The sequence below is a fragment of the Salinisphaera japonica YTM-1 genome (assembly GCF_003788585.1).
Classification (GTDB): domain Bacteria; phylum Pseudomonadota; class Gammaproteobacteria; order Nevskiales; family Salinisphaeraceae; genus Salinisphaera; species Salinisphaera japonica.
In genome coordinates this window covers 1-57,671 of record NZ_AYKG01000002.1, presented here as the reverse complement: position 1 = coordinate 57,671, position 57,671 = coordinate 1, and the positions used below count along the sequence as shown (strand labels likewise).

Below are 57,671 nucleotides of genomic sequence, written 5' to 3'. Positions count from 1 at the left end.
CGGCTTTCCGCCGGTCGTTTTCCTGATACTAATCGCACTAAGAATGTGTACGACACATCAGTGTGTCACTGAGGTTGGGCGTGTTTTTCCACACGCTGAGGTTGACGCTAGCACATGAAAACGAAAATAAATCAACGACTCTGCAATTAAATAACCCGGAAGCCGGTTGTCCAGCCGTTGATGGCTCAACATTTTTTTGAAAGAGAAAACGTAAGCATATGATTTGAAATACAAATAGCGAACTTTTCGAGTAGGCAAAAGCTATCGAGAGAATATTTTTATTGAGATTATAAATATGAGACCTAAGTTGTAATTAATGATGGCTCATGCATCGATCGTGACGCGCTCGTGTTGCTCGCTGCTACGCTTTGCCAGACAATGACAGCGATAAAAAACTCGTACTGGAGTGGAGATGCCCGAACGTCGCGATTTAGCGAATGCGATTCGTATTCTGTCGATGGATGCCGTCCAACAGGCCAATTCCGGTCACCCCGGTATGCCGATGGGCATGGCGGATATTGCCGAGGTGTTGTTCAACGATCACCTCAAGTACAACCCGGCCAACCCGGAGTGGCTGGATCGCGATCGTTTCCTGCTCTCGAATGGCCACGGTTCGATGCTGCAGTACGCTGCGCTGCACTTGACCGGCTACGATGTGTCGCTGGACGACATCAAGGCGTTTCGCCAGCTGCATTCGAAGACGCCGGGGCATCCGGAAAACTTCATGACGCCGGGCGTGGAGACAACGACCGGGCCGCTGGGTCAGGGCCTTGGCAACGCGGTTGGCATGGCGCTGGCCGAGGCAAGTCTCGCCGCGGATTTCAACGTAAGTGATGAGTCTGTCGTTGATCACCACACGTACTGTTTTGCCGGCGATGGCTGCCTCATGGAAGGCATAAGTCATGAAGCATGCTCGCTGGCCGGTACGCTGGGCCTCGGCAAGCTCGTCGTGTTCTATGATGACAACGGTATCTCCATTGACGGCGAGACCGAGGGCTGGTTCACCGAGGATGTGCCGGCGCGTTTCAAGGCCTACGGCTGGCAGGTGATCGCTGATGTCGACGGCCACGACGCCGGCGAGATCGACGCGGCCATTCGTGAAGCCAAAGCAGATGCCGACCGTCCGACAATCATCTGCTGCAAGACGGTGATCGGCTGGGGCGCGCCCAACATGAAGGGCACGGCCAAGGTCCATGGTGCGGCACTGGGCGACGACGAAATCAGCGCGGCTCGCAAGGAGTTGGGCTGGTCAGACGAAACACGATTCGCCGTGCCCGAGGCGCTTTACGAGGCCTGGGATCACCGACAGGCCGGCAAACAGGCCGAAGCGGCGTGGCAGCAGCGCTACGATCGTTTTGCCAGCAGCCATCCGGATCTGGCGGCGGAATTCGATCGGCGCCTGGACAACCGGTTCCCTGGAAACTGGGCCGATCAGGCCAGAACCTTTATCGAAAAGACACAGGCCGATGGCAAACGTACGGCCACGCGTAAGTCATCCAAAGCGGCACTGGGCGCGTTTTCCAACGTGCTGCCCGAATTGTTTGGCGGCTCGGCCGATCTGACCGGATCCAACGGCACAGATTTCGACGGCTATCAACCGATTTCGGCGGCCGATAAATCCGGCAACTATGTGTGCTACGGCGTGCGCGAATTCGGCATGTCAGCCATAACCAACGGTTTGAGCCTGCACGGCGGTCTCGTGCCTTTTGGTGCCACGTTCTTGACGTTTTCGGACTATGCACGCAACGCGGTGCGCATGGCGGCCCTCATGCAGGCACGCAACGTGTTCGTCTACACGCATGACTCCATCGGGTTGGGGGAAGACGGGCCAACGCACCAGGCGGTCGAGCACGTCGCGGCCCTGCGTTTGATTCCCAACCTGCACGTATGGCGCCCGGGCGACGATGTCGAAACGGCCGTGGCCTGGCGTGCGGCTATCGAGCGGGTGAACGGGCCCTGTGCCATCGCCCTGTCGCGCCAGGATACGGATCATCACGAGCGTGATGCCGATACCGTGGCTGCGATCGACAAGGGCGGCTACGTGCTTGTCGATACCAAGGACACGCCCGACGCGATCGTGATCGGGACCGGTACCGAGCTTGAGCTGGCCGTGAACGCTGCCAGAAAGCTTGCCGATGACGGCGTGGCGGTTCGTGTGGTGTCCATGCCGTGTATCGAAGTGTTTGCCAGCCAGGACGCCGGCTATCGTGATAGCGTTCTACCCCCCAACGTGACCGCACGCGTGGCCGTGGAGGCCGGTGTATCCGATAGCTGGTACCGATTCGTCGGTGCGACGGGCGAGGTTGTCGGCGTGGATGATTTCGGCCTGTCGGCGCCGGCCGAAGAAGTCTATGCCGAGTTCGGCGTCACCGTGGACGGCGTAGTGCAGGCCATCAAACGACAGCTGTAAGCGCGCGTCGGCCCGTTTTGTTTTTAAAAAAAGTTTAGGAGCCAACATGGCAGTGAAAATCGGCATTAACGGCTATGGCCGCATCGGCCGCAACGTGCTGCGTGCCTTGTTCGAAGGCAAGCGTACGGATGAGCTCGAAATCGTTGCGATCAACGACTTGGGTGACGCCCAGATGAACGCGCACTTGACGCAGTACGACACCGCGCACGGCAAGTTCCCGGGCGAAGTTTCCGCTGAAGGCGATCATCTGGTCGTGGACGGGCACAAGATCAAGGTGTTGTCCGAGCGTGACCCGGCCAACCTGCCCTGGGGCGATCTGGGCGTGGACGTCGTGCTGGAATGCACGGGTCTGTTTGCCAGCGAGGAAAAAGCCAGCGCGCACCTGAAAGGCGGCGCCAAGAAAGTGTTGATCTCGGCCCCGGCCGGCAGCGACATGAAGACCATTGTCTTCGGCGTGAACCACGAGACACTGACCCCGGAGGACAAGATCGTCTCCAACGCCTCGTGCACGACGAACTGCCTGGCGCCGTTGGTCAAGCCGCTGCACGAAGCATTCGGCATCGAGTACGGGTTGATGAACACCATCCACTCGTACACCAACGACCAGGTGCTCTCGGACGTTTATCACAAGGATATTCGCCGCGCGCGCAGTGCCACGCAGAGCATGATTCCGACCAAGACGGGTGCGGCCGCGGCGGTAAGCCTCGTGCTGCCGGAACTGGAAGGCAAACTCGACGGTTTTGCCGTACGCGTGCCGACGATCAACGTCTCGTTCGTCGATCTATCGGCGACCGTGTCGCAGGACGTCACCGTCGAGCAGGTCAACGAAGTCCTGAAGAATGCCGCCGGTGGCGAGCTCAAGGGCGTTCTGGCCTATACCGACGAAGAGCTGGTCTCCGTTGACTACAACCACAACCCGGCGTCGTCCACGGTTGATTCCAAGCTGACCAAGGTGGCCGGCGGCCGTCTGATCAAGGTCTGTTCCTGGTACGACAACGAGTGGGGCTTCTCGAACCGGATGCTCGACTCGGCCCTGGCATTGGCCAACGCTGGCTGATTGCCTCGCGTTATCTGTCAGACCACAAAGACCGGACATGTTCCGGTCTTTGTGTTTGTATGGTTTGAAATACCCGGCCGTCGCGCTCGCGGGCGGCCGCTGCAATCGACAAGAATATTGGGATTCCCATGAAGCTGCTTTCGATGGACGACGTCGAGCTCGCCGGCAAGCGCGTGCTGATTCGAGAAGACTTGAACGTGCCGATCAAGGACGGCGAGGTGGCCTCGGCCGCACGGCTGCGAGCGGCCTTGCCCACGATCAAGAAAGCGATCGAAGCCGGGGCGCGCGTGATGGTCATGGCCCATCTGGGGCGGCCGACCGAAGGTGAGCCGACCGAGGCCGATAGTCTGGCGCCGGTGGCGCGCTGGTTATCCGGTGAGCTCGGCTTTGACGTGCCCCTGATCAAGGACTGGCTGGACGGCGTGGAAGTCGCCGAAGGCGAGCTCGTCATCTGTGAGAACGTGCGTTTCAACGTCGGCGAAAAAGCCAATGACGAAGACCTGAGTCAGACCATGGGCGGGCTGTGCGATGTGTTCGTCATGGACGCCTTCGGTACGGCTCATCGCGCCCAGGCCTCGACGGAAGGTGTGGCACGCCACGCGCCGGTCGCCTGCGCCGGGCCGTTGCTGATGGCCGAGGTCGAAGCGTTGACGGCCGCGATGGACGATCCCAAACGGCCCCTCGTGGTCGTGGTCGGCGGCTCGAAGGTGTCCTCGAAACTGTCGCTGTTGAAGTCGCTTTCCACGCTGGCCGATCAGCTCATCGTGGGCGGCGGGATCGCCAACACGTTTCTGGCCGCGGCGGGCCACGACATCGGGGCCTCGCTCCACGAGGCGGATCTGGTCGATGAGGCCAAGGCGATCCATGCCGACATCCGTGAGCGCGGCGGCGATATTCCCTTGCCGCAAGACGTCGTTGTCGCCACTGAGCTATCAGAAAACGCCACGGCACACGAACGCGCCATCGATAGCGTCGGCGCCGACGAAATGATTCTGGATATCGGCACCCAGGCCCGCGAAACCGTGGCCGATATCCTGAAATCGGCCGGCACCATCGTCTGGAATGGCCCCGTTGGCGTGTTCGAGATCGAGGCGTTCGGGGGCGGCACCCAAGCCTTGTCGGATGCTATCGCCGCCAGTGATGCGTTCTCGATCGCCGGCGGTGGCGACACGCTGGCCGCGATCGAGAAATACGACGTCGGTGACGACGTCAGCTATATCTCGACCGGTGGCGGCGCGTTCCTGGAATTTCTGGAAGGCAAGACACTGCCGGCGATCGCCGTGCTGGCCGATCGGGCTCGAGGGCGTTGATATGAGCGTGGAGTTCGCAGGCACCGATCGATATGTCGCCACCGATGATTTGAAGCTGGCCGTCAACGCCGCGGCCACGTTGTCGCGGCCGCTGCTCATCAAGGGTGAGCCGGGCACCGGCAAGACCATGCTGGCCGAAGAAGTGGCCGCGGGGCTCGGCAAGACTTTGCATGCCTGGCATATCAAGTCCACCACCAAGGCCGCGCAGGGGCTCTACGAGTACGACGCCGTATCGCGCCTGCGTGACTCTCAGCTCGGCGATGCCCGGGTACACGATATCGGCAATTACATCGTGCCCGGCCCGCTGTGGGAGTGTTTCACCGCCGACGCGCAGCCGGTGCTGCTGATCGATGAAATCGACAAGGCCGACGTCGAATTCCCCAACGATCTGCTACGCGAGCTTGATCGCATGGCTTTCGATGTCTATGAGACCCGTCAGACCATCGAGGCTCGGCATCGGCCGATCATCATCATCACCTCGAACAACGAAAAAGAGCTGCCGGATGCGTTTCTACGGCGGTGTTTCTTTCACTACATCAACTTCCCGGACAAGGACACGATGGCCGATATCGTGGCCGTGCATTTTCCGGACCTTAAGAAACGCCTGCTTTCCGACGCCCTGGATCTGTTCTTCGATATCCGGGCGGTGCCGGGGATCAAGAAAAAGCCCTCCACATCGGAGCTGATCGACTGGCTGAAGTTGTTGTTGGCCGAAGATATTCCGGCCGATTCGCTGCATTCGACCGACAACGACTTGCCGCCGCTGCACGGCGCGCTGCTGAAAAACGAGCAGGATATCCACTTGTTCGAGCGCCTGGCTTTCATGAGCCGGCGCGGTCGTCGTTAGCCAGGGCCCCGTCTCGTGTTGATCGATTTCTTCTATGCCCTGCGCGATGGCGGTTTGAAAACCTCCATCACCGAGTATCTGGCGCTGCTGGAAGGCTTGGAAGCCCATGTGGCGGGGTTATCGATCGACTCGTTCTATGTCCTGGCACGGACGTGTCTGGTCAAGGACGAGACACATTTTGATCGTTTCGATCGCGTGTTTGCGGCTTATTTCAAGGGAATCGAACAGGTCGGCGCCGAGGGCGTCGCGATCCCTGACGAGTGGCTGGAAAAACTCGCCGAGCTGGATTTGAGCGAGGATCAGAAAGCCCAGATCGAGGCGCTAGGCGGTTGGGACAAGCTCATGGAGACGCTGGAAAAGCGTCTGGCCGAGCAGGACGAGCGCCACGAGGGCAGCAACAAATGGATCGGCACGGCCGGGCGCTCGCCGTTCGGCGCCTATGGCTACAACCCCGAAGGCATTCGCATCGGTCAGGACACGGGCCGACATCGACGGGCGGTCAAGGTCTGGGAACAGCGCGAATATGCCGACCTGGCGGATGATCGAGAGCTTGGCACCCGCAATATCCAGATCGCGCTGCGCCGGCTGCGGCGTTTTGCACGCGAAGGCGCGGCCGAGGAGCTGGATCTGGACGACACGATCGCCTCCACGGCCCGGCGCGGCGGCCAGCTCGATCTGGTCTACCACGCCAGCCGTCGAAACGCGCTGAAACTATTGATCCTGTTCGACGTCGGCGGCTCGATGGATGACCACGTGGCGGCTTGCGAGCAGTTGTTTACCGCCGCACGTTCGGAATTCCAGCATCTGCGGTATTACTATTTCCACAACTTCATCTATGAAGCGGTGTGGGATGACAACAAGCGTCGACGCCAGGAAAGTCTGCCCACGACCGAGCTGTGCCGAACCTTCGGCAGCGATTATCGCGTCCTGTTCGTGGGGGATGCGACGATGAGCCCTTATGAAATCGCGTATCCCGGTGGCTCGGTGGAACACTGGAACAACGAGGCCGGGGCCACGTGGCTCACGCGCATGCGCGAGGCGTTTCCGCGCTCGGTCTGGCTCAATCCGGTGCCCGACGAGCGCTGGGATTTCACCCCGTCGATCGAGATGACCCGTCGTCTCATGGATGACCGGATGTACCCACTCACGCCGGCGGGACTCACCGAAGCCATCAGTGCGCTGTCGCGCCCGGCCTTGCCCAGCGGGGTCGGGCAATGAGCGGGCCACAATCCGGGTGTGGGTCTCGCGCGGCGAGTGGCTCGTGATGATCGGCTTCGTCAAAACGCTGATTTCATTGGTCGGCACGGCTGCACTGGCAGCGCTCGCCATCAATGCCTGGATGGTTGGTGCCACGCGTGGGGCAGTCTACGACACGACCCAGCGCGTGCCGGTGGCCGACGTGGCGCTGGTGTTGGGCACCAGCCCGTATACGCACACGGGCCGGCCGAACCTGTTGTTCGAGAACCGGATCAACGCCGCGGCACAGCTGTTTCACGCCGGTAAGGTGCGTTATCTGCTGGTCTCAGGCGCCAATCCGTCGCGGGCGTACAACGAGCCACAGAAGATGTACCAGGCCCTGCGTAAGCTGGGTGTGCCGGATGCCGCCATCACGCTCGATTTCGCCGGTTTCCGTACGCTGGATTCGGTCGTGCGGGCCAGGGCTGTCTTCGGCTTATCGCACACCACGTTGATTACCCAGCGTTATCACGAGTATCGCGCGCTGTTTCTGGCCGAGCGAACCGGCCTGTCGGCCGCGGGCTATACCTGGCCCGACGAAGACCGGCGCCAGCCACTGCGTACCGAGACGCGCGAATATCTTGCGCGGGTAAAAGCCGTGCTGGATGTTTTCGTGCTGGATACGCCGCCGCGCTTTCTGGGCCCGGCGCGGCCCATCGACACGCGTGCCCCGGCGGTGCTGGATTATTACGGGTCGGCGTGGCGTGGCCAGGTTAAGCGCTTACCTGCGGCCGCCAGCATCCCTTTCAGCTAGCTGAAAGGGACGTGCCGGCCGGCGCCGGGAACAGCCCGTTCAGCAATGCATCGATCTTGGCCGTGGCATTGTTTTCCACGGCGTAGGTGGCCGGGTGGCGCAGGCTGCACTCATACAGGCCCGCCAGGAACGCCACGATCATATCGCTGGCATCGGCCGGCGACAGGCCTTGGGCTAGCGGAAAGTCATCCGCGATTTCTTCGCAAAGAGCCAACAGCGCGGTTCGTGTCTCATCAAACATCGCCTCCAGCACGCGGTTGCTGGTGACCTCTTGGTCATTGATTTCACAGCGATGCAGCACGATATGACAGACCCGGCGATGCTGGGCATCACCGGCCAGGCGTTGTACGGCATGTAGCATCATCTCCCGCAGCAACTCGCGTGGTGCCGCACCGGGGATATGTTGGCCGATACAGCGTCGCAGATCCCGCATCGGCATTTTCGTGCGCGCGATCATGGCCTGTAACAAACTGGTCTTATCCTCGAAATGCCAGTAAATCGCGCCACGAGTCACCGCGGCACGCCGGGCGATCTGCTCGAGTGATGCCTTGCCGACGCCCCGCGCCAACATCTCGATCTCGGCGGCATCGAGTATGCGCTCGCGGGTCTGCACGGATTCGCTCTTCGTCTTGCGTGCCATACTGCGGAAGAATCGGGTCGTCGTCGCGTAACGGGATGGCGCTATATTACATACATACACGAATGTATGTATCATACGATGCGGTACAGCCACAGAGCTCAGGGATATCGGTATGCGTTTTCGTAACGACGTCGCCCGGCGACGTATGACAGCGTTTCGTGCGCTTGTCGTTTTCAGTCTCACGGCGACGTTGGCCGCCTGCGGCGGCGGTGAAGAATCGTCTGGCGGTGGCGGCGCCAGCAAGGGCGGTCAATCACAGAAACAGCCGGCCACGAAGGTGTCGGCGGTCACCGTGCAGCCGGAGGCCGTTCAGGTGTATGGCGAATATCCCGGCCGCGTACAGGGCAAGCAGACCGCGCGCATCATCGGACGGGTCAACGGCGTGCTGTTGGCCAAGAATTATCAGGAAGGCTCGATCGTTCACCAGGGCGATCTGCTGTTCACGATTGACCCGAAGCCGTATCGCGCGACCGTCAATCAGCGCAAGGCCACATTGGCCAGCGCCAAGGCCAGCCTGGAAAACTCGCGTCGTATTTATAACCGAACTAAGCGGCTGTATGACGCGAACGCCGTAAGTGAGGCCGAGCGGGACCAGGCGTTGTCGAATTTCAACTCCGATCAGGCGGCCGTGCAACAGGCCGAAGCCAATCTGGAGTCGGCACAGATTGATCTGGGCTATACCCATGTCGAAGCGCCGATCACGGGCGTGACCAGTCTGCGCGATATCGATCTCGGCTCGCTGGTCACCGCCAACCAGACGCAGCTGACCACGATCACGCAGCTTGACCCGGTCTATGTGTTGTTCGCGCTGCCCGAAGACGATGCGTTCGCTCGGCGCAAGGCGCTGGCCGAAATGGGCAAGCAAACCAGTGATGCGTCCACCCGCGAGGCCACGATCATCACGGGCACCGGCGACGTGTTCCCGTACAAAGGCGAGGTCGACTTCACACAGAGCACGATCGACCCGGACACCGGCACCGTGCAGCTGCGTGCCGTGGTCAAGAACCCGGAAAACGCGTTGATGCCCGGGCGCTACGTGCGGGCCCGTATTCGTATTCAGACGATCGAGGATGCATTGGTCATTCCCAATGAGGCGGTCTCGGATAGCGGGCAGCGTGTCAACGTGTTCGTGATCAACCAGGACGGCAAGGCCACGACACAGGCGGTCACGCTCGGCCCGGATACCGACTCCGGCCGTGTGATCACCGATGGCCTCGAGGCCGGTGATCAGGTCATCACCTCAGGTTTGGGTACGTTGCAGCCGGGGATGCCCGTCGAGGTCAAATCGGCTGATACGTCATCGAACAAGGATTCGGCAGCCGGCGGCAGTGCCGCGGGCGACAATCAAAAGTCGTCGAGCAACAGCTCGTCGGCTGAAGACAATCAGTAGAGGGCGCTCGCGTGCTGTCGAAGTTTTTTATTGAACGGCCGGTATTCGCAACGGTTCTGGCCATCGTCATCACCCTGTCCGGGGTGTTGGCGATGCGCTCGTTGCCGATCGCGCAGTATCCGGATGTCGTGCCGCCGGAAGTGGTGGTGCGTGCCAACTATCCGGGCGCCAGCGCCGAGGATATCGCCAAGACGGTCGCCGCGCCGCTCGAGACATCGATCAACGGTGTCGAGAACATGATCTACATGACGTCCACGGCATCCGACTCCGGTCAGATGCAGTTGAACGTCACGTTCAAGATCGGCACGGACCCGGATCTGGCGACCATCGACGTCAACAACCGAGTCCAGTCCGCGCTGGCGTTGTTGCCGAACGTGGTGCAGCAGACCGGTGTGACGGTGCGCAAGCAGTCCACGAGCATTCTGCAGGTGCTGACGGTCTTCTCGCCTGAACAGAAGTTCGATACGACATTCATCAGTAACTACATGCTGGTGTATCTCATCGATCCCATTAAACGCCTACAGGGCGTGGGGGACGCACGACTGTTCTCGAGCGAGGACTACTCGATGCGCATCTGGCTGGATCCGTCCAAGATGGCGCGTTTCGGGGTGACCACGAGCGACGTACAGGCCGCGATCAACGAACAGAACTCGCAGTTTGCAGCCGGTAAGTTCGGCCAGCGGCCGTATGGCGACGCCGATATCGCCTTTACGTTCACCGCCAGTACCGAAGGACGGTTCTCGAACGAGAAACAGTTCGAGCAGATCATCCTGAAGTCCATGGACAACGGGCGTGTGCTAAGGCTGCGCGATGTCGCACGGATCGAACTGGGCGCGCAGGCCTACTCGACCCTGCACAGTTTCAACGGGCAGCCGGCGGTGCCGGCGGCGATCTATCTCCAGCCCGGGGCCAACGCACTGGCCACGGCCGAGCGCGTGAACGCGCTTATGGAGGAGCTCAGCCAGAACATGCCGGCCGGACTCGAGTATAAGATCCCCTACAACACGACGAAGTTCGTCGATGCCTCGATTCACGAGGTGGTGCTGACGTTCTTCATCTCTCTCGTGCTCGTGTTGCTGGTGATATTCATCTTCCTCCAGAACTTCTGGGCGACGTTGATCCCCATGCTGGCCGTGCCGGTTGCGGTGGTCGGTACATTCGCCGGCATCTTTATGCTGGGCTTTTCGATCAACCTGTTGACCCTGTTCGGCCTGATTCTGGCGATCGGGCTGGTGGTGGACGATGCGATCATCGTGATCGAGAACATCGAACGCATCATGACCGAGGAGAAAGCCTCGCCGCGTCAAGCCTCGATCAAGGCCATGGAGGAGGTCACCGGGCCCATCATCGCGGTCACCCTTGCCTTGAACGCGGTATTCGTGCCGGTGGGCTTTCTGGGCGGCCTGTCCGGCCAGATGTACAGCCAGTTCGCGATCACGATTGCGGTATCGGTGCTGATTTCGGCGCTGGTCGCGCTCACGCTTACACCGGCGTTGTGCGCCCTGTTCCTCAGGCCCAGCAAAGAAAACAAGAACTGGGTCTTTCGCAAGTTCAACCAGGGTTTCAGCAAACTTACAGACGCTTATCTGTGGGGCGTGAACTTCCTGCTCAAGCGTTTCATTCTGGGCGTTTTGATGTTCATCGGCGTCGTCGTGGCGACGTGGGCCATATCCACTCAGGTGCCATCGGGCCTGATCCCGCAGGAAGACCAGGGCTATATCTTTGCCTACTATCAGCTGCCGCCGGGTGCCTCGCTTCAGCGAACCGAAGAGGTAAGCCAGGATTTCTATCATCTGGCCAGTGACAACATGAAAGGCCTGGCCGGCGTGATCAGCGTGCCCGGCTATGACTTTCTGGCCGGCGCGCCGCGCACCTGGGCCGGCGTGATGTTCCTCACACTCGAGGACTGGGGCAAGCGCGCGCCCTCGTCGTTCGATCTGGTCAACCAGGCGTTCGGCCTGGGGGCGCAGGTGCCTGACGCACGAATCATCGCCTTCAACCCGCCGCCAATCATCGGGCTGTCGACCACGGGCGGCTTTGAAGGCTATGTTCAGAGCAAGGAAGGCTCGGACTACAACGCGCTTTATAAGAAGACCCAGGAACTGGTGGCCGCGGCCAACAAGCGCCCCGAGCTGCAACGTGTGCGTACTACGCTGACCACCGACGTGCCGCGTTACAAGGTCAAGGCCGATCGAGAGAAAGCCAAGAGTCTCGGCGTGCCGATCAATGACCTGTTCAACACGCTGCAGGCCACGTTTGGCCAGCTCTATGTCAACCAGTTCACGTTCCTGGGCCGCAACTGGCAGGTGAACCTGCAGTCGGATGCGCCGTATCGTATGCATCCCGACGATCTGCGCCAGGTCTATGTCAAATCCGACAAGACGGGCGACATGATTCCGGTATCTTCACTGGTATCGATTCAGCGCAGCACTTCGGCCGACGTGGTACAGCGTTTCAACGTCTTCCCGGCGGCCATGGTGCAAGGCTCGCCCGCGGCCGGCTTTAGTTCAGGCCAGGCCAATGCCGTCATTCAGGAGGTGGCCGACAAGGTGCTGGGCAGTGGCTACAGCTGGTCATTCACCGGCACGGCCTATCAGGCACAGAACGTGGGTAGTTCGGCGGCCATCGCGCTGAGCTTCGGCGTGGTGATGGTGTTCCTGATTCTGGCGGCCCAGTACGAGAAGTGGACATTGCCGCTGGCTGTGTTGACGGCGGTGCCGTTCGCCGCTCTGGGCGCGTATATCGCGGTCTGGCTACGCGGGGTCGACAACAACATCTACTTCACGGTGGGCTTGCTTGTATTGATCGGGCTTGCAGCCAAGAACGCGATTCTGATCGTCGAGTTCGCGGTCATCGAGCGCCGGGCCGGCAAGAGTCCGGCGGATGCGGCCTACTCGGCGGCCAAGCTGCGTTTCCGTCCGATCATCATGACCTCGTTAACCTTCGTGCTGGCGACGGTGCCCTTGGCGGTCGCCAGCGGCGCCTCGGCCAACAGCCGTATCGCGATCGGTACGTCGGTGATCGGCGGCATGCTGTTCGCCACGTTCTTCGCCATCCTGTTCGTGCCGATGTTCTACGATCTGATCGAGACCGGCTCGAACAAGATCTCGCGCCTGCGGGGCCAGGATCCGGACGCGGATAACGTGGAAGATGAAAACCGCTCGCAAGAGCTTTCCGACGACTCGCGTCGTGACGAAACGAATGACAGGAACAACAACGATGCGTAGTGCGCTGATCCTCGGTGCGGTCGTCCTGCTGGCCGGTTGTGCAGTCGGGCCGGACTATGAACGTCCGGATCTTGATCTGCCGGAATCCCGGTTCGACTCGACGCTGCTCTCACAACAGCAGCAACAAGAGCTGGCCTACTGGTGGACGCGCTATCAGGACCCCACGCTCAACAAGCTGATCGACCAGGCCCTGGATTCGAACCTGCAGATTGCGCTGCAGTTCGAGCGTATTCGCCAGGCCCGGGCCGAGCTGGGCTTTCAGAACGCCCAGCTCTATCCCTCGGTCGAAGGCCAGGCCCAGGCCCAGCGGCAGCGTAGCGGTACGGCCGCATTTGCCGGTGGCGGCGGCGGTGTCGGCGGCGGCTCCAGCGGTGGATCATCCGGCGGCTCGGCCGGTGGTGGTGGCGCCGGAGGCGGTGGCGGCGGTGGTGCGAACAGCAGCACCCAGGTCCAGCGCTTCAATTTCTTTTCCGTCACCGGGACGTTGAACTACGAGTTCGATCTGTGGGGCGCGCTGCGTCGCTCGGCCGAGCAGGCACGCGGGCAGCTGCTCAGTTCAGCCTACACCCAGGATTCGTTGCGTCTGATGGTGGTCTCGGACGTGGTGACAAACTACATGTCGCTGCGGTCCTATCAGCGTCAGATCGCGGTCACCAAGGAGACGATCAAGACACGGCTCCAGGGCTACCAGCTCGACAAGAAGCGCTATGAATACGGCGCGATCAACAAGCTGGTTCTGCTGCAAACGAAATCCTTGTTGCAATCGGCGCGGGCACAGCTGCCGCCGTTGGAACAACAGGCCGATCGGCTACAAACATCGTTGGCGATTCTGACCGGCAAGACACCGCGCCAGATCATGAACACCACAACGGTGCCCGACGGCGATTTCGAAGACCTGACATTGCCGACCGATCTGCCGGTCGTACTGCCGTCGTCGCTGATCGAACGTCGCCCGGATATCCGTGCCGCGGAAGCTTCGCTCATCGCAGCCAACGCCAACGTCGGTGTGGCGAAAGCCCGTTTCTTCCCGACGCTCAATCTGAGCGCGGGGCTGGGCACACAGGCTCTGGATGTGTCGGATCTGTTCGAGCCGTACTCGGAGTTGCAGCGCATCAGCGGCTCGATCACCGCGCCGATTCTCGATTTCGGCCGGATAAACGCGCAATACCGAAGCTCCAAGGCCCAGAAGGCACAGGCCGAGATTCAGTATCGCCAGGCCGTGCGGCAAGCTTTCCAGGAAGTCGAGAACGCCCTGCAGGCGGTCAAGTACAGCCGCCAGCGCTATCTGGCCATTCAGGAGCAGGTCGAAAGCTATCGCGAGACGCTGCGCCTGGCCAACCTGCGTTATCAGGTCGGTCGCACGGATTTCTTCGACGTGCTCGATGCACAGCGCAATCTGTTCTCCAGCCAGCTGGACCTGGCCGATGCGATCGCCTCGCGTTTCACCGCCACGGCTGATCTGTACAAGGCGCTGGGCGGCGGCTGGACACAGCAGTCCGATTCGCTGGATCCGGCCTTGCAAGAGGTTGCCGACGACTATGAGCCGGTGCCGGGCGCAAAAGACGGTGCCGGTGCGGCGACCACCAACACCCCGATTCCGGGCAACGATCCGTAATCGGGGGCGGGTGTTGTGCGTGCGGCCCGGCCGTGCACGTCCTGGCCGGCTGGGTTAGGGCCTGTTGCCGTTTCATGCGAGCCCGCGCCAAGCGCTGTTTTGCGGCAAGACGAGGCGTAGTCCGCGCCGCGCAGTCACTCTGCGCAAGTGGGCTAGAACGCTGTATTGCCGACGTGTCGTTAATTTTGGCGCGCTTGGCCCGAAGGGTTGGGCCGCCCATAAAAATTAACGATGGGCGCCCTGCGGCGTTACGAGTCTTGGTCGTGGCACGCCGCGACGCGGCGACTCGCGCCTTGCAGGACACACTGCGGACTCTCGACGAAAACGGCGCTCGCATGAAACGGCAACAGGCCCTAAGCTGCGCGGCATGATCGAAAATCTCGCGTTTCGTGTGAGCTGCCGCCCTGCTCAGGATGGGCCGGCCGTGGTGCGCTGCCATGTCAATGCTCCGCGCTGGGGCGTTTGACGTGAGCGAGCGGGCGACGACCTCGGAGCTGATTGCATTCGAGACCGAATCGGGCACGCCGGTGGTCCAGCTGTCGGGTGACTGGGGGCGTGCCATACGTCCGCCATCGGCTGCGCACGTCGCCGATACGCTCGATGTGGGCGGCCAATCGCGTGTGGTGGTCGATGGTGCGGCGTTGGATAATGCACATCCGCGGGTGGCGGCGTTTGTCCATGCGCTGGGCGACGCACTGACCCAGGATAATGTGTCGCTGGACACACGCGATCTGCCGGACGACATTTCGGCACTCATCGCCCTGGCAAGCCCGACGCCGGCCGCACCCGAACGCCCGCGGCGGCCGGGTTTGCTGGCACGCGTGGGCCGCCGAGCGGGCGCGCAGGCCAGTGTCGCGCGCAACACGGCGAATCTGGTGGGCCAGGCGATGGCGCTTACCCCGGCCCTGGTGTCCGGCCGCGCCCAGACCCGATGGCGCGATTTCGTCGAGCTGGTTCGCGAGACCGGAGCCGCGTCACTGCCGGTGGTTACGGTCGTCAATATCCTGATCGGTGCCGTGCTTGGCTTTATCGGCGCGGTGCAGCTTCAGACGTTCGGTGCCGGCATGTATCTGGCCGATCTCGTGGGTATCGCTTCGGCACGAGAAATGGCCGCGATCATGACCGCGTTCATCATGGCCGGGCGTATCGGGGCCACGTTCGCCGCGCATCTGGCGACCATGGAATCCAACGAAGAGATTGATGCCCTGCGCATGATCGGCGTTTCGCCGTTCGAGTTCCTGGCCCTGCCTCGGTTGGCGGCCTTGTCACTGATGATGCCGCTGCTGTTTCTCTACGGCGCGACGTTGGCTATTGCCGGCGGCATGATCGTGGCGCATATCGTGCTCGGCACGCCGCCGGTGGCCTTCGTCGAGCGGCTACAGGATGCGATGAGCCTGTCCGAATTCGTGATCGGCTTCGTCAAATCCATCGCCTTCGGCGTACTCATTGCCCTGACCAGTTGTTATATCGGGCTGAACGCCGGGCGTAACGCCGCAGAAGTCGGGCGCGCGGCAACACGCACGGTGGTTGTCTGTATCATCGGGATCATCTCCATCGATGCCGTGGCCGCGCTCTGCACGAACGCGCTGGGCATTTAAGCCGCTCTTCTATGGCCGAGCTATCCGATAATCAGAACCTCGAGCGCGGTATCGTCGTGCGCGACCTGCGCCTGGCCTTTGGCGATACGCTGGTGCAAGAGGCGCTGTCGTTCGCGATTCACCCGGCCTCGATCTTCGTGATCATGGGCGTGTCGGGCTGCGGCAAGAGTACGCTGCTGCGACACATGATCGATCTGGCCCGGGCCGATCAGGGCGAGATCGTTTTCGACGGCAAGCGTCTGGTCACCGGCGATCGCGCCGAGCGTGCCGCACTGCAACGACGCATCGGCGTGTTGTTCCAGTCAACAGCACTCTGGTCGTCGATGACGGTGGGTGAGAATGTTGCACTGCCGATGCAGCTGCACACTAAGATGGGCGCCGGTGAAATCGCCGATCAGGTGGCCTTCAAGCTGGCACTCGTGGGGCTGGCCGGGCAACAGTCACGCATGCCCAGCGAACTCTCGGGCGGCATGCAGAAACGGGCGGGGCTGGCCCGTGCGATCGCGCTGGACCCGGACTATCTGTTCCTGGACGAGCCCAGCGCCGGGCTGGACCCGATCACCTCGCAGCGCCTGGATGCCTTGATCATGCGCCTGCGCGACGCGCTCAAACTGTCGGTCATCGCGGTCACGCACGAGCTGCCAAGTATTTTTACCATCGCCGACGATAGTATCTATCTCGACAATCAGTCGAAGACAGCGATCGCCCACGGCGACCCGCACCGGCTCGTCGAGCACGGCCCGGATCGCGTGCGGGCTTTTCTAAAACGCGAGCCGATCGAGGCCGAGGAGACAGAATCGATATGACGCAGCGTGTGACGCATGGCGAGTAATCGTAACTATACGATCATCGGCGCGTTTCTTCTGGGGGCGCTCGCACTCATTGCGGTCGGCATTCTGGCGTTCGGCAATACCGGGCTGCTGCGCCAGGATCGTCAGGCGATCATCTTTTTCGATCAGTCCGTGCTCGGGTTGACCAACGGCTCGCGTGTGCTGTTCCGCGGCGTGCAAGTGGGCACGGTCAAGAAAGTGCAGCTGCGTCTGGCGGATCAGGGTGAAGGCGCACGCATCGCGGTCACCGTGGACATGAGCGGCGATAATCTGACCATGCTCAACGGCGAGACCGCCGATAACGACATGTCGATCGATTCGATGGTCGAGCACGGGCTGCGCGCGCAACTGGTCATCTACAGCTATGTCACCTCACAGCTTGCGGTGAATCTGGATTTCCAGCCCGATGAGCCGGCGAATTTCGTGTTGGCGCCCTCGAAGCTTGACGTGCCGGAAATTCCGGCTGTGCCGTCCCAGCTCGATCAACTCAAGGACACGGTGGCCGAGCTGCCGTGGAAACAGACGCTTGAACGCGTCGATCATGCCCTGAAGACCATGGTCACACTCGCCGAAGACGTGGATACGGCCGTCACCACGCTCACGCCGGCACTCAAGCAGACCACTGAAAACACTGACGATACGCTGACCGCGGTCACGAACGCGGTGAATCAGAACAACAAGCAGCTGCAACAGACGCTGGCCAGCGTCGAGCGGCTCAGCGATACCGCGACCGATCAGATCGATTCGCGCGACGAACAGATCACCCAGGTGCTGAACAACGTTCAGGCGACCAGCGACAGCCTGGCGCAGTTGTCGCGACAGATCCAGCAGGTCACGGATCCCGATTCCGGAACCCGCCAGGATGTCGAGAGCACCCTGCGCGATCTGTCGGCGGCAGCGTCCTCGATTCGTCGATTTGCCGAAACACTCGAGCGCAATCCGCATGCGCTGCTCTACGGAGGCGATGGCCGCTGATGAAACACGCAACGCTACGATGGGCCGGCGTATTACTGGTCTCCGGCGGTCTGCTGGCCGGCTGTGGCAGCGTGCCGCCGCTCAAGCGTATAACACTGTCGCCGCCACAGACCGATCGCGTGCCGGCCCGGCCCAGTGACTGGCACGTCATGCGGGTGCAGGTGCCCGAATATCTGGATAACTATCATCTCCAGGTCCGAAGCGATGCCCATGTCCTGTCGGAAGTGGCCAACGCGAAATGGGCGATCCGCCTGCCGGTGGCCATGACACAGCTGTTGCAACAGACCATCGACGAAAAACTCGTGCAGGGGCGCAACAAACCCTACGATGTGCATGTCGATGTCTCTACGTTTGAGCCACAGCCGGGCGGCACCGTGGTGCTGGCCGCCCAGTGGCGAGTCACCGATAACGCCGACACCGCCGTGTCGCGCGATACGGCGCTGATCACGCAGCCGCTGCCGGCGCGCTCAGGCGACAACGCCGAAATCATCGGCCAGGCCATGTCGAACGCCGTGCGCGAGCTGGCCATGCAGATACTGGCCCAGACCGGCTAGGGCGTGTCGTCATAAGATAAGTCGGCCCATTCGGGTTGCTCGCGCCGGACGCGCCATGCCGCTGACGGGCCTTGACCTGGTACGCCACGCTCGGCGGCCCGCGCCTTGCCTGACACGCCCGGCGCGGGCAATGCGACGTCATATTTCATGACGACACGCCCTCCCTAGAACCGTGTTCTGTCTTGTTTTCGCCGTCTGACATGGGATACGTCTCGACGCGGCGTTACCGTCCCGTCCCCGGCGCCAGACATATATCTTGGCGCTGCCAGGCGTGAGACCGCGCCGTAGCGAAGAAGCCGGCTAGAATTCATCAGTCGGGGGCTGGATGCGGGCCGAGCGGTGAGGTCTGCCCAAGGCGCTGTCTTGAAGACTCAGCCTGTTCGCGTGATGCACTAAAAAGCCCCGATCATCCTGAGGATAACCGGGGCCGGTTCATCGTTGCCGATGCGTCATGCCATCACGCGTTAGCGCTCGGGGAACGCGCGGCCCCCGTGGATTTCGTTACCCGTAAGCTGGAAGTTCAGCCGGCCGGGTCGAATCTCTGCGGTCGCCGGCAGAAGACCGAGTGCGCTGGCGGCCAGACTGAACGTGTTGGCGTTGTTCAGTGCGATCACCAAGCGGCCGTTCTGCTGGAACGTTACCGGGCCGACCAGATTCAGCCGAATGACCTGCGGCTCGAGTTCCAGGCCCTGTGCATCCGGGGCCGAGGCAACCAGATTCAGACCGGCGACGAAGCAGGGTTCGTATTGATACGCCTGACCGTTCAACGTGCCTTCGCATTCGGGAACGATATAGCCGGATTGGGCCGTCTGGCCGCCGCCGTCGTTGGTCTGGTTGGGGAAGCGCAGCAGGATCTGGCCGGTATTGATCGGATCGCCGTTGACCGGAATCGAGCCGCCGACCGCGCCGAACACGGCGGTCGTCAGGCCCTGCAGAGCGTCTTGCACCGTATTGAACGTGCCACCCAGCACCGGGCCTACAACAGGCAACGAGGAAACCAGCGTGTTGACCGGATCGGTCACTTCCTCCAGCGGGTCCGTGACGGCTTCGGCGATCGCGGGGAACGCCTCGGCCAGGCTGATGCCGATACCGGTGAGCGCGCTGAACCCGCCCGGCAACAACGAGACCTGGATACAGTTATCCGGAGATTCACCGACGACGCCGTTGCCCTGGTCATCGACGATATCAGCCAGACGTGCGTCGCAGTCGTTGAGTGTCTTGCGAATCGCGACCGGTCGTGTAAGTGACAGATAAGCCGGATAGGCGCCATTGACGTCGGGCCGGCTGCCCAGGTTGTCGGTATTGGTGATCGGTGCACCAAGCAGCGACAGATTCACCAGCGCGCGATTGCTGGCCTGCGGTCGCTCATCGCCTTCGCTATACACGCCGTTGCCGTCGGCATCATCGAACTGACCGTTACCGTTGGTATCGGTATACGGCAGCGTGAACTGATCGGCATAGAAGTCCGTCGTGTAGCCAATGGCGTCGAAGGGCATGATGATGTCCGGGCCGCCGGCCGCGTCCTGCGAGGCGGGCGTTGTGCCGGTACCGTTGAACGGATCGGTGTTCAGAGCCAGCCCGTCGGTGTCGAGGATGGTTGCACCACAGCTTGCGTCACCGTCGTTGCCACAGATCACGATCCAGTAACGCGCGCCTTCTGTCAGCTCCTGCGCGGGACGAATCGTAAACCCGCGCGTGGTGTCGTCGTTGGTGTTGAGAAAGGCCAACGATGCCTCGGGCACGCCCACGCACTGACCGTTGCCGTCGATACGCTCGAGCGCAACGGTTGCGTCGTTATTGCTGTTGTCATCACCGCTGCCGCTGGTCAAGCAGCCATCGGCCAGAACAACCGTGTCTCGTTGCACGAACTTGGAGAACGAAACATTGACCGACACGTTCTTCGGGTTCTGGAAGACAGGATAATCAGTCGTGGCGCTGGCCGTGACCATGCCGCCGGCCATGCTGTCGCTGTCATCGTCGTCATCTAGGCCTGACGCATCGGCCGGCTCGCTGCCGACACAGCGCCCGGCGTCGTTACCGCCGCTCATGAAGTCACCCCCCTCGAGCGCACACGGCACGCCGGGGGTCAGTTCACCCAGAATGACGGGCGCCTGCATGGCTTCATTGAACACCTGGGGCTCGGTGGTGAACCGAATGCTCTGGCCCGGGCCGCCGGCCGGATTGGCCACCAGCGCGTTGCCGGCCAGATCGCGCAGCGCGCTGCCGCTACCCAGGGCGATCGTGTACTGCGTGTTGGGCTGGAGCAGATCATCCGGACGCAGAACCACCGACGAACCGTCGACCTGGAAGGAAACCGGTACGTTACCGGTCGGCCCCGTCATCTGAATGCTCTGACCGTTGACCGACAACGGATCCAGCGGCTCGCTGAAGGTCAGCGCCGGACTACCCTCGATCTGAAAATCATTGATGCCCGAGGGTGTCGTCAGGGCGCCACCCTGTTGCAGAACCTGGAGACAGGCCTGTTCCGGCAGGGCCGTCGGGGCCGAGCCGCGCTGGCTGTAAACCGGACGATAAGCCGGGGTGCCAAACGTGTACAGACAGGCGCTTGGTGTCTGGGAAATCACGAACGGGGCGACGTTGTCTGCAACGACCGGGGTCTGTTCGCCTGCCGGCAGGCGCAACGTCAAGGAGAAATCGATCGTCAGATCATCGCTTCGGTTGACCGTCAGCGGGAAGGCGCCGAGCGTTGTGATTACCAGGTCGCCGTTGTCCTGCGGAATCGCCAGGCCCGAGGCCTGCACGTTGAGCGCGGACTGGTTGAAAACACCGTTGGCCAACGCCTGAACCACATATTCCGGCGTGCCGGGCGCGGCCTCAATCAGCGTGGTGTTGTTGAGATCGAAACGCAGGCGTACCGCGGTTGGCGTGGCGATGTCCTGATAATCGTTCGCCATCAGGTATACGTTGGCATCGGTGCCGAACTGAACCTGGATCGGCCCACTCTGCAGCGGGGTCGGCACGTCGCCATTCAGCGATACGCTCAACGGCTTGAGCTGCACGAGCTGACCGGCCGGCAGGCTGTTGGGGAACACATCCCCGAATCCCGGCATGCCCGGCTGGCTCAGATTGACCAGCACGCCCGCGCGCTCGGGCTGGTTACGGGCGGGTTGCTGGTTCACGCCAATCAGCTGCGTGCGGATCGTGACCAGATTGTCCATGAGGCCGTCGAGGGGGCTGTCGTCGGCGTCGCCGGCAAAGCCCTGGCCGTTATCCACCAGCAGGTTCTGTTGGACGATATCGCCGGAGTCGAGCACCGTCCGGGTGACGGACATCGGCTCGAGCGATTTGCCGAACGCCGAGCGCACGTCGCCGGACAGCGAGATCGTATAGTCGCCGGGCGCCAGGTTGTCAGCCGGATCGAACGCGATCTCGTGGCCGGACACCATGCGCGCGCCTTCGATGTCGTTGCCATCGGGGCCGGTGACTGTAAACGTCTCGCCATCGATTACGCTGGACGGGTCGATCGTCTCGGACAACGAGATATGCAGGGTGTTGAACTGCGCAAAGATCGAGGTCTGGCCGGTGACCGGATTGCTTTCGCCGGGGGCCACCTCCGTGACCCGGAACTCACCGGCCGACGGCGCGCCGGGCGTGGGGGCGGTGGTGAACTGAAAAAGCGTCTGCCCGGCGTCATAACGTACGTCGCCTGACTGCAGGGCCCGGGTGGTCACCAGGCGATACGTCACGTTGCCGCGCAGCGGTCGTGACGTCTCGATACGATAGACGTTGGGCTGGTTATCGTCCTGAACCACGTTGATCGACAGCTCCGGGGCGATGTCGCCGGAGGCCGTACGCAGCGCGATGGCGTCTGCGATATCGTTGTCGAAAGCGCTCTGGGTACGAAACGCGATCTGACTGGTCAGCGTGACGTTTTGCTGGCCGTTGTACGGATAGCTGAACACCAGCCCCATCGGCCCGTCTTCGATCGCTTGCTGTTCGGCCGGTGTGCGACCGTTGTCGCCGCCAGAGCCGCTGTCGCAGGCACTGAGCATCAAGCCGCTGGTCGCGGCCAGGCAGACCGCGAGCCCGGTATGACGGACCGTCTTCTTGAGTTCTGCTCTGAAACCGGACGCCAATTGATCCGGTTGCATCCCCGTAGAACGCTTGTTCTTCACGATGAATCTCCCTGGTGAAGGCCGAATGGCCGGTAGCGCGTTTTTAGTCTTCTAAGAACCATTGCCGTTTCATGCGAGTCCGCGCCAAGCGCAGTTTGCGGCACGACACGATTTGCGGGCGCCAACGCGGCGCTGGTACGAAACGGCAACAGGCCCTGTGCCGTAGACTAGCCGAAAAGATGCCATGTCTGAATATCGAACCGGTGGAGGAACGGGGATTGGCATCAAGGAAGCCCAGCGCCCTTCATGCCGGGGCGCGCAAAGCCCGCTATGACAAGCCTTGCAGACCCGCTGGCGCGGCGGGCGCCGCCGACATGGCGCGTTTCATACCTTAGTCTGAGGCGTGGGTCGCTCGAGACGAAATCGTTAGTTCTGCGCGATCTTTTATTAGGGTTGTGCGCAACCTACCGATCGTATTTTTATCGTTATATGACGGCGTTCATGGGCGGTTGTGCCATCGCTGGCATAAAAAAAGACGCTCACCGGAGCGTCTTTTTTCTTTTCACGGCTATCGTATCAATCGCCTGGTCATGCAGCCTGGCTGGCGGCCGCCGAGGCGGTTGTCTTGGCGCTGCCGCGCATCTCGCTGGGATCGAAGTCGTCCACGTCGATAACCTTCATCTGCAGCTCGAAGGCCAGGCGCATGGCCGCGGCTTCATCGGCCGAAATCACGCCGTTGTCATGTCCTTCGAGGATCTGCTCAAACGGGTGATCGGCCGTGATGGCGCCGCTCTTGCGAGCTTTCACCAGCTTCTTGGCTGTTTCGGCGGTATCCAGTGTGGCCTGCATGGCCCGCTCGAACAGCGCCAGATCGCGATCGGTCTTGGTTGACGAGATGAAGCAGCGCGGCGTGAGGCGGTCGCGCGCGGCGTCCGGCGTGGTCACACGCTTGGCCACGCGCTGGCCCAGCGGATCACTGGGACGGCGCGCCGTGCGGCCCAGTGGAAAGATCAATACCCGGCCGAGGGCGGCGACGAAGCGATTGGGCAGGTGACGTAATACGCCCGACAGCGCGATCTCGATCTCTGAAAACGCGGTTTCACAGACCCAGGCCACATAAGGCCGGTCGTCAGCGTGGGCGCCGTCCTCGATATAACGTTTGAGGGTGGCGCTGGCGATATAGAGCTGGGAGAGCACATCACCCAGGCGCGCCGAGATCGACTCACGGAACTTGAGCGTGCCGCCCATCGTGGCCATGGCCAGGTCAGACAGTAGCGCGAGGTTGGCCGAGTAGCGATTCATGGTTTGATAGAACGTCGCCACATCAGCCTGTTTGCCCGTCGCGGAGCCCAGGCCGCCGGTAAAGCCCATGACAAGTGAGCGGGCAGCGGCGGCAAAATCATGCCCGATATGGGCATAGAGCAGCTCGTCGAAGGCATCCAGCGCGTCATCCTGATCGCGGTTATTGGCGGCCTCGATCTCGGCCAGCACATACGGATGACAACGAATCGCCCCCTGGCCGTAGATCATCATCGAGCGCGTGAGGATATTCGCCCCCTCGACCGTGATATTGACCGGGGCGGCCTGAAAGCTACGGGCGATGGGGTTCGACGGGCCCAACATGACGGCCTTGCCGGCGTGAACGTCCATGGCGTCCTTGGCGACCTCCTGGGCCATGGTTGTGACGTGATACTTGGCAATGGCCGAGGCCACCGAGGGTTTTTCACCCAGATCCACCGCGTTGGCGGTAAAGCGCCGGATGGACTCACACGCATAGGTCTTGCCGCCGATGCGTGCCAGCGCTTCCTGGATACCCTCGAAGGCACTGATCGAGACATTGAACTGACGACGGATGATCGAGTAGGCGCCGGTATAGCGGGCGTTGGCGATGGCGTCGCCGGCCGAGCCGGAGGGCAGGGAGATCGAACGCCCCACCGACAGACATTCCATGAGCATGCGCCAGCCCTGGCCGATCATCGCCCGGCCGCCGATGATGGCATCCAGCGGGAGAAACACATCGTTGCCCCAGGTGGGGCCATTCTGGAAGGGCGCGCTCGCCGGGAAATGTCGGCGGTCGGTATGACAGCCGGGCATGGCCGTGGGAATCAGGGCACAGGTCACGCCCAGTTCGCGCTCGCCGCCCAGCAGGCCGTCGGGATCGTAGAGTTTGAATGCCAGGCCCAGCACGGTGGCGATGGGGGCCAGGGTGATATAGCGCTTGTCCCAGGTCAGGCGCATGCCCAGCACCTGCTCGCCCTGCCAGTCGTCGTAGCAGATGACGCCGCGATCCGGAATCGCCCCGGCATCCGAGCCGGCGTGCGGGCTGGTCAGCCCGAAACACGGGATTTCGTCGCCCACGGCCAGCCGAGGCAGGTAATAATCCTTCTGGGCCTCGGTGCCGTAGTGCATCAGAAGCTCGGCCGGGCCCAGCGAGTTGGGGACAGCCACGATCGGCCCCACGGTGGCGCCGGCGGGGCCGGAGCCGATCTTGGCCAGCACGCAGGAATGGGCATAGGCCGAGAACTCCAGCCCGCCGTAGGCACGCGGGATGATCATGCCCCAGAACTTGTTGTCCTTGATGTAATCCCAGGCGGCCTGGGGCAGGTCGCCATCGACCTGCGTGATCTGCCATTCGTCACACAGATCGAGCAGATCCTGAACCGGGCCATCGATGAAAGCCTGTTCTTCGGCGGTCAGTGCCGCCGGCGGGATTTCTTCCAGGCGACGCCAGTTGGGGTGCCCCGAGAACAGCTCGCCCTCCCACCAGACGGTGCCGGCATCCAGGGCCGTGCGCTCGGTGGCCGAAAGCGTGGGCAGCACGCGACGAAATATGTTGAGCACCGGCCGTGTAATCAGCCGACGGCGCAGGCTGGGTACGAGCAGCACGCCGAACAGGGCTGCAAACACCGCCCAAAGCACCAATGCCGTGACAACGCCGGTGCTGGTTATCGTACAAACAGCCAGCAGCACGCCGATGACGCTCGTGGCAGTCACCAGCCGTGCGCGTTTATAAGCCAGGGCAACGAACGCGACGAAGAAGACAGCGATCCAGAACAGGGCGAGCATATGACATCTCCATCGCCGTCTCTAAAAGACCGGCAGGTCGAACACAACAGCTTTCGAGCATAGGCGCGGGGTCAGTAACCGCGCAACTGATACTGCAAGGCATGCGCATCTACGCCAGCAGGTCGCGGGCGGCGATGAAGTCGGCTATGGGGGCGGCCACGCGGGTCGGTGCTTGCCAGTGGAGCATATGACCCAGGCCGTCAAGTTCCACGTGTTCCAGATCGGCCAGCACGCTGCGCCGCTCGGCACGTGTGGCCTCGTCGATGAACCATTTGGCCGGCGAGGCAGCGCCGTCGATCATCAACACCGGTGCCGTGATCTCGGCCCAGATTGCCATGGCCTCGTCGGCCCGGAAGCCGTAAGGGCTCTTGCGCAGGTGGGCCGGGTCGGCGGCCAGCCGATAGCCATCTCCGTCACGTCGCAGCCAGAGCGCGGCCAGCTCGGTTGTGGCCGCGCGGCCAAGCTCGGGATAGCGCCTTGCCAGGCGTGCCGTGAACGCCTCCGGGTCGGCATAACGGCGCGGGGCCGGCGGGGCGTGACATGTATCCAGCCAGTCGCGATAGCGCTCGCCGGCGGCGTTTGGATCGCCGGCGGGTACGTTCAGAGTGTCCAGCAGTATCAGCCCGGTGATCCGCTCGGGGCGGATACCGGCATAGAGGCTTGCGGCCTGGCCGCCCATGCTGTGGCCGACGAGAATGACGGGCTGGCCGGGCACAAGTGTATCCAGAAGTGCATCGAGATCGGCGAGATAGTTACAAAAGACATAGCCGCCCGGCGCCCAGTCTGAGTCGCCGTGACCCCGCCAGTCCGGGGCCAGCCAGTACGCGGACGTTGCCAGGCGCGGGGCCAGCGCGTCGATCAGTGCGTCGAAGGACGCGCCGTTGTCCAGCAGGCCGTGGAGGCAGACGATCGCCGGATCATCGTGGCCGCCACGACGCCGACAGCACAGCGTCAGATCGTTGATTTGATGATGGGTAATCTGCGCGGCGTGTTCGCGTTGGGGCATGATCGGCGGGGCGAATAAATATGACCTTTGAGCTTGGCAGTTCCGCACCACAGTGCAAGGTGTTGATTACGCTGCCCGCATGCCTGCCCGGCGAACGGCGGCGCGTTTTACGCATGCTAGACTCACCGCTTTGCAGCAAGCGACTCGGGGCATGACGCAACAGACGTCCAGCACAGCGGCCGGCGTGGTCTTCAAGGGACGCATGATGACCTTGACCGTGGTCGAGATCCGCGAGACCGACTGCGAACAGATCGCCGCACAGATCGATACCCAACTGGCACGCGCGCCGGGTTTCTTCGCGCGTATGCCGGTGCTGGTTTCTCTGATCGACGTGTTGCCGGATCTGGCGCGTCTGGCCGCGATCTTTCACGCCGCCGATCTGGTGGTTGTGGGCGTGCTCGACGCAGACGAGGCGGCAGCCCGTGCCGCCGGCGAGGCAGGCCTGGCACTGATGAGCTCGCCGGGGCGCGGGGCAGAAAATCCGCCTCCGGCTGCGCCGCGCGCAACACCGGCGCCCAGTGCGGCTGCCACCGAGGCCGAGACGCTGGACGCGGCCGAGGATGATTCAACACCTCGCGGTCCCGCGCGGCTTGTGACCAAGCCGGTGCGCTCGGGCCAGCAGATCTATGCCCGCGGCGGCGATCTCGTGGTCACGAGCTCGGTCTCGGAAGGCGCGGAACTGCTGGCCGACGGGCATATTCATGTTTACGGCGCGCTTCGAGGGCGTGCACTGGCCGGCGCGTCCGGCGACATCACGGCACGAATCTTCTGCAAGCGGTTCGAGCCGGATCTGGTCGCCATCGCCGGTTGTTACAAGGTCGCCGATGCGATCGACGAGGGGCTCGTGTCGAAGCCGGTGGTCGTCCGGCTCGATAATGATAATTTGCTGATCGAATTGCAGGAGTAAGCAGTGGCCAAGATCATCGTAGTCACGTCGGGAAAGGGCGGGGTCGGCAAGACGACCACCTCGGCGTCATTCGCTGCCGGGCTTGCCATGCGCGGGCACAAGACCGTGGTCATCGACTTCGACGTCGGCCTGCGTAATCTGGACCTCATCATGGGCTGCGAGCGCCGGGTGGTCTTTGATTTCGTCAACGTCATCAACGGCGAAGCCAACCTCAAGCAGGCCCTGATTCGCGACAAGCGGGTCGACAATCTCTATATCCTTGCGGCCTCTCAGACGCGCGACAAGGATGCGCTGACTCAGGAAGGCGTCGAGCGCACGCTCAACAAGCTGTCCGAGGACTTCGACTACATCATCTGTGACTCTCCGGCGGGTATCGAGACCGGAGCAATCATGGCCATGTACTACGCCGATGAGGCGCTGGTCGTGACCAACCCCGAGGTCTCGTCGGTGCGTGACTCCGACCGCGTGCTGGGCATGCTGTCATCCAAGACCAAGCGTGCCCAGGACGGCGGCGAAGGTGTGAAGGAACATCTGGTGGTCACGCGCTACGCGCCCGGTCGCGTGGGCAAGGGCGAGATGCTTTCGCTCGAGGATATCGGCGATATTCTGGCTATCCCGCTTCTGGGTGTGGTGCCCGAATCCGAAACCGTGCTCAATGCCTCCAACGCCGGCAGTCCGGTCGTCCTGGAGCAAGAGGCCGATGCCGGTGGCGCCTATTTCGATATGGTGGCGCGGTTTCTGGGTGAAGAGCGCCCGATGCGCTTCACCCAGGCCAAGAAAGGCTTCTTCGATCGGCTGATGGGGAGATAAACCATGGGTTGGCTTGACGTATTCCGATCAGAAAAGAAAAGTTCGGCGCAGACGGCCAAGGAACGACTGCAGCTGGTCGTCGCCCATCGGCGGTCCAGCGGCGGCGATCAGCCGGAGTATTTCCCGCAGCTGCAACAGGATCTGTTGAACGTGCTGCGCAAATATATCGAGGTCGGCGATGATGCCGTGCAGATGGAGATCGAGCGCGAAGGGGATCTCGAAGTGCTCGAGCTGAATATCACATTGCCGGAATCTCGACATTAGCCTCTGATACGATTGCCTGATCGGGCCGACGCCATCGTCGCTCGATCAGGCATGTCGCCAAGCGAGGCGCGATATGTTCTGACCTATAACAAAGAACAGATCGTGACCCCGCAGGTGCGACGAGGAGGCAAAACATGGGCGACGGGACACAGGCGTCTTATGATTACGTGATTATCGGAGGCGGCTCGGCCGGGTGTGTTCTGGCCAACCGGCTGACCGCTGATCCCAATATCTCGGTCGTCATGCTCGAAGCCGGGCCGCCGGACTGGAGCCCGTTGATCCATATCCCCAGTGGCATCATCGGGCTGATGTGGTCGCGCTTTCTCAACTGGTATTACTGGACCGCGCCACAGGAACATATGGGCGGGCGCAAGCTGTACTGGCCCCGTGGCAAGACGCTGGGCGGCTCGTCGGCCATCAATGCCCAGTGTTATACCCGTGGCTCAGCCGCCGACTATGACCACTGGGCCGAGCTTGGCAACCGCGGCTGGGGTTATGGCGAAATGCTGGCTTATTTCAAGCGCTCCGAGCGTTTCGAAGAGGGCGAAAACGACTACCACGGGGCCGGCGGCAGCTATACCGTGAGCAAGCCTCGCCATTCCAACCCTTTGAACGAAAAGTTCATTCAGGCAGCCCAGGCCTGCGGCTATCCGCGCAACGATGATTTTGGTGGTGCCACCGATCAGGGCTTTGGTCTTTATGACGTGGCTCAGAACAACGGGCGCCGTTGTTCCAACGCCGATGCGTTTCTGCATCCGGTCAAGCATCGAAAGAACCTAACGGTGCTCACGCGTGCCCAGGCCGAGCGGATCGTTTTCGAGGGCAAACGCGCCACCGGTGTTGCATTGCGCCAGGGCCTGCTCAAGCGAAAGCGTACGCTCCACGCCAAGCGCGAAGTGCTGTTGTGCAGTGGTGCGATCAACTCGCCGCAGCTGCTGATGCTCTCCGGCGTAGGCCCCCGGGACGCGATCGAACCACACGGTATTCCCATGGTCACCGAGCTCGACGGCGTCGGGCGCAATCTGCAGGATCATCTGGATATCAGCGTCATCGATATCGAAAAGACCAGGCTGAGCCTGCGCATGTCGCCCAAGTTCATCCTGATCGACTCGCCCAAGGCGATCTATCAGTATTTTCGCCACGGCCGCGGCCAGTTCACGAGCAATATCGCCGAATCCGGCGGCTTCATCAGCACGACCGACGATCCGCGCCAGTCGGATCTACAGTTTCACTTCATCGCCACGATCGAGCAGGACCACGGCAACGTGATCAACACGATGAAGCATCACGGCTACAGCCTGCGCGTATGCGATCTCCACCCGGCCTCGCGCGGGCGCATCACTCTGGCGAGCGCCAAACCACGCGACTATCCGATCATTGATCCGAACTATCTGGCCGAGCCGCGAGACATCGAGCAGATGACCAAGGCAGTGAAGATCGCGCGCAACATCATGCGCGCCAAGCCGCTGGCCGAACATCTCGAGCGCCCGTTGGAACCCCAGGACGCCGATATGAACGACGATGCCGCGATCGCGGATTATGTACGGCGGCGGGCCGAGACGATCTATCACCCCGTGGGTACCTGTCGCATGGGGCACGACAAGGCGGCGGTGGTTGACGACCGGCTGCGTGTGCACACCCTGGAGGCCCTGCGCGTGGTCGATGCCTCCATCATGCCAACGATCGTGGGTGGCAATACCAATGCGCCCACCACCGCGATCGCAGAGAAAGCTGCAGACATGATCATCGCGGATCGTACGCCCTAGGGGCTGTTGCCGTTTCGTACGAGTCCGCGCCAAGCGCTGTTTTGCGGCAAGACGAGGCGTAGCACGTGCCGCGCAGTCGTTCTGCGCTAGCGTGCTAGAACGCTGTATTGCCGACGTGTCGTTAATTTCAGGGCGCTTGTCCCGAAGGGTTGGGCCGCCCATAAAAAATTGAAGATGGGCGCCCTGCCGCTGGCGAGTCTTGATCGGGGCACGCCACGACGCGGCGACTCGCGCCTTGCAGGACACACTGCGGACTCTCGACGAAAGCGGCGCTCGTATGAAACGGCAACAGGCCCTAGATGAGTCGCCGCGCTACGTCACGGCCTGCCCAGTGAGTCACTAAACGTGCCAGACCGACGCCGGTCATCTCGGGCGTCTTGTCGTGTCGATTGGTGTATACGCCTGCTGCGCGTCATCAAGCAGGGCAATCAGCGGGTCGTTTCGATATCCGTCCAGCGCCGGCGTTATCTGCAGATAAAACCGGGAACGAAGCCCCGGAAAATCAACAAGACGCCCGGCCAGGCAACGCCCGTTTTTCCTCTCCCGCAGGAAGCGAAAAGCCTTCAACCGATCATTCAGCCGACAGCCTGCGGCCCCATCAGGCCCACATTGGCGCAATCTGCGTCATCTGCGGATGAAAAAGGAGCCCGGCGCCCGGTCGCCCGTCGTGCTCCGGCCGCCCGGTCTGATAGCCTTTCGTGCGCTCTAATTGTTTGTCGAGACGCCATGAGCGCGGTCATCAATGTTCTGCTGCCGATTTTCGGCCTGATTCTCGCCGGTTTTGTCGGGCGCCGTAGCGGCGTGCTCGGTGACACCGCTGCTGGCGAGCTCAACCGCTTCGTGGTCTGGTTCTGTTTGCCGGCGCTGTTGTTCAGCGCGACGGCGACGGCCAGTTTCTCGGCGCTCTGGCATCCGGGCTTCATCGCGGTCAACGGGCTGGCCAGTCTTGGTGTTTTCACAGCTGCGCTGCTCTGGCGGCAATGGCGTGGGCAGTCCGGCATCGATGCCGCCGTCGATGCGCTGGCCGCGGCCTATGCCAATGTCGGTTACGTCGGTATCCCGCTATGTGTGCTCGTGCTTGGGGATTCGGCACTGGCCCCGGCGCTGATTGCGACACTGATTGTGGTGTGTGTCGTTTTTGCGCTGGCTATCGTGCTCATTGAGGTGTTCCGCCAGGCCGGGCGCGGTATTATCCGGCCGTTCCTGACGGTGTTCATGGCCCTGGCCAAGAACCCGATCGTGGTGGCACCGGTCATCGGCGGGCTATGGGCGGGCAGTGGCGTCAGTCTGGCGCAGCCGGTGACGCAATTCGTTGATCTGCTGGGCGCGGCGACAACGCCCTGTGCGCTGGTATCGATCGGTGCGTTTCTGGCACGTCCACAGGTCAATACGGCAGGAGCGCCGACGACAGGCCTGGCCGGTCTGCTGACGATGAAGCTCGTCGTGCATCCGGGGTTATCGGCCATTCTGGCTTACGGGATATTCGACCTGTCGCCGGTCTGGGCCGCATCCGCCGTATTGCTGGCCGCGCTGCCCACCGGAACCGGCCCGTATATGCTGGCCGATTTCTATGGTCGGGATCTGGCTCTGACCTCGAAGATGATTCTCTGGAGCACCGTCGGCTCGATCATCACCCTGACGGCCTGCCTGATGATTCTGCCGGCCGCGCGAGCGGCGGCCGGCGGGTGATGCTCGCGCATCATGCGCGAGCTAGCTTCGCAGATCCTTGCGCAGAATCTTGCCGACGTTGGACTTGGGCAGTTCGTCGATGAAGGCCACGTGCTTGGGCACCTTGTAGCCGGTCAGCTCTTCGCGGCAGTAGGCCAGCAGCTCGTCTTCCGTGAGTGATGCATCGGCCTTGACCACGAAGATCTTGACCACCTCACCCGAGCGCTCGTCGTCGACGCCGATACAGGCGGCTTCCATGACTTTCGGGTGGGCCGATACAACGTCTTCGACCTCGTTGGGATACACGTTGAAGCCCGAGACTAGAATCATGTCTTTCTTGCGATCGACGATATACAGAAAACCCTGTTCGTCGAAGCGGGCCACGTCACCCGTGCGCAGATAGCCGTCGGGGAAAAAGGTGCTCTCGTTCTCCTCGGGCTTGTTCCAGTAGCCGGCCATGACCTGCGGGCCGGAGACACAAAGCTCGCCCGGCTCGCCGGCCTCGACCTCGTTGCCGGCCTCGTCGCGAATCGAGATATCGGTGGAGGGCAGCGGCAGGCCGATCGAGCCGTTGTAACGCTCAAGCGTCAACGGGTTGATCGACACGCCCGGCGAGGTTTCGGTCAGGCCATAGGCTTCAATAAGCGCCACGCCGGTGGCTTTCTGCCATTTTTCAGCCACCGCTTTCTGCACGGCAGCGCCGCCGCCCAGGGTGATCTTGAGCCGAGAGAAATCCAGCTTGGCAAACGCCTCGTTGTTGACCAACGCGTTGAACAGGGTGTTCACGCCGGTGAAGGCGGTCGGCTTGTGGGTATCGAACTCCTTGACCAGCGCCGGAATATCCCGCGGATTGGTGATGAGAACGTTCTTGCCGCCCTGGCGCATGAACATCAGGCAGTTCGCCATGAGTGCAAACACGTGATACAGCGGCAGCGGGGTGAGAATCACCTCATTGCCTTTTTCGGTCCACGGATCGAGCCAGGCTTCGGCCTGGCTGACGTTGGCGACCATGTTGCGATGCAGAAGAATCGCGCCCTTGGCCAGACCGGTCGTGCCGCCGGTGTACTGCAAGAACGCGATATCGTCAGGGGCGACCTTGACCGGCTTCATCGATTGCTTGGCGCCGTCGGCCAGCACCGTGTTGAAGGCGATCGCCCCTGGCAGTTTGAATGCCGGCACCATACGCTTGACGTGCTTGACCACGAAGTTGGTCAGCAGCCGTTTGGCCGTGGGCAGCGCATCACCGATCTGGGTGGTGATCACGGCCTCGAGCGGAACCTTGTCGACCACTTTTTCCAGCGTGGCGGCGAAGTTCTCGACGATGACGATCGCGCGCGCCCCCGCGTCGGAAAGCTGATGCTCGAGCTCGCGCGCGGTATAGAGTGGGTTGACGTTCACGGCCACCATACCGGCCCGCAGGATGCCGATCAGGGCGATCGGGTACTGCAGGAGGTTGGGCATCATGATCGCCACGCGATCGCCCTTGGCAAAGCCCAGCTCGTGCTGCAGATAAGCGGCAAAGTGCGCCGAGCGTTCATCCAGTTCGCGGTAGGTCAGCGTCGCGCCCATGTTGGTGAACGCCGGTTTGTCGGCGAACTCCTGACAGCTGCCCATAATCAGGTCGACCAGCGTTTCGTCCTTCGTCGCAGCGATCTCCTCGGGTACGCCTTTGGGATACTGCTTGAGCCAAACCTTGTCCACGCTGTCTCCTTGAATAAGACGTCTTCCGGCCCGTCGAGCCAAGAAATCCATATCGATTCGAGTATATCAGCCGCCACAGGCTCTGCGACCAGCCGACGTTTCTAAGTCTTTAGTGCAGTTGACAGGCTCGTGTCGGGCACTTTTTCTTCGAATTGTCCCGTCGATTCAACAAGATCGCGCAGCGTGGTGTCGGCAACGACCCGCTGGCGTGCCGACGCGGCGCGTATCAGCAATTCGTCGACCGCCACGCCCGGCGCGTGTGTGGGCGTGGCTATTCGGGCGGTGGCGTCGCCGTCGGCCACCACGGCCACGATATCGGCCACCCGGATGCGCCCGATATCGCGTTTGGGGATCAGGGCATGGGTGGCAGAGCCCTGCTCGGTTTCGATAAGCACATCGGCGATGACCAACCGCACGACCGCGCGATGGACATGGTCAGGCGCAGCATGCAGCTGTTGTGACAGATGCGCGACATCGGTGGCCGGCTCGCCGAGCCAAAAGCGACGCGCAATCTCCACCGCGATACGAAGCACCAGACGCTCGGCTTCGCGGCTGCCCAGCCGTGGCGGGTAGTCGCCGGGCATCAAACGCTCGGGGTGCTGAATCCAGAAGGCGACCCGGCACCCCAGCAGCACGATCATCCATGACACATACAGCCAGATCAGCAGCAGTATGAGAATCGCGAAACTGGAGTAGATCGCGTTGACGTTGCCGGCGTTGCTGGCAAACACGGCAAACCCGGTGCTCGCGGTCTGCCACAGCACACCGGCGAATATGCCGCCGCCCAGTGCCGGTAAAAAATTGACGCGCGTGTTGGGAATGAACTTGAACAGGGCCGTGAAAGCGATGCTGTAGAGCACGTAGGGCAGTACGCGGCCAGCCGCATACAGCGCCATGCCAAAGCCCTGAAACTGCGACAGATACACGACCGTCGAATTCTTCGACACGCTGGCTGTGAGGCTTGCGGCCGCCAGGATGACCAACGGGCCCACGACCAGCACGCTGATATATTCGGTGATACGCCGGCCCAGCGGGCGCGGCTGGCGCACCCGCCAGATGAAATTACAGCCGGCCTCTACTTTCTGTATCAACGACAACACGGAATAAATCAGGGCCACCACGCCGATCGCCCCGAGAACGCCGACCTGAACGTTGGATACGAAATCCACGATCTTGTCGACGATGGCCGTGCTGCCGCTACCCAACGGCGCCAGGAAACGCGCCAGCGTGGGTCGCAGGGCATTGTCTGCGCCAAAGGCCTTGAGCAGGGAGAACGCCAGGGCCAGAAGCGGGACCAGCGAGACGAGGGTCGTATAGACCAGACTCATGGCGCGCAGCGTGATATCGCCGTCGCGAAAATCGCCGATGAGTGCGATGACGACACGCGCCGCGCGCAGCGGCACGCGCTTGTAAAGCGCCAGATCCTCGGGGTCGCGCGCCCAAACGATACGTTCGTAGCCTTGTTTGATCGCGCCGAAAGATGCCATGGCCGGTTTCGCTTGAATTAATGCTCGGGGCATTGTAACGATTGACGACGTACTTCCCGCGACCAGCCGTTTGTGCTGTCTCGTCGAGCCGTGAGTTTTTCATGCCGATTTCCAGGCCCCGGTCAGCCGTTAGAAGCCCCGCACTGCCATCGGCCGAGCCGGAGGTCATGGATCCCAGCCGTCGGGCCGAATGGCCCTCGCTGTCGCGCTCGATGTCCGAACTCGTGGCGGCCAGCGCGCGCCAGCCCTTGACCGTGGCACGCATCGAGCTGGCACTCATCGCGCGTCTGGCGCTTATCAGCGTCGGGCGCGCGCCGCTTGCCCCGCGGGCCGGCGACCGGCGGTTCACGGATACGTCCTGGCAAGCGCATCCCGTGTTCCGGCGCAGCCTGCAGACTTATCTGGCCTGGTCGCAGGCGCTGACCGATCTGGTCGAGGCGCTCACGGTCGATGACACCACGCGCGATCGCCTGCGCTTTGTCGTGCGTCATGCGGTGGCTGCCGGGGCACCGAGCAATCTGTTCTTCCTGCATCCTGGTTTTTATGCACGGGTTCGAGCCAGCAAGGGTGCGTCGATGCTCACGGGGCTCGTGCAGTTCATCGATGACATGGCGAGCCATCAGGGCCTGCCGCGCCAGGTCGATACGTCCGCGTTCACGATCGGCAAGAACATCGCAGCCACGCCGGGTGCGGTCATCTATCGCGACGCGCTGGTCGAGCTGATTCAGTATGCCCCGGCCACGCCGCAGCAGGACGGGGCGCCGATTCTTATCGTGCCGCCCCAGATCAACAAGTTCTATGTCTTTGATCTATCGCCCGATAACAGCTTCGTGCGCCACGCGCTGGCCGCCGGGCAGGCGGTGTTCATGCTGTCCTGGCGTAATCCCACGGCCGCCCAGAAACACTGGGGTCTGGCGGATTACGTCAAGGCCGTGGATCAGGCGATCGAGCATGTCGCCGCACTTAACGATGGGGCTGCGGTAAAGCTCGTGGGCGCCTGTGCCGGCGGGCTCACCGCGGCCGTGGCGCTGGCCTATCGCCGCGCCCGCGGGCCAGTGGGCGATACCGAGGCAGTCTCCGCACCGGCCGATGTGGCCTGTCTGTCCTTGTTTGTGACATTGCTGGGCAAGAGCGTGGCCACCGACGACGCCGGCCGGGCGCATGACGAACGCGTCGTGCGACACGCCCTGGCGCGCTCCTCGACGACCGGCGTACTCGACGGGGCCGACATGGCACGGGCCTTTGCCTGGTTGCGCCCGGAAGATTGCGTCTGGCGATTCGTGACCAACAACTATGTACTCGGCCAGCGCCCGCCGGCCAGCGATATCCTGTACTGGAACGCCGATACCACCCGGCTGCCGGCACGCCTGCATGCCGATCTGCTGCGTATCTACGGCGATGATGCCCTGGCCCGGCCCGGTGGGATCATGATCGACGGTATCGCGATCGACCTGGCAGCGGTCGACTGTGATGTGTTCGTCATGGCCGGCGAAAAGGATCACATCACCCCGTGGCGTGCCTGTCATGACAGTGCTGCACGTCTGAGTGCGCCGTGTCGGTTCGTGCTGGTCGGGGCCGGGCATGTGCAATCACTGGTCTGCCCGCCGGGCGAGGATACGGTTTATGCCAGCGATGTCTGTGGCCAGGGTGAGACGGCCGACGATTGGCAGGCCGGGGCGCCGGTCTATCACGAGTCGTGGTGGCACGAATGGCTGGCCTGGTGCCAGGCACACGGCGCTGCCCCGCGCACCGCACCCGATCACTACGGTGATACGGCCCTAGGCTGTGCCCCGCTCGATACCGCACCGGGGCGTTATGTCCGACAGCGCTGAAACGAGCCGCGGGGCGGCGGACGAGCCGGGGACCGACGTCGAGATCGACGTGGCCGGCCAGCGCCTGGGCATAACGCGGACCCCCGGCCACGGCACCACGCTCCTGTTATTGAGCGATTACGGCGCCGATCGCGCGTTGCTGGCCTCGTTCTGTCAGGCCTTGTCTTGCCCCACGGTGATATTCGACTGGCCGGGCATGCACGGCAGCCAGGGGGTCTCGTTCGCCGCGGCGCGTCAACGCATGGCCGCGCGTGCGGGCCTGGTTGCCGGGCTGCTTGATGCGTTGGGGCTGGCCCGAGTCAACGTGCTCGGCATGGGCTGGGGCGGCCTGCTGGCCCAGCAGCTGGCCCGCAGCCATGCGGGGCGCGTACACGCGCTCGTTCTGGTGGCAACATCCTGTGGCCAGACGATGCTGCCCGGGCGCTGGCGCGCGTTGAAGCGCCTGGCCCGTATCGACGGGCTGGCGGGCCTGGCGGTGGATGCCCGCGAAGCACGCGAGATTTTTGGCGGGCGCTCCGAGCGCGATTGTCGCGACGTGGCTTCGGTTCTGGCGGGTGCTCGCGCGCCGAGCCCGGCCGCGCTGGCCGGCCAGCTCTATGCCGTGGCCGGCTTTTCCAGCCTGTTGTTTGCTCACCGCATCAAAAGCCCGGCGCTGATCCTGGCCGGCGACGATGATCGAATCGTGCCGCTGGCCAACGCGCGGCTGCTACAACTGCTTATGCCACATGCTGAGCTGTCCGTGCTGCACGGGGCCGGGCACTGGCTGTTGATCGAGCGGCGCAGCGAAGCCCTGCGCCGGATCGAGGCATTTCTAGCGCTTTTCGAGGAACGATGATGGCACAAGCCACCCCGCGCGGCGCTCGTCGCGCGCTGCCGCCGGCCCAGAGCGCGCTGCGTCGGCGTACCCGCATGCAGATCGACTGGCTGGATGTCGACGGTGTCCGGCTGCGCTATGGCCTGCGTCGTGGGGCCGGGCGGCCGATGGTGCTGCTCGGCACGCTGGGTACGCATCTGGACATGCTGCTGCCGCTGGTCGATGCCCTGGACGATATCGAGGTCATCATTCCCGAAATGCCGGGCGCGGGGGCGTCGCCCGCGCTACGGCTGCCACGCGGCATGGGCTGGCACGCCCGACTGTTGAAGACGTTTCTCGCGCGCCTGGGATATGACAGCGCGGTCAACGTCGTTGGCCTGGGGTGGGGGGCCGCACTTGCCCAGTCGTTTGCCCTGGATGACAGCCATCCAGTCAATCGGTTGGTGCTGGCGGCCAGTACCGTCGGTGTGGGCATCAACGCGCTGAACACAAACAGCCTGCGGCGCTTTAACGCAATACGGCGTTTCCATGCCGACGAGGCCACGCCGGACGGCATGTCCGGGCTCTATAACGGACTCGTGCGACAGACACCGCCCAAGACCGCTGTCGCACGCGAACATCTGGCCGCGCCGGAGCTACATGGCTATATCAACCAGCTGGTCTCGCGCGTGGGCTGGATGACGATCCATCGGCTGCATAATCTGATGTGCCCCACGCTGGTCATGGCCGGCGATGACGATTCGATCGCCCCGCTGTATCAGAGCCGTCTTTTGTATTGGCTGATTCCCAAATCGCACGTGCATATCGTGCGTGGCGGCGGGCATCTGTTCTTGTTATTGCGTGCCAACGAATGCGCCGCGGTGATTCAGCGCTTCATCAACGAGCGGCGCTACGACGGCACCGATAACGCTGATTATTACGCGCTGCGTGGCCTGCCGGCCGATGGGCAGATCGCCCCGCCGGCGGGCCAAGAAGGCTAGCTGACCGAGCCCTCGCGCAACGCCTTGGCGGTGGCCACGGCCTGGCGATGCGCCACGGCCGTGCGAGCTGCCTCGGCCAGGCTGCGCCGATCATAGCCACGCGGGTTGATCGGGGCACAGATACGCAGCTGCGCGGTGATGCCGCGCAGCCGGAAAAGATCCTTGAAATGCGGGCCCAGCGGTGCCTCGTTCACCCAGGGCGCCAGCGCATGATGCATGCCCGGCGGGGTGGTGTCGTCGCAGTAGCGAAGCCCCACGGGCAGCACCGAATAGCCGCCGTCGATGGCGGCCGCAAACAGGCGGGCATGAAACCGCTGGGGGCTGGGATCACAGGTGGTCGTGCCTTCGGGAAAGAACAACACCGAGCGCCCGTTATCCAGCACCTCGCGAATCCGCGCGCTGGTCTCACCGGTCTTGCCGGCGCCTCGCGAAAGAAACAACGTGCCACCGGCGCGCGCGAACGAGCCCACGATCGGCCATTTGCCGACCTCGGCCTTGGATACGAACGCGGTGTTGAACGCCCAGCCCAGCACCAGGATATCCAGCCACGAGCAGTGATTGGCCACCACGAGCATGGGCGCGGCCGGCGCCTGGCCATCCAGTTCGACGTCGACCGCGAGTGCGGCCAGCATGCGGCCCAGCCACCAGTTGATCAGATGCTTGGCATGGCGCCCCAGCAGGGCAACGCTTGGCAACAGCACCACGCCCAGCAGCAGCACGCCGGCAAAATGGATGCCCTTGAGGATCAGGCGGGCCCGCCCGAGCAGGGGGCGGTCACTGGAAAACGAGGATTGGGTCGCGGACATAGATCGGTTGTGTCAGCCAGGGATCGAAAAAGTGGACTTTGAAGACCGTGCCGGTGCCTAGGGCCTGTTGCCGTTTCATGCGAGCGCCGCGTTGGCGTCCGCAAATCGTGCCCTGCAAGGCGCGAGTCGCCGCATCGTGGCGTGCCACGATCAAGACTCGCAACGCCGCAGGGCGCCCATCTTCAATTTTTATGGGCGGCCCAACCCTTCGGGACAAGCGCTGTTTTGCGGCAATCCAGCGTTCTAGCCCACTGGCGCAGAATGACTGCGCGGCGCGAGCTACGCCTCGTCTTGCCGCAAAACAGCGCTTGGCGCGGACTCGCATGAAACGGCAACAGGCCCTAGCTCTGTGGCTCGGGCGGCACGGCATCGTAGACCGGCTGAAAGCGATTGACGATACGACAGAACAGGCGCGCGGTCTGTTCGGTGTCATAAAGTGCAGAGTGAGCCGCCTGGTTGTCCCAGTCCATCCCGGCGGCCGTGGCGGCCCGCCGCAGCACGGTCTGGCCGTAGGCTACGCCGGCCAGCGTGGCCGTATCGAAGCACGAAAATGGATGAAACGGGCTGCGCTTGATACCGGTGCGGGCGATTGCAGCGTTCAAGAAGCCCAGATCGAAGTGGGCGTTATGCCCGACCAGCACCGCACGCTTGCAGCCCGTGGTCTTCATCGCCTCGCGCACAAGCCGAAAGATCCGGCCCAGGGCGTCGCGTTCGGGAATGGCCGGGCGCAGCGGATGATGGGGGTCGATACCGTTGACCTCGAGCGAGGCGGGCTCGATGTTCGCACCCTCGAACGGCTTCACGTGATAGGAGATGGACTCCATCAGATCGAGGCTGCCGTCGTCGGTGAAACCCACCGTGACGGCGGCGATTTCCAGCAGGGCATCGGTGGCTGAATTGAAGCCGCCGGTCTCGACATCGATGACGACCGGCAGAAAGCCACGAAAGCGCGTGGCCATGCGCGGCGATGTCTCGCTCGTCTGGGATAAGTCATTCATGCGTTGATGGTAGCACTGCCTGGCACGCGTCGAGCGCTGGTTTTGTATACTCGCAAGCTTTGCGACAACCCTTGAGCGGAGCGCACCCATGAGCGGCGACGTTGCCAAAGTGGTCCTGGCCTATTCGGGCGGACTTGATACCTCGGTCATTCTGAAATGGCTGCAAGACGAATACGACTGTGAAGTCGTGACTTTTACCGCAGATATCGGCCAGGGCGAGGAGCTGTCCGAAGTCGAGCCCAAGGCACGCGCGCTGGGGGTCAGCCAAGTCTTCATAGACGATCTGCGCGAAGAGTTCGTGGCTGATTTCGTCTACCCGATGTTCCGGGCCAACGCCATCTATGAAGGCGAATATCTGCTGGGCACCTCCATCGCCCGCCCGCTGATCTCCAAGCGCCTGGTCGAGATCGCGCGCGAGACCGGGGCCGATGCCATCGCCCACGGGGCCACCGGCAAGGGCAACGATCAGGTGCGCTTCGAGCTTTCAGCCTATGCGCTGGCGCCGGATATCAAGGTCATCGCCCCCTGGCGCGAGTGGGATCTGAACTCGCGCGAGCGGCTGCTGGCCTACGCCGAGGACAACGGCATCGATATCCGCAAGAAGGCCGACGGCGGCTCGCCGTATTCCACCGATGCCAACGCGCTGCATATCTCGTACGAGGGCGGCGTGCTGGAAGACCCGTGGACACCGGCCGAAGACGTCATGTGGGAGTGGTCGGTCAAGCCCGAAGACGCGCCCGACACGCCGCAGGAGGTCGATCTGAGCTTCGCCGCCGGCGATATCGTGGCCGTGGACGGCCAGGATATGAGCCCGTATCAGGTTCTGGCCAAGCTCAACGAACTGGGCGGGGCTCACGGCATCGGGCGGATCGATATCGTGGAAAATCGCTATGTCGGCATGAAATCGCGCGGCTGCTACGAAACACCGGGCGGCACCATCATGTTGCGCGCCCATCGCGCGATCGAATCGATCACGCTGGACCGCGAGGCCGCGCATCTGAAAGACGAGCTGATGCCGCGCTATGCCAAGCTCATTTACAACGGCTACTGGTTCTCGCCCGAACGACGCATGATGCAGGCGGCCATCGATGAGTCCCAGCACCACGTCAACGGCACGGTGCGGGTCAAACTTTACAAGGGCAGTGTCTCGATCGTGGGTCGGGCCTCCGAGCGCGACAGTCTGTTCGATTCGGCCATCGCCACCTTCGAGGACGATCGCGGCGCCTATGATCAGAAAGATGCCGAGGGCTTCATTCGCTTGAATGCGCTGCGGTTGCGTCTGGGCCACCGTCAGGGCTGATTGACGGGTCGATTCAACGGGTCATCATCGACTTCTGAAACGACATGCCGGCGCAGCCGGCATGCAGCTTTTGCCCGGGGCCTGTTTCACGTAGGCTCGGGACGTTCAACAAGGACAGGAATTGGCCATGAAGAAAACGTTTGTACTGGGTGCCTGCGTGCTGGCACTGACCGCCTGTGGCAATGAAGGTGCATCGAACAACACGAGCACTGACAACACGGCCTCGAACACGGCGAGCAACACCAGCTCGGCCGACCAGCAGTTCACCAGCGAAAGCGCCAAGCGCAGCTACGCGCTGGGCATGGACATCGGCAACTCCCTGAAAGACCTGCCGATGGACATCGACCTGGATCAGCTGACCCAGGGCGTGCGTGACGTGGTCGGCCAGGGCCCGACCAAGATCAGCGAGGATGAGCTCCAGACCGTCATGCAGGGTGTGGTCTCTGACATGCAGGCCGCTCAGCAGCAGGAGCAGGACAAAGAAGCCCAGGCCAACATGAAGGCCGGACAGGAATTCCTGGCCGAGAACAAGAAGAAAGACGGCGTCAAGACGCTTGAAGACGGCCTGCAGTACAAGATCATCGAGAAAGGCGACGGACCCCAGCCGGATGCCAACGACAGCGTGACGGTCAGCTATACCGGCAAGCTCATCGATGGCACCGTTTTCGACAGCTCCGAAGAGCGTGGCAAGCCGGTGACCTTCCCGGTCAACGCCGTGATCCCGGGCTGGACCGAAGCCCTGCAGATGATGCACGCCGGCGGTGAGTACAAGCTGTTCATCCCGCCGGATCTCGCCTACGGCGAGCGCGGCGCCGGCGCCAAGATCGGCCCGAACGAAACCCTGATCTTCGACGTCACGCTGGTCAGCGTCGACAAGAACGAGGGCACGGGCGAAGAAGACGCCAGTGCCGATAGCGCGGACAGCGACAGCGATCAGTAAACCGATCGCGCGCGTTGGATAGCAAAAAGCCGCCGGAGGATCCGGCGGCTTTTTTTATGCGCCAACGCCGTGCAGCAGCGCCTACATCACGGCACGAATACCCATCGAGGCGAAATCGTTGGCCTTGAAGTTGGCCTGGAACATATCGCGCAACGTCTGCGCCTGGGCATCATAGGCGGCCTGGTCGGCCCAGGTGTTGCGCGGATCCAGAATCTCGCTGGGCACGTCCGGGCATTCGCGCGGCATGGCCAAACCGAAGATGGGGTGGGTATCACAGGCCACATCATCCAGTGCGCCCGACAGGGCGGCCGACAACAGACTGCGCGTGTGCGCGATGGATATCCGCCGGCCCACGCCGTGCGGCCCGCCCGTCCAGCCGGTGTTGAGCAGTACACAGCGCGCGCCATGGGTCTTCATCTTGGCCGCCAGCAGTTCGGCATACACCGCGGCCGGGCGCGGCATGAACGGGGCGCCGTAGCAGGCCGAAAAGGCGGCCTGGGGTTCGGTCACACCGACTTCCGTACCGGCCAGCTTGGCGGTGAAGCCTGAAACGAAGTGATACATCACCTCGTCGCTCGACAGAATCGAGATCGGTGGCAACACACCGAAGGCATCGGCGGTTAGAAGCACGATCGTTGTCGGATGCGGGCCCTGTGCGCCGGCGGCGACGTTATCGTTGGCCGCCAGCGGGTAGGACAGGCGTGTGTTCTCGGTGATCGAGTCGTCGGTGAGATCCAGGTCCTGGGGGTCGGTCTCGGCCAGTGGCTTGTCCGGCAGGGGCGGGACGTTTTCGATGACCGAGCACGGCATGGACAGGGCCTGGGCAATCACCGGCTCGGCCTGTTTGTTCAGATCGATCAGCTTGGCGTAGCAGCCGCCTTCGAAGTTGGACACGCCGTTATCCGTCCAGGCGTGTTCGTCGTCGCCGATCAATTGCCGGGCCGGATCGGCCGACAGCGTGGTCTTGCCCGTGCCCGACAGGCCGAACAGCACGGCCGTGTCATCGGCGTCGCCGAGATTGGCCGAGCAGTGCATGGGCAGATCCCCACGCGCCGGCAGACGATAGTTCATCACGGTGAACATCGTCTTCTTGACGATACCGCAATAGTCAGCCGGGCCCAGCACCAGGGCGATACGGTTTTCCAGATCCACGATCACCGCGCGCTCGGTCAGCGTGCCGTCACGGGCGGGCTCACAGATGAAGCTGGGGGCGTTGATCAGCGTCCAGCGACGCGACGCCGGATCGGCCACGGGCACATCGCTGGCAAACATGTTCTCGGCGAACAGGGCATGGGTGGCGAACTCGCTGACCAGCCGATAGGGCACGGCGTAATCCGGGTCCCAGCCACAGAACGTGTCCTGCACGTAGAGATGGCCGCCACGAGCATTCAGATGCGCCACCACGCGGGGTAGCAGCGCATCGAATGCATCGGGAGAGAACTGCTGAAAATCACGTTTCCACCAGACCGTGTCCACGACCGAATCACGGGCCACGGCAAACGTATCGGCCACGGGGCGCCCGGTACAGCTCGGGTCGGAGTAATAGACCAGCGGGCCGTCGGCGCCGAGCCGGGTGGCAAAGGCTTTTTGTTCGTCGGCCGGGCCATCAGGGCGTACGCGCCCACGATCGTTGGCGATCGCCTCGGCGAACAAGGCAGGGCGGGCCAGGTTGTGCCGGAACTCGATACCGGCCAGTCCCAGCGAATGCTCCAGTTCCCGAGTCAATGTCATGCACAATCTCCGTCGACGGCCGGCGTCGTGTCGCAAAAAATCAGAAGACTAGAAAAGAAGGGTTTTTAGCGCAACGCCTTATGCCCCGAATCGGTCATGGGATCGGTTCCGGGACGCAATTTCTTGTTTTCAATCGTCGTGCGACGCGTGCGAAGTGGCTAATCCGGCGTTCGATTTTCGGTGATGACGATCGTGTCGTCGGCGCCGGGGGCGGTATTCGGCACCCGGGCAATCAACGTGCCGTCGGCCAGCCCGTCGATCCGGCCGGCCGCGGTCTGGGCGCGGTAGTCGTAGAGATGAAAATGCAGGCGTTTGTTGTTTTCGTTGACGAGCGCCAGGCGGGCATTGACCAGCACCGTGCCGTAGAAGCGTGCATCGCCGGACTGCAGCCAGATATAGCTGTCGGTCTCGACCGGCGGGTCGTCGAACGTCGGCTCGGGGGCGTCGCTGGCGAAAACGAGCGTCATTCCGCGCTCGGAGAGCGTGACCTTCTCGATCTTGTCGATTTCGAGGCGTGGCGCCGGGAACAGGTTTTGCGGATCCATCAGCAGCGTATTGTTCTTGAGATGCGCGCCGGGCCGATCGAGCGGCGTGAGGTCGGCGAGCGTGAGCCCGGTGGCATTCAGCACCGGCAACAGCGATAGCCCGAAGTTGCTGACTTTGTCCGGCGTATAGGCCAGACGATTGTCCTCGGTGACATGAACCGGGCCGGACAGACGCGTTGGCAGGCCGCCGATCGGCGGCAGGAAGCCGCGCAGGCGCGCGCCCACATCCACGATCAGACGCCCGTCCTCTGTCTGGTTGGTCACGCTGGACAGCGAGCGCGGGGCATAGGTCAACACGTAGCGATTGAACACCGCATCCAGCTGCGCCGGGCTCAGCGTGACCTCGCCGGCGTGGACATGGATCCGATACTGGTCGGGATCGTCAAAGTTGACCGGCTCACCGGCCGTATTGGGCACGAGTGCCCCGACCAGCGATTTCACATGGAAGCCGATACCGTCGGCGATCTCGTAGTCCACGTCCTGTAGCTTGATGCCGACCGTCGGTACGTTGGAATCGCGCGCCGCGGGCGCGTCTGTCGGCCGCGCCAGACTGCGCGGTACGTGACGGGCCTGCCATTCATTCTGCAGCGCCTGATAGCGCTGTTGCTGTTTTTCCACGAGCGCGGGCACGTGTGCGGCGTCCTGTGGATCAAGCGTGTTGGCCTGTTCGTCGGCCGCACCGGCAGGGGCGGCGGCCAACCACAGGCCGGCCAAAAGCCCGGTCGGAAAACGACGAGACAATAAACGATCATTCATGGGTGCTGCCCTTGCGCCGGCGCGCTCGCCGTCGGTGCCAGCGGAGCCATGAACGCGATCAGCTCGCCGGCACGCGTGGCCTGGAAATGCCCGCCCACGATCTGTTGGCGATAGTCGTAGAGCGAGGTGTCGAGTTTGCCCCCGCCGGCGGCCACCAACTGCATCCGGACGTGCGTGATCAAGGCCCGAAACGTCTTCAGATCGCCGCCTTCGAGCAGTACATAGCTGTCTCGGTCGATAACCGGCTCGGGCCATGCCGGGCGATGATCGCTGGTAAAGCTTAGATGCAGGCCGGCCGCGTCGAGCGTCATGTCGGCCACGTGGACATCCTGCGTGGGCGGTGGCAACGAATGATTGAGATCGAGCACGATCGCATCGCCCGACAACTCGGCGCCTTCGGTATCGATCTGCACCAGATTGGAAAGCTGAAGACGAATGACCTTGAGCAGGCCCTTGGCCGGAATCTTGGCGATATCGATTGTCGTGGGCTCGTAGACGAACAGATGATGATCGACCAGGCGCACAGGCCCGGCCATTTCAAAATCCAGCCACAGCCCGGGAATCTTCTGGGTCTGACCGGTCACGCGCAGCGTGCCGTCGTCGCTGCTCGTTATCGTCAAATCCCGCAGCTGGGTGTCGGGGTAATCAATCAGATAATCATTGAACAGCGCGGTCAGCGCCGAGTCCGGCATCACCACATCGCCGTGCAACGGTTTGAAAATGAACGATTGAGGATCGTCCAGAATGACGGGTTCGCCGCGGGTCGTCGGCTCGAGCAGGGCCGACAGCGTGGCCACATCAAAGCCGATATCGCCGGCGATATGGAAAAACGTATGGCGAATGAAAAGCCCCACGCCTTCGCGGCCTGAGTCACGCAGGGTGACCGCCCGCGTGGCCGGGTTCCAGGCCGCTTCGCCCGGGGCCAGCATCTGCTTGTCGAGCTGTTTCAGTGTGGCCAGCTGTTGCTGCTTGGCTGCGACCAGCGGCGCATTGCCGGCGTGGCCATCGCGCTCGGCCAGATGGTGCGAGACACCAATCGCGATGGCGGCGATCGCGGCCAGTGCGACACCGGCGCCGATGATTGTCTTCTTCTTGTGCTTCAAGCAACGCCTCAGGATGGCGATACCGTGATCTTGATCCTCGCCCAGGCCCGGCGAAATAACAAGATAGCTTTTCGGATTACGCTGTTTCGACCGCCCAGCTCGCGGTTTCGAACTGCGGGCCCGACAGGCGTAGTTGCTGGCCCGGCGCGATGGGCCCAACGCCTTCGGGCGTACCGGTAAAGATCAAATCACCGGGTCTGAGTGTCCAGGTTCGGCTGACGACAGCGACCAGACCGGCGATGCCGACCATCATGTTCGCCGTATGTCCGGCCTGTCGGGTCTGGCCGTCAACGGCCAGCTCGAAGCGCAGGTCATCCAGATCGATATCGTCGGTCAGCAGGGTCATCGGCCCCAGCGGCGCACTCTGCTCGAACGCCTTGGCCCGTTCCCAGGGCTCGCCGGCGGACTTGAGTTCGGTCTGGACATCGCGGGCGGTCAGATCCAGCCCCAGACCAAGGGCCGCGATATGGTCGCGCGCCGAATCGCTGTGGATATCGCGCCCGCTGCGGCCGATCTCGATGACAACCTCGGCCTCGTGATGGATCTCGCCGCGATCAGTGGGCAGCATCAACGCCTCATCGGGGGCCACGAGGCTAGACAGCGGCTTCATGAAGATCACGCATTCAGCACCGGGCAGGGCGCTGTTCAATTCAGCGATATGTTTGGCGTAGTTGCGCCCGATGCAGAAGATACGAGGCGTATCGCGATCGGCAAAGGCAGCGGCCCGGGTGTGGGTCATGGCGTGTTGTCCTCGGGCAGATTCTTGTGTCGATATTCACATAGATCGAGGATCACACAGTCGTTACACGCCGGCGACCGGGCGCGACAGGTATAGCGCCCGTGCAGAATCAGCCAGTGATGCGCATCCTGTAGATAGGCCTTGGGCACCAGACGCATCAGTCGATCCTCGACCGCGCGCACCGTCTTGCCCGTCGCGATACCGGTGCGGTTGGACACGCGAAAGATATGCGTATCCACGGCCATGGCAGCCTGGCCGAACGCGGTGTTGAGCACCACGTTGGCGGTCTTGCGGCCCACGCCGGGCAGGGCGACCAGTTCGGCGCGCGTGGCCGGCACAACGCCGTCGTGATCATCGAGCAGCGCCCGACAGGTCTTGATCACGTTGGCCGCCTTGGATCGATACAGGCCGATGGTCTTGATGTACTCGATCAGCCCGGCCTCGCCCAGATCCCAGATCGCGGCCGGAGTGTTGGCTACGGGATAGAGCCGGCGCGTGGCTTTATTGACCCCGACATCCGTGGCCTGGGCCGACAGAATCACCGCGATCAGCAGCTCGAAGACCGACTCATATTCAAGCTCGGTCTTCGGCGCCGGATTGGCCGCTTTCAGCCGTTCGAAGATCGCCGTGCGTTTGTCTTTGTTCATAGGCTATGGGTTTGGAGGCGCGTTCTTTGTATCGGTCCGCGAATGAGCGCAAATGAATACAGGCGTTTATCCGCCGATGCACGCCGATTGGCACCGATGAAAGACAGAAGAATAGAGTGAATCCGGGTTTAAGAGGTGGCCTCAGAACGCCGACAATCATCTGTCTTCAATCTGCGGCCGTCGGCGTCAATCGGCGGATTGTCTTCTCTCGCCGGACGCTCGAAGATCGCCATGTGTTTTTGTATCGGTCCGCGAATGAACGCCAATGAGCGCGAATGAATACAGGCATTTATCCGCCGATGCACGCCGATTAGCGCCGATGAAAAATAGATGAAAGACAGAAGATTAAAGTGAATTCGGGTTTAAAAGATGGCCTCAAAACGCCGACAATCATCTGTCTTCAATCTGCGGCCATCGGCGTCAATCGGCGTCAATCGGCGGATTGTCTTGTTTCCATTTGCGTTCGTTCGCGTTCATTTGCCACCGATAATCAATCCTCGCGTGCAGCGCGCCGCGCCTTGGCACGAGCGATGGCATCGGCGATCGTCGATTGTTTTTCCGGGGACGTGGCGATGGCGTCTTCGCGGGCGTCGTAGGTCTGGTCATGTCGACTGGCGCGTCGCCGGCGCGTGGTGGTCATGTTCAGGCGTGCCTGGCGGGCCTCGAACAGTTCGCGGGCGCGAGTGGCGCGTTCGGCGTCGATAGCCCGCGGCGGCGGCCACAGCGGCTGGCCGGTTTCAGCCGTGGATTCGGGCATATCGATACAGTCGACCGGGCAGGCCGGCACGCACAGCTCACAGCCCGTGCAGTCAGCGCCGATCACGGTATGCATCTGTTTGGCCGCACCGGCGATGGCATCGGTCGGGCAGACCTGGATACAGCGCGTACAGCCGATACATTCGGCCTCGCGGATGAATGCGACCTTGGCCACGCTGGCATCACCACATTCGGGATCGATCGGCTTGATGGCCCGGCCGGTCAGCGTGGCCAATGCCTCGACCGTTTCCGGCCCGCCCGGCGGGCAACGATTGATATCGGTTTCGTCGGCGGCAATCGCCTCGGCATAAGGCCGACAGCCGTCATACCCACAGCGCCGGCACTGAGTCTGTGGCAGTAGCGCGTCGATGGCGTCCACGGGCGCATCAGTCATCGAAAAGTCGCTCGCAATCCAATCCAACGGTACGTTTCAAACAACATCATCCGCAGATTACACAGATTGCGCAGATTTACTGTAAAGACAACACAGCGCACGAGGCATGTCGTTTATGTCTTTAATCTGTGTAATCGGCGTAATCTGCGGATTGTTTTTAGTTACTTGATCCGATCCCCCGGTTTCGCGCCGTCGTCGGGGGCCAGTACGTGGGGACTGTCGCCGGCGGCCAGCACCATGCCTTCGGAGATGCCAAAGCGCATCTTGCGCGGCGCCAGATTGGCCACCAGTGCGACATGCCGGCCTTCCAGGGTTTCCGGGGCATAGGCTGATTTGATGCCGGCAAAGACCTGGCGCTGGCCCAGCTCGCCGACATCCAGCGTCAGCTTCAACAGCTTGTCTGCGCCTTCGACGTGATCGGCGGCCAAGACTTTTGCGACACGCAGATCGACCTTCGCGAAATCCTCGATGCCGATGATGCCGTCATCCGGCGTGTGCGCATCGGCCTGTTCTTTTTCTGCCTGGGCTGTCTTTTTCGGCTCGGCGTGGGCCTCGGCCTGTTTGGCCGGTGCGGGGGCTGGCGCCAGATCGTCCTTGCTGGCCTCGATCATCTTGTCGATGGCCGGCTGTTCCACCCGGCGCAGCAGCGGCTTGAACTTGGCGATCTCGTGATCCAGAAGCGGCTGTTTGAGATCGGCCCAGGTCAGCGGGGCCACCTGCAGAAACGCCTCGGCACGCTCGGCCGTGGCCGGCAGCACGGGCTTGAGATAGATCGTGAGCTGACGGAACAGCTCGAGCGCGGTCGTGCAGATCGCTTGTAGCTCGGTCTCGCGGCCGTCTTCCTTGGCCAGCTGCCAGGGGGCGCGCTCGGCGACATAGGCATTGGCCTCGTCGGCCAGCGCCATGATCGCGCGGATGGCCTGGGAGTAGCGCCGGGCCTCGAAGTGCGCGGCGATGGTCTCGCCTTCGTCGGCAAAGCGCTGGGCCAATTCGGGGCGATCCAACTCGCCGGCCAGGCGGCCGTTAAACCGCTTGGTGATGAAATTGGCCGAGCGCGAGGCGATATTGACGTACTTGCCCACCAGATCGGAGTTGATCCGCGCCATGAAGTCGTCGAAGTTGAGATCCAGATCCTCGACCCGATGCGTGAGCTTGGCCGCGAAGTAATAACGCAGGAACTCCGGCTCGACGTGATCCAGCCACGTTCGGGCCTTGATGAACGTCCCGCGGGACTTGCTCATCTTCTCGCCGTTGACGGTGACAAACCCGTGCGCATGAATCGCCGTGGGCGTGCGATAGCCCGCGCCTTCCAGCATGGCCGGCCAGAACAGGGCATGGAAATAGACGATGTCCTTGCCGATGAAGTGATACAGCTCGGCGGGCGAGTCCTTGCCCCAGAAGCCGTCGAAGGACAGATCGGCCCGCTCGTCGATCAACGCCTGGAAAGCCGCCATATAGCCGATCGGCGCATCCAGCCAGACATAGAAATACTTGTCTTCGGTGCCCGGGATCTGAAAGCCGAAATAAGGCGCATCGCGTGAGATATCCCAGTCGCGCAGGCCGGCCGTGAACCACTCATCCAGCTTGCGGGTGATGGCTTCCTGGAGATGATCACTACGTGTCCAGTCGCGCAGGAAGGTTTCGAAATCCGCCAGTTTGAAGAAATAATGCTCGGACTCGCGCTCAACCGGCGTGGCCCCGGACAGTACCGAGACGGCGTTGCCCAGCTCGGTGGGCTGATAAGTCGCCCCGCAGGCCTCGCAGGCATCCCCGTACTGATCGGGCGCGCCGCACTTCGGGCACTCGCCGCGGATGAAACGATCCGGCAGAAACATCTGCTGCTCGGGATCGAAGGCCTGTTTGATGGTCCGGCTGGTGATGTGGCCGCCGTCCTTGAGTTTGTTGTAGATCGCGCTCGACAGCTCGCGATTCTCGTCCGAGTGGGTCGAGTGGTACTTGTCATAGACCACATGGAAATCGGCGAAATCACGCTGGCGCTCGGCCGAGACCCCGGCGATCAGTTCTTCTGGCGTGATGCCCGCGTCGCGGGCCTTGAGCATGATCGGCGTGCCGTGCGCATCGTCGCCGCAGACCGCGATACAGTTGTTACCGCGCTGTTTTTGAAAACGCACCCAGATATCGGTCTGGATATGCTCGAGCATGTGGCCCAGATGCGTTGCGCCGTTGGCGTAGGGCAGGGCGGATGTAACGAGAATATCGCGTGCCATGGTCGTGTCGCGGACGCCGTCGAGTCAGCCGCGCAGTATGCCACAGCCCGGCCAGGCCTCGGCCGGGAGCCACCGCGCTGGCGGTTCGAATTGCTATCATCGCGGCCATCATCATTTGCCCGACAACCGGCAAAGCCCCATGAGCGATACGCTGAGACAAGACATCGAAGCCAAACTGGCCACGATTCACGAACCGCATCTGGATACCGATCTGGCCAGCGCCCGAACCGTGCGTTCGCTGGATATCGACAACGGCCACGTCACGCTCGAGCTCGATATGGGCTTTCCCTGTGGCGATCACGGCCAGCGCCTGGCCGAACAGGTCCAGACCGCGCTTCAGAGTATCGACGGCGTGACGCAGGCCGATGTCACGGTCGGTTTTTCGGTGGCGGCCCGAGCCGTGCAGCCCAGCATCAAGCGCATCGACGGCGTGGCCAATATCATCGCCGTGGCCTCGGCCAAGGGCGGCGTAGGTAAATCCACCGTCGCGGCCAACCTGGCGCTGGCGCTCAAGGCCGACGGGGCCAACGTGGGCCTGCTTGATGCAGACATCTATGGCCCCAGCCAGCCGCGGCTGATGGGCATGGACGCCAAGGCCAAGGCCGCCGGCGAGAACACGCTGCTGCCGGTCGAGGCGCATGGCATCCAGACCATGTCGATCGGTTATCTCATCGACAAGGACAGCCCGGCGATTCTGCGCGGGCCGATGGTCACCTCGGCCCTCCAGCAGATGCTGTTTCAGAGCGCCTGGGCCGATCTGGATTATCTGGTCATCGACCTGCCACCGGGCACCGGCGATATCCAGTTGACCCTGGCCCAGAAGATCCCGGTCTCAGGGGCCGTGGTGGTCACCACACCGCAGGATCTCTCGCTCATCGATGCCCGCAAGGGCGTGGAGATGTTCAAGAAGGTCAACGTGCCGGTGCTGGGTATCGTGGAGAACATGAGCACGCATATCTGCTCACAATGCGGCCACGAAGAGCATATCTTCGGCGAGTACGGCGGCCAGACTTTGGCCGACGAGTACGACACCACGCTGCTCGGCCAGCTGCCCCTGGATATCAGCATCCGCGAGAACGCCGATGCCGGCACGCCGAGCGTGGTCGCTGCGCCCGATTCACAGGTGGCGGCGGCGTATTTCGATATCGCACGCCGTACCAGCGCCCGTTTGGCCCGCCAGAAGAAGGACTACGCCAGCAAGTTCCCGAATATCAAGGTCGAGGAGAACTAGCTACGGCCTGCAGACTGCGCTGCCGCGAGCGACCATTTTTCAGGCCGGCGGCATAGCGAATACTGCGAAGCATCGCGGCCTTTCCAGTGCCCGGACAGGACACCCAGGGACAAGAAATGTTCGACCGCACCGCGCGCCCGAACTGGGTACGGATATGAGGCATCAACACCACGGCATCGGCCTCGTCGCATTCTTTGAGCAGGGTGTCCAGGCGGCGAGCCCAGTTGCCGTCCCAGCCGATATGATGAAACGCTACCGTGACGTTCGAGGCCAGCTGTTCCAGTTCGGCACGCACGGCGGCATCGCGGCGGGCCTGTATCTCATTGCCGCCAATAAATACGATGAATCCGGGCGTATCGGTGGCCGAGCCAGCGTCCAGGACGTCATAGTCGCCTGCTGCATGACCTTGGGTTAGCGCGTGCGCCAGTCGGTCGCTCAGCTCGCCGTGGCCCCAGTCGCGCGCGAGTGCGACGAGTTCGTTCGCGGCGAACGGCTCGCTGTTGCGTATTTCATAAAACAGCGCGATCAGCAGGGTCGGCAGGCTGGCGTGGTCGGCGGTGCGCCGCGCCAGTCGCAGGCGCATCCATAGCACTGAGCGTCGTGACCATGCCGGTTCGAGATCGCTATGCTCGGCCAGCCATTGGGCGACAAGTGGGGCAGCGCTTTTTATTCGGGCGTGTTCTTCCAGCCGATCCAGCATGTCGCGAGCGGGCTGGACGGCATCACATGCCAGAAAGGCCGTCACCAGCGCACACTGGATACGGATGGCCGCAGGCACGGGCCAGTCGGTGGCGTCGGCGCGGCGTTGCCAGTAAGCCCGCACCCGGGCACTTTGCAGATAATGGGGCTGGAGCGTGGCGGGATAGGCTAGGTCGATATCGTTTTTCAAGAAACCGTGTACGAGCGTCTTGGCAGTCGGGCGATCTTTTTGATCGGCCAAGTCAAACAGCGTGTGCCAGCTGTCAACATCCAATTGTCCGACAAGTGGTTGAAGCCGGGGCCACGCCAACGGCGTGGCTGCCAGCAGATCGTTACGGCCGGCGGTATACGCTGCCATGTGCAGCATCAACCGTGCGTGGGCCGAGTACACCGTGTCAGCACTGTCCCCGGTGCCCCGGCACGCCTCGGCGAGCTTTGTAACGACATCCGGTGCGGCAGGGGCCGTGACATGTGGCCAGGGCCAGGCTGCCCACGCCAGCAGACAGGCGGCCGGACCGGCGATTCTTGTATCGGCAACGCCGGTTAGGCGTTTAAGCAATGGCGCGATAGGCGCGATATCAGCGGCTCGAGCGTTGGCTGTCTCGAGATCGTCGAGCGCGATGGCGGCTGCGCTCCAGGTCGAAAGACGGTCCACCCCGAGCGCGTTGAGCGCTGTCTCGAGTTCGAGTGCCGGAGTGTGCATGCGCCCTGGAAGACGCGCATAGCGTGTCGCCGCGGTCTGGAAGGCACCGCGGTGATTGTGTGCACGAGCCTGCGCTAGGCAAACCGCCTCGCCCAGCACGTCAATCGGCTCGCCGCCAACGCTTTGGGTGTTCTGCTCCAGCGCGTTGAGCAGGCGCTGCTCAAGGGCGTCGTCCTGCTCAAGACGGGCACGGGCCGCCCAGTCCAGTGCCCGCCAGGCCAGGGCGTCCGGTACGGCATGAAACGCGCTGGCCAGCAGTTGGGCCACGGGCTGGCGCACATCGGCGGCCCAGAGTGCGGCCAGTAGCTCTCGTGCCGCCCAGGCTGCAGGGGCTGCGCCGCGCCCGGCCAGCGTGGCAAGCGACGGCGCCAACGTGCGTGCCCGATCATGAAAACAGAACGCCGGCTGGCACCGAAGGGACTCCACCAGATAGGCCACGCACATCCAGTCAGCCGCAAGCGGGGTGCTGCTGGCAGCGTCCGGCAGTGCCAGTCTGTGGTGGGCGCAATAACGCCCGATCAGACGCGCCGCCATGCCGTGATCCGGGCACTCGGCGAGCATGTCTTGTGCCAGGGCATAGTCGCCCGGTGTGTAGCGCGCCTGTTTGCGACTGGCCGAAAGACGCTTGGCCAGGGCGGCAACACGTTTTTTTCGCTCGGATGCCGGTGTAGGCGGCTCTACACGATCGTCGTCGATCAGACGAGAGATATTGGGATATGTGTCGGCAAGATAACGAATCGCCGGGCGCGATGCATGCCCCCATGCGCTTACGAGCCCCGACTGGACGGTCAGGTAACGATAGATCGCCAGCACCGAGCGTTGTTCGGCCATGCACTGGGACACGGCCTCTTGCACGACATCGGGGTGCGGTAAGTCCTCTGTCTTTGGCACCACGTTGTATTCGTCGTGTGGTACGCCGGCCAGATCGAGAAATCGACTGACCGAAGGACCGCGTCGGTGTCGATAGTGGCTATCGGTCACACAGGGCATGAGCAACGGGAACGGCGTGAGCTGCGGCAACAGCAACTGGGCGCGTCGGCGCGGGGCCATTTTTCGCAGCTGACGCGGCGTGATCTTCAGCCCGGTGGCGATTCGCGTGAATTCTTCTTGTGCTTCTGGTGACTCCAGTGCCATAAACGTGGCCCAGCCCGCCTTGAACGCCGGCTCGAGCGTCTTCTTTGAAAACGTGGCCAGGAACGCGTTCCAGAATTCTTCGCGGCTGTCGATCATGGCAGCCCGCTCGATACCGGTGTGGAGATAAGATCACGCACCGTCACGTGCACATCACATCGTTTGATCAACCATTACTGACAATTTGAATGATCGCGCCGTCACAGAACAGTAACGAACGGTCGTCGATATGAAGAAAAAAAGACGACAAAGCAGCGATCTGCGGCCGTAAAGCTGCACGCAGCTCTTAAGGCACGTGTCGTAATGCAGCGCGGTGTTCGTCGCCGGGCGGCAACGAACACCGCGGGCTGTACGTCAGGCTGTGGCGATATCAATCACGATCTTGCCCACGGCTTTGCCGGATTCCAGGCGGCGATGGGCCTCGGCCACGTCGGCCAGTGAAAAGCGTGTCGTGTCCAGCAGCGGCTCCAGCTCGCCGGTATCGACCAGGTGCGCGGCCTTGGTCAGGATTTCGCCGTGATGCCCCGGGTCGATGCCGTTGAGCATGGCGGTGAGCATCAGCACCACGTGCAGGGACAAGCTCTTGGTGTGCATGGGCGACAGATCGGCTTCGTACTGCGACACGATCGTCACGACTTGGCCATTGACGCGTGCCGCCTCGAAGGATTTGGCGATGTCCGAGCCGCCGGTGGCATCGAAGACCACGTCGAAACCGCGCCCGCCGGTCACCCGGGTCACGTAGTCGGCCACGGCCTCATCGGTGTAATAGATGATGTCGTCAGCGCCCAGACGTTCGGCGATATCGGCTTTTTCTGTCGTCGATACCGTCGTGGCTACCCGTGCCCCTAGGGTTTTGGCCAGCTGAACGGCGATATGGCCCACGCCGCCCGTACCGCCGTGCACCAGCACATGATCGCCCGGGCGCACGCCGGCCCGATCGACCAGGGCTTCCCAGGCGGTGATGGTCACCAGCGGCAGGGCCGCGGTCTGGCGCCAATCCATGTTCTTGGGCTTGGCGGCCATGAAGGCCGCGTCGACCACGGCGTACTCGCCGTAAGCGCCGTCATGGCCGACGACACCGGTCGCACAGCCATAAACCTCGTCACCGACCTGAAACGCGCGTACGCCCTCGCCAACGCTATCCACGACGCCGGCCACATCACAGCCCAGCACCGCCGGCAAGGCCGGGGCGATCGGCGGACCGGCGGCGCGCAGCTTGGTATCGACCGGGTTGACGCTGCTGGCCATCTGGCGGACCCGGATCTGGCGCGGGCCCGGCGTGCGCGGCTCGATGTCGGCGGCGTGAAACACATCGGGCGCACCGAATTCTTTGATTTGCTGGACTTTCATGGAGCGAGCCTATTGGTTGGGCAATGCTCGGCACGATACGACAGGCCAGGCCGGCGTGCCCAATCGATCGCTTCAATCCAGACTGCTGCGGGCTAATGAAAGACGACGACTGGGCGCGAGTCCCGCGCATCGTTAGACTGACGCGACTTTACCGGCGCCGAGCAGCACAACATGAGTATCAAAGCCGACAAATGGATTCGTCGCATGGCCGAATCCGAGGGCATGATCGAGCCCTTTGAGCCTGGCCAGGTCAAGGAGCGCGACGGCGAGAAGATCGTGTCCTACGGCGTGTCCAGCTATGGCTATGACGTGCGCTGCTCGCCGCATTTCAAGCTGTTCACCAACATCAATACCTCGATGGTTGATCCCAAGGCCTTCGACTCGAAGGGTTTCGTCGATTTCGAGGGCGATGTCTGCATCATCCCGCCGAACTCGTTCGCGCTGGCCTCGACCATCGAGTATTTCCGGATTCCGCGCAACGTACTCACGATCTGCCTGGGCAAATCGACTTATGCCCGCTGCGGCATCATCGTCAACGTCACGCCGTTGGAGCCGGAGTGGGAAGGCCACGTCACGCTGGAGTTCTCCAACACCACGCCGCTGCCGGCCAAGATCTATGCCAATGAAGGCGTGGCCCAGATGCTGTTTCTGGAATCCGACGAGGTCTGTGAGACCTCTTATGCCGATCGCGGCGGCAAGTATCAGGGCCAGCGCGGGGTCACACTGCCGCGGACCTAGGGCCTGTTGCCGTTTCATGCGGGCCCGCGCCAAGCGCTGTTTTGCGGCAAGACGAG

At 62.6% G+C, this 57,671-nt stretch carries 42 protein-coding genes; 25 read left to right on the top strand and 17 right to left on the bottom strand.

Annotation, left to right across the window (positions count from 1 at the left end):
* Window positions 1–412: 412 nt before the first annotated feature.
* From tkt to SAJA_RS01485, 6 genes are all read left to right on the top strand, one after another.
* A complete protein-coding gene (gene tkt, locus SAJA_RS01510; RefSeq protein ID WP_123656897.1) occupies window positions 413–2,410 on the top strand; it encodes a transketolase in 1,998 nt (665 codons plus the stop codon).
* 46 nt (window positions 2,411–2,456) lie between these two features.
* Window positions 2,457–3,467, top strand: coding sequence for a type I glyceraldehyde-3-phosphate dehydrogenase (gap, locus tag SAJA_RS01505; protein ID WP_123656896.1), 1,011 nt, complete (start codon window positions 2,457–2,459; stop codon window positions 3,465–3,467).
* 128 nt (window positions 3,468–3,595) lie between these two features.
* Window positions 3,596–4,777, top strand: coding sequence for a phosphoglycerate kinase (locus SAJA_RS01500; RefSeq protein WP_123656895.1), 1,182 nt, complete (start codon window positions 3,596–3,598; stop codon window positions 4,775–4,777).
* Window position 4,778: 1 nt separating this feature from the next.
* Window positions 4,779–5,624 carry an AAA family ATPase gene (locus SAJA_RS01495; RefSeq protein WP_123656894.1) on the top strand — a complete coding sequence of 282 codons (846 nt, stop codon included), beginning with the start codon at window positions 4,779–4,781 and terminating at the stop codon, window positions 5,622–5,624.
* A 15-nt stretch (window positions 5,625–5,639) separates the two neighbouring features.
* A complete protein-coding gene (locus SAJA_RS01490; RefSeq protein WP_123656893.1) occupies window positions 5,640–6,842 on the top strand; it encodes a vWA domain-containing protein in 1,203 nt (400 codons plus the stop codon).
* 46 nt (window positions 6,843–6,888) lie between these two features.
* A complete protein-coding gene (locus SAJA_RS01485) occupies window positions 6,889–7,614 on the top strand; it encodes a SanA/YdcF family protein (RefSeq protein ID WP_221180081.1) in 726 nt (241 codons plus the stop codon).
* Here SAJA_RS01485 and SAJA_RS01480 read toward each other — a convergent pair.
* Window positions 7,607–8,254 carry a TetR family transcriptional regulator gene (locus tag SAJA_RS01480; RefSeq protein WP_184999697.1) on the bottom strand — a complete coding sequence of 216 codons (648 nt, stop codon included), beginning with the start codon at window positions 8,252–8,254 and terminating at the stop codon, window positions 7,607–7,609. The genes SAJA_RS01485 and SAJA_RS01480 overlap by 8 nt on opposite strands.
* Before the next feature lie 112 nt (window positions 8,255–8,366).
* Between SAJA_RS01480 and SAJA_RS01475 the strand changes: the two genes are divergently transcribed.
* The 7 genes from SAJA_RS01475 (at window position 8,367) to SAJA_RS01445 (ending at window position 18,443) form a co-directional block, all read left to right on the top strand.
* A complete protein-coding gene (locus tag SAJA_RS01475; protein WP_123656890.1) occupies window positions 8,367–9,644 on the top strand; it encodes an efflux RND transporter periplasmic adaptor subunit in 1,278 nt (425 codons plus the stop codon).
* 11 nt (window positions 9,645–9,655) lie between these two features.
* Window positions 9,656–12,871, top strand: coding sequence for an efflux RND transporter permease subunit (locus SAJA_RS01470; protein WP_123656889.1), 3,216 nt, complete (start codon window positions 9,656–9,658; stop codon window positions 12,869–12,871).
* Window positions 12,864–14,486 carry an efflux transporter outer membrane subunit gene (locus SAJA_RS01465; RefSeq protein WP_184999696.1) on the top strand — a complete coding sequence of 541 codons (1,623 nt, stop codon included), beginning with the start codon at window positions 12,864–12,866 and terminating at the stop codon, window positions 14,484–14,486. Before SAJA_RS01470 ends, SAJA_RS01465 begins: the two co-directional genes overlap by 8 nt.
* Window positions 14,487–14,953: 467 nt before the next feature.
* A complete protein-coding gene (locus tag SAJA_RS01460; RefSeq protein WP_184999695.1) occupies window positions 14,954–16,084 on the top strand; it encodes an MlaE family ABC transporter permease in 1,131 nt (376 codons plus the stop codon).
* Window positions 16,085–16,095: 11 nt separating this feature from the next.
* Window positions 16,096–16,890 carry an ABC transporter ATP-binding protein gene (locus SAJA_RS01455; protein ID WP_123656886.1) on the top strand — a complete coding sequence of 265 codons (795 nt, stop codon included), beginning with the start codon at window positions 16,096–16,098 and terminating at the stop codon, window positions 16,888–16,890.
* 15 nt (window positions 16,891–16,905) lie between these two features.
* Entirely contained in the window at window positions 16,906–17,889 is a 984-nt protein-coding gene (locus SAJA_RS01450; RefSeq protein WP_123656885.1) for an MlaD family protein, read from the top strand.
* Window positions 17,889–18,443 carry a PqiC family protein gene (locus SAJA_RS01445; RefSeq protein WP_123656884.1) on the top strand — a complete coding sequence of 185 codons (555 nt, stop codon included), beginning with the start codon at window positions 17,889–17,891 and terminating at the stop codon, window positions 18,441–18,443. Before SAJA_RS01450 ends, SAJA_RS01445 begins: the two co-directional genes overlap by 1 nt.
* A gap of 464 nt (window positions 18,444–18,907) precedes the next feature.
* Here SAJA_RS01445 and SAJA_RS01440 read toward each other — a convergent pair whose 3' ends face one another.
* The 3 genes from SAJA_RS01440 to SAJA_RS01430 form a co-directional block, all read right to left on the bottom strand.
* Window positions 18,908–22,579, bottom strand: coding sequence for an Ig-like domain-containing domain (locus tag SAJA_RS01440; protein WP_123656883.1), 3,672 nt, complete (start codon window positions 22,577–22,579; stop codon window positions 18,908–18,910).
* A 528-nt stretch (window positions 22,580–23,107) separates the two neighbouring features.
* The gene (locus SAJA_RS01435) at window positions 23,108–25,585 is read right to left on the bottom strand and encodes an acyl-CoA dehydrogenase (RefSeq protein WP_123656882.1); all 2,478 of its coding nucleotides are present in this window, start codon (window positions 25,583–25,585) and stop codon (window positions 23,108–23,110) included.
* A gap of 109 nt (window positions 25,586–25,694) precedes the next feature.
* Complete coding sequence (locus SAJA_RS01430; protein WP_123656881.1) at window positions 25,695–26,591, bottom strand: alpha/beta fold hydrolase; 897 nt, start codon at window positions 26,589–26,591, stop codon at window positions 25,695–25,697.
* Between the two features lie 151 nt (window positions 26,592–26,742).
* Between SAJA_RS01430 and minC the strand changes: the two genes are divergently transcribed.
* From minC to SAJA_RS01405, 5 genes are all read left to right on the top strand, one after another.
* On the top strand, window positions 26,743–27,498 hold the full coding sequence (gene minC / locus SAJA_RS01425) for a septum site-determining protein MinC (RefSeq protein ID WP_184999694.1): 756 nt from the start codon (window positions 26,743–26,745) through the stop codon (window positions 27,496–27,498).
* A 3-nt stretch (window positions 27,499–27,501) separates the two neighbouring features.
* Window positions 27,502–28,308 (top strand): septum site-determining protein MinD, encoded by an 807-nt coding sequence (gene minD, locus SAJA_RS01420; protein ID WP_123656879.1) that lies wholly within the window; start codon window positions 27,502–27,504, stop codon window positions 28,306–28,308.
* Between the two features lie 3 nt (window positions 28,309–28,311).
* Window positions 28,312–28,572: a cell division topological specificity factor MinE gene (gene minE, locus SAJA_RS01415; RefSeq protein WP_123656878.1), complete on the top strand. Its 261-nt coding sequence runs from the start codon at window positions 28,312–28,314 to the stop codon at window positions 28,570–28,572.
* A 134-nt stretch (window positions 28,573–28,706) separates the two neighbouring features.
* Entirely contained in the window at window positions 28,707–30,338 is a 1,632-nt protein-coding gene (locus SAJA_RS01410) for a GMC family oxidoreductase (protein WP_123656877.1), read from the top strand.
* A gap of 726 nt (window positions 30,339–31,064) precedes the next feature.
* Entirely contained in the window at window positions 31,065–32,027 is a 963-nt protein-coding gene (locus SAJA_RS01405) for an AEC family transporter (RefSeq protein ID WP_123656876.1), read from the top strand.
* A 21-nt stretch (window positions 32,028–32,048) separates the two neighbouring features.
* Here the strand turns inward: SAJA_RS01405 and SAJA_RS01400 are convergent, their stop codons facing one another.
* On the bottom strand, window positions 32,049–33,707 hold the full coding sequence (locus SAJA_RS01400; protein WP_123656875.1) for an AMP-binding protein: 1,659 nt from the start codon (window positions 33,705–33,707) through the stop codon (window positions 32,049–32,051).
* Between the two features lie 101 nt (window positions 33,708–33,808).
* Window positions 33,809–35,194, bottom strand: coding sequence for a YihY/virulence factor BrkB family protein (locus SAJA_RS01395; protein WP_184999693.1), 1,386 nt, complete (start codon window positions 35,192–35,194; stop codon window positions 33,809–33,811).
* Window positions 35,195–35,361: 167 nt separating this feature from the next.
* On the opposite strand from SAJA_RS01395, the gene SAJA_RS01390 reads away from it, so the two are divergent.
* The 3 genes from SAJA_RS01390 to SAJA_RS01380 are packed head-to-tail and all read left to right on the top strand — an operon-like array spanning window position 35,362 to window position 38,820.
* A complete protein-coding gene (locus SAJA_RS01390) occupies window positions 35,362–37,026 on the top strand; it encodes a PHA/PHB synthase family protein (protein WP_184999692.1) in 1,665 nt (554 codons plus the stop codon).
* Window positions 37,010–37,861, top strand: a complete 852-nt coding sequence (locus SAJA_RS01385) for an alpha/beta fold hydrolase (protein ID WP_123656872.1) — start codon at window positions 37,010–37,012, stop codon at window positions 37,859–37,861. Before SAJA_RS01390 ends, SAJA_RS01385 begins: the two co-directional genes overlap by 17 nt.
* Entirely contained in the window at window positions 37,861–38,820 is a 960-nt protein-coding gene (locus SAJA_RS01380; protein WP_184999691.1) for an alpha/beta fold hydrolase, read from the top strand. The genes SAJA_RS01385 and SAJA_RS01380 overlap by 1 nt, the downstream gene beginning before the upstream one ends.
* Here the strand turns inward: SAJA_RS01380 and SAJA_RS01375 are convergent.
* Both SAJA_RS01375 and rnt read right to left on the bottom strand, forming a co-directional pair.
* A complete protein-coding gene (locus SAJA_RS01375) occupies window positions 38,817–39,626 on the bottom strand; it encodes a lysophospholipid acyltransferase family protein (RefSeq protein WP_123656870.1) in 810 nt (269 codons plus the stop codon). The genes SAJA_RS01380 and SAJA_RS01375 overlap by 4 nt on opposite strands.
* 341 nt (window positions 39,627–39,967) lie before the next feature.
* Entirely contained in the window at window positions 39,968–40,624 is a 657-nt protein-coding gene (gene rnt, locus SAJA_RS01370; protein WP_123656869.1) for a ribonuclease T, read from the bottom strand.
* Between the two features lie 88 nt (window positions 40,625–40,712).
* On the opposite strand from rnt, the gene SAJA_RS01365 reads away from it, so the two are divergent.
* On the top strand, window positions 40,713–41,924 hold the full coding sequence (locus tag SAJA_RS01365) for an argininosuccinate synthase (RefSeq protein ID WP_123656868.1): 1,212 nt from the start codon (window positions 40,713–40,715) through the stop codon (window positions 41,922–41,924).
* A 127-nt stretch (window positions 41,925–42,051) separates the two neighbouring features.
* Window positions 42,052–42,864: a BamJ family beta-barrel-assembly machinery protein gene (gene bamJ, locus SAJA_RS01360; protein ID WP_123656867.1), complete on the top strand. Its 813-nt coding sequence runs from the start codon at window positions 42,052–42,054 to the stop codon at window positions 42,862–42,864.
* An 81-nt stretch (window positions 42,865–42,945) separates the two neighbouring features.
* Here the strand turns inward: bamJ and SAJA_RS01355 are convergent, their stop codons facing one another.
* The 7 genes from SAJA_RS01355 to metG form a co-directional block, all read right to left on the bottom strand.
* Window positions 42,946–44,595, bottom strand: a complete 1,650-nt coding sequence (locus SAJA_RS01355) for a phosphoenolpyruvate carboxykinase (ATP) (protein WP_123656866.1) — start codon at window positions 44,593–44,595, stop codon at window positions 42,946–42,948.
* A gap of 158 nt (window positions 44,596–44,753) precedes the next feature.
* Window positions 44,754–45,896 (bottom strand): hypothetical protein, encoded by a 1,143-nt coding sequence (locus SAJA_RS01350; RefSeq protein ID WP_123656865.1) that lies wholly within the window; start codon window positions 45,894–45,896, stop codon window positions 44,754–44,756.
* Complete coding sequence (locus SAJA_RS01345; protein ID WP_123656864.1) at window positions 45,893–46,999, bottom strand: hypothetical protein; 1,107 nt, start codon at window positions 46,997–46,999, stop codon at window positions 45,893–45,895. The genes SAJA_RS01350 and SAJA_RS01345 overlap by 4 nt, the downstream gene beginning before the upstream one ends.
* Before the next feature lie 76 nt (window positions 47,000–47,075).
* A complete protein-coding gene (locus SAJA_RS01340; protein ID WP_123656863.1) occupies window positions 47,076–47,738 on the bottom strand; it encodes a fumarylacetoacetate hydrolase family protein in 663 nt (220 codons plus the stop codon).
* Window positions 47,735–48,385 carry an endonuclease III gene (gene nth / locus SAJA_RS01335; RefSeq protein WP_123656862.1) on the bottom strand — a complete coding sequence of 217 codons (651 nt, stop codon included), beginning with the start codon at window positions 48,383–48,385 and terminating at the stop codon, window positions 47,735–47,737. The genes SAJA_RS01340 and nth overlap by 4 nt, the downstream gene beginning before the upstream one ends.
* Before the next feature lie 490 nt (window positions 48,386–48,875).
* A complete protein-coding gene (locus SAJA_RS01330) occupies window positions 48,876–49,562 on the bottom strand; it encodes an RnfABCDGE type electron transport complex subunit B (RefSeq protein ID WP_281272390.1) in 687 nt (228 codons plus the stop codon).
* A 134-nt stretch (window positions 49,563–49,696) separates the two neighbouring features.
* Window positions 49,697–51,763: a methionine--tRNA ligase gene (metG, locus tag SAJA_RS01325; RefSeq protein WP_123656860.1), complete on the bottom strand. Its 2,067-nt coding sequence runs from the start codon at window positions 51,761–51,763 to the stop codon at window positions 49,697–49,699.
* Between the two features lie 139 nt (window positions 51,764–51,902).
* Between metG and apbC the strand changes: the two genes are divergently transcribed.
* Entirely contained in the window at window positions 51,903–52,994 is a 1,092-nt protein-coding gene (apbC, locus tag SAJA_RS01320; protein ID WP_123656859.1) for an iron-sulfur cluster carrier protein ApbC, read from the top strand.
* Here apbC and SAJA_RS01315 read toward each other — a convergent pair.
* Both SAJA_RS01315 and SAJA_RS01310 read right to left on the bottom strand, forming a co-directional pair.
* Window positions 52,975–55,626, bottom strand: a complete 2,652-nt coding sequence (locus SAJA_RS01315; protein WP_123656858.1) for a hypothetical protein — start codon at window positions 55,624–55,626, stop codon at window positions 52,975–52,977. The genes apbC and SAJA_RS01315 overlap by 20 nt on opposite strands.
* Window positions 55,627–55,881: 255 nt before the next feature.
* A complete protein-coding gene (locus SAJA_RS01310; RefSeq protein ID WP_123656857.1) occupies window positions 55,882–56,877 on the bottom strand; it encodes a zinc-dependent alcohol dehydrogenase family protein in 996 nt (331 codons plus the stop codon).
* Window positions 56,878–57,048: 171 nt separating this feature from the next.
* Here SAJA_RS01310 and dcd point away from each other — a divergent pair, with 171 nt between their 5' ends.
* On the top strand, window positions 57,049–57,615 hold the full coding sequence (dcd, locus tag SAJA_RS01305) for a dCTP deaminase (protein ID WP_123656856.1): 567 nt from the start codon (window positions 57,049–57,051) through the stop codon (window positions 57,613–57,615).
* Window positions 57,616–57,671 lie beyond the last annotated feature (56 nt).

Excerpts from the sequence above, each read along its gene's own strand:
- tkt (WP_123656897.1), top strand. The coding sequence starts at position 413 with ATGCCCGAACGTCGCGATTTAGCGAATGCGATTCGTATTCTGTCGATG.
- gap (WP_123656896.1), top strand. The coding sequence starts at position 2,457 with ATGGCAGTGAAAATCGGCATTAACGGCTATGGCCGCATCGGCCGCAAC.
- SAJA_RS01500 (WP_123656895.1), top strand. The coding sequence starts at position 3,596 with ATGAAGCTGCTTTCGATGGACGACGTCGAGCTCGCCGGCAAGCGCGTG.
- SAJA_RS01495 (WP_123656894.1), top strand. The coding sequence starts at position 4,779 with ATGAGCGTGGAGTTCGCAGGCACCGATCGATATGTCGCCACCGATGAT.
- SAJA_RS01485 (WP_221180081.1), top strand. The coding sequence starts at position 6,889 with ATGATCGGCTTCGTCAAAACGCTGATTTCATTGGTCGGCACGGCTGCA.
- SAJA_RS01480 (WP_184999697.1), bottom strand. The coding sequence starts at position 8,254 with ATGGCACGCAAGACGAAGAGCGAATCCGTGCAGACCCGCGAGCGCATA.
- SAJA_RS01475 (WP_123656890.1), top strand. The coding sequence starts at position 8,367 with ATGCGTTTTCGTAACGACGTCGCCCGGCGACGTATGACAGCGTTTCGT.
- SAJA_RS01465 (WP_184999696.1), top strand. The coding sequence starts at position 12,864 with ATGCGTAGTGCGCTGATCCTCGGTGCGGTCGTCCTGCTGGCCGGTTGT.
- SAJA_RS01455 (WP_123656886.1), top strand. The coding sequence starts at position 16,096 with ATGGCCGAGCTATCCGATAATCAGAACCTCGAGCGCGGTATCGTCGTG.
- SAJA_RS01450 (WP_123656885.1), top strand. The coding sequence starts at position 16,906 with ATGGCGAGTAATCGTAACTATACGATCATCGGCGCGTTTCTTCTGGGG.
- SAJA_RS01445 (WP_123656884.1), top strand. The coding sequence starts at position 17,889 with ATGAAACACGCAACGCTACGATGGGCCGGCGTATTACTGGTCTCCGGC.
- SAJA_RS01435 (WP_123656882.1), bottom strand. The coding sequence starts at position 25,585 with ATGCTCGCCCTGTTCTGGATCGCTGTCTTCTTCGTCGCGTTCGTTGCC.
- SAJA_RS01430 (WP_123656881.1), bottom strand. The coding sequence starts at position 26,591 with ATGCCCCAACGCGAACACGCCGCGCAGATTACCCATCATCAAATCAAC.
- minC (WP_184999694.1), top strand. The coding sequence starts at position 26,743 with ATGACGCAACAGACGTCCAGCACAGCGGCCGGCGTGGTCTTCAAGGGA.
- minE (WP_123656878.1), top strand. The coding sequence starts at position 28,312 with ATGGGTTGGCTTGACGTATTCCGATCAGAAAAGAAAAGTTCGGCGCAG.
- SAJA_RS01410 (WP_123656877.1), top strand. The coding sequence starts at position 28,707 with ATGGGCGACGGGACACAGGCGTCTTATGATTACGTGATTATCGGAGGC.
- SAJA_RS01405 (WP_123656876.1), top strand. The coding sequence starts at position 31,065 with ATGAGCGCGGTCATCAATGTTCTGCTGCCGATTTTCGGCCTGATTCTC.
- SAJA_RS01395 (WP_184999693.1), bottom strand. The coding sequence starts at position 35,194 with ATGGCATCTTTCGGCGCGATCAAACAAGGCTACGAACGTATCGTTTGG.
- SAJA_RS01390 (WP_184999692.1), top strand. The coding sequence starts at position 35,362 with ATGGATCCCAGCCGTCGGGCCGAATGGCCCTCGCTGTCGCGCTCGATG.
- SAJA_RS01385 (WP_123656872.1), top strand. The coding sequence starts at position 37,010 with ATGTCCGACAGCGCTGAAACGAGCCGCGGGGCGGCGGACGAGCCGGGG.
- SAJA_RS01380 (WP_184999691.1), top strand. The coding sequence starts at position 37,861 with ATGGCACAAGCCACCCCGCGCGGCGCTCGTCGCGCGCTGCCGCCGGCC.
- SAJA_RS01375 (WP_123656870.1), bottom strand. The coding sequence starts at position 39,626 with ATGTCCGCGACCCAATCCTCGTTTTCCAGTGACCGCCCCCTGCTCGGG.
- rnt (WP_123656869.1), bottom strand. The coding sequence starts at position 40,624 with ATGAATGACTTATCCCAGACGAGCGAGACATCGCCGCGCATGGCCACG.
- SAJA_RS01365 (WP_123656868.1), top strand. The coding sequence starts at position 40,713 with ATGAGCGGCGACGTTGCCAAAGTGGTCCTGGCCTATTCGGGCGGACTT.
- bamJ (WP_123656867.1), top strand. The coding sequence starts at position 42,052 with ATGAAGAAAACGTTTGTACTGGGTGCCTGCGTGCTGGCACTGACCGCC.
- SAJA_RS01355 (WP_123656866.1), bottom strand. The coding sequence starts at position 44,595 with ATGACATTGACTCGGGAACTGGAGCATTCGCTGGGACTGGCCGGTATC.
- SAJA_RS01350 (WP_123656865.1), bottom strand. The coding sequence starts at position 45,896 with ATGAATGATCGTTTATTGTCTCGTCGTTTTCCGACCGGGCTTTTGGCC.
- SAJA_RS01340 (WP_123656863.1), bottom strand. The coding sequence starts at position 47,738 with ATGACCCACACCCGGGCCGCTGCCTTTGCCGATCGCGATACGCCTCGT.
- nth (WP_123656862.1), bottom strand. The coding sequence starts at position 48,385 with ATGAACAAAGACAAACGCACGGCGATCTTCGAACGGCTGAAAGCGGCC.
- metG (WP_123656860.1), bottom strand. The coding sequence starts at position 51,763 with ATGGCACGCGATATTCTCGTTACATCCGCCCTGCCCTACGCCAACGGC.
- apbC (WP_123656859.1), top strand. The coding sequence starts at position 51,903 with ATGAGCGATACGCTGAGACAAGACATCGAAGCCAAACTGGCCACGATT.
- SAJA_RS01315 (WP_123656858.1), bottom strand. The coding sequence starts at position 55,626 with ATGATCGACAGCCGCGAAGAATTCTGGAACGCGTTCCTGGCCACGTTT.
- SAJA_RS01310 (WP_123656857.1), bottom strand. The coding sequence starts at position 56,877 with ATGAAAGTCCAGCAAATCAAAGAATTCGGTGCGCCCGATGTGTTTCAC.
- dcd (WP_123656856.1), top strand. The coding sequence starts at position 57,049 with ATGAGTATCAAAGCCGACAAATGGATTCGTCGCATGGCCGAATCCGAG.